The organism is Pseudomonas sp. 10-1B (assembly GCF_000935045.1).
GTDB lineage: Bacteria > Pseudomonadota > Gammaproteobacteria > Pseudomonadales > Pseudomonadaceae > Aquipseudomonas.
This window is the reverse complement of the sequence record NZ_JYKS01000026.1, coordinates 1-56,847: the sequence shown is the minus strand read 5'-3', so window position 1 is coordinate 56,847 and position 56,847 is coordinate 1. Positions and strand designations below refer to the sequence as shown.

The 56,847-nt window shown below is 63.4% G+C and carries 50 protein-coding genes and 1 pseudogene (1 of these 51 only partly in view); 17 read left to right on the top strand and 34 right to left on the bottom strand.

Translation table 11 applies throughout. The annotated features are described in order from the left end of the window. Window positions 1–704 carry the 5' portion of a pirin family protein gene (locus tag TZ03_RS16110; protein WP_051098994.1) on the bottom strand. The gene continues 160 nt to the left of window position 1, outside the view, so the window shows 704 of its 864 coding nt (coding positions 1–704); the start codon lies at window positions 702–704; its stop codon lies off the left edge, out of view. Window positions 705–821: 117 nt separating this feature from the next. Between TZ03_RS16110 and TZ03_RS16105 the strand changes: the two genes are divergently transcribed. Next, the gene (locus TZ03_RS16105; protein WP_051098993.1) at window positions 822–1,829 is read left to right on the top strand and encodes an amidohydrolase family protein; all 1,008 of its coding nucleotides are present in this window, start codon (window positions 822–824) and stop codon (window positions 1,827–1,829) included. 161 nt (window positions 1,830–1,990) lie between these two features. Here the strand turns inward: TZ03_RS16105 and fabB are convergent, their stop codons facing one another. From fabB to TZ03_RS16080, 5 genes are all read right to left on the bottom strand, one after another. Further along, window positions 1,991–3,211, bottom strand: a complete 1,221-nt coding sequence (gene fabB, locus TZ03_RS16100; RefSeq protein ID WP_051098992.1) for a beta-ketoacyl-ACP synthase I — start codon at window positions 3,209–3,211, stop codon at window positions 1,991–1,993. Window positions 3,212–3,222: 11 nt separating this feature from the next. Further along, the gene (gene fabA / locus TZ03_RS16095; RefSeq protein ID WP_051098991.1) at window positions 3,223–3,738 is read right to left on the bottom strand and encodes a 3-hydroxyacyl-[acyl-carrier-protein] dehydratase FabA; all 516 of its coding nucleotides are present in this window, start codon (window positions 3,736–3,738) and stop codon (window positions 3,223–3,225) included. 207 nt (window positions 3,739–3,945) lie between these two features. After that, window positions 3,946–5,877 (bottom strand): ATP-binding protein, encoded by a 1,932-nt coding sequence (locus TZ03_RS16090; RefSeq protein WP_051098990.1) that lies wholly within the window; start codon window positions 5,875–5,877, stop codon window positions 3,946–3,948. Further along, window positions 5,874–6,764: an ABC transporter substrate-binding protein gene (locus TZ03_RS16085; protein WP_051098989.1), complete on the bottom strand. Its 891-nt coding sequence runs from the start codon at window positions 6,762–6,764 to the stop codon at window positions 5,874–5,876. The genes TZ03_RS16090 and TZ03_RS16085 overlap by 4 nt, the downstream gene beginning before the upstream one ends. Beyond that, window positions 6,764–8,911 carry a TonB-dependent receptor plug domain-containing protein gene (locus tag TZ03_RS16080; protein ID WP_177328475.1) on the bottom strand — a complete coding sequence of 716 codons (2,148 nt, stop codon included), beginning with the start codon at window positions 8,909–8,911 and terminating at the stop codon, window positions 6,764–6,766. Before TZ03_RS16080 ends, TZ03_RS16085 begins: the two co-directional genes overlap by 1 nt. 220 nt (window positions 8,912–9,131) lie before the next feature. On the opposite strand from TZ03_RS16080, the gene TZ03_RS16075 reads away from it, so the two are divergent. The 7 genes from TZ03_RS16075 (at window position 9,132) to TZ03_RS16045 (ending at window position 14,733) form a co-directional block, all read left to right on the top strand. Beyond that, complete coding sequence (locus tag TZ03_RS16075) at window positions 9,132–10,157, top strand: NAD(P)H-dependent glycerol-3-phosphate dehydrogenase (RefSeq protein WP_051098987.1); 1,026 nt, start codon at window positions 9,132–9,134, stop codon at window positions 10,155–10,157. A gap of 24 nt (window positions 10,158–10,181) precedes the next feature. Next, on the top strand, window positions 10,182–10,529 hold the full coding sequence (locus TZ03_RS16070; RefSeq protein WP_051098986.1) for a DUF4389 domain-containing protein: 348 nt from the start codon (window positions 10,182–10,184) through the stop codon (window positions 10,527–10,529). Next, on the top strand, window positions 10,526–10,984 hold the full coding sequence (gene sixA / locus TZ03_RS16065; protein WP_051098985.1) for a phosphohistidine phosphatase SixA: 459 nt from the start codon (window positions 10,526–10,528) through the stop codon (window positions 10,982–10,984). Before TZ03_RS16070 ends, sixA begins: the two co-directional genes overlap by 4 nt. Window positions 10,985–11,124: 140 nt before the next feature. Continuing rightward, window positions 11,125–11,913: an alpha/beta fold hydrolase gene (locus TZ03_RS16060; protein ID WP_051098984.1), complete on the top strand. Its 789-nt coding sequence runs from the start codon at window positions 11,125–11,127 to the stop codon at window positions 11,911–11,913. After that, on the top strand, window positions 11,910–12,764 hold the full coding sequence (locus TZ03_RS16055; protein ID WP_051098983.1) for an alpha/beta hydrolase: 855 nt from the start codon (window positions 11,910–11,912) through the stop codon (window positions 12,762–12,764). The genes TZ03_RS16060 and TZ03_RS16055 overlap by 4 nt, the downstream gene beginning before the upstream one ends. Before the next feature lie 109 nt (window positions 12,765–12,873). After that, window positions 12,874–13,668 (top strand): DUF4892 domain-containing protein, encoded by a 795-nt coding sequence (locus TZ03_RS16050; RefSeq protein ID WP_051098982.1) that lies wholly within the window; start codon window positions 12,874–12,876, stop codon window positions 13,666–13,668. Window positions 13,669–13,680: 12 nt separating this feature from the next. Beyond that, on the top strand, window positions 13,681–14,733 hold the full coding sequence (locus TZ03_RS16045; protein ID WP_051098981.1) for an AI-2E family transporter: 1,053 nt from the start codon (window positions 13,681–13,683) through the stop codon (window positions 14,731–14,733). A 349-nt stretch (window positions 14,734–15,082) separates the two neighbouring features. On the opposite strand, the gene TZ03_RS16040 is transcribed toward TZ03_RS16045, so the two are convergent. The 12 genes and pseudogenes from TZ03_RS16040 to gloB all read right to left on the bottom strand — a co-directional run bounded on the left by TZ03_RS16040 (window position 15,083) and on the right by gloB (window position 31,312). Further along, window positions 15,083–15,988 (bottom strand): LysR family transcriptional regulator, encoded by a 906-nt coding sequence (locus TZ03_RS16040; RefSeq protein WP_051098980.1) that lies wholly within the window; start codon window positions 15,986–15,988, stop codon window positions 15,083–15,085. Between the two features lie 361 nt (window positions 15,989–16,349). Then, the gene (locus TZ03_RS16035; protein ID WP_051098979.1) at window positions 16,350–19,280 is read right to left on the bottom strand and encodes an aminotransferase; all 2,931 of its coding nucleotides are present in this window, start codon (window positions 19,278–19,280) and stop codon (window positions 16,350–16,352) included. A gap of 616 nt (window positions 19,281–19,896) precedes the next feature. Continuing rightward, window positions 19,897–20,007, bottom strand: a pseudogene (locus TZ03_RS28860) (PIN domain-containing protein); the annotation flags it as partial. Then, window positions 20,004–20,471: a helix-turn-helix domain-containing protein gene (locus TZ03_RS16030; RefSeq protein ID WP_051098978.1), complete on the bottom strand. Its 468-nt coding sequence runs from the start codon at window positions 20,469–20,471 to the stop codon at window positions 20,004–20,006. The gene TZ03_RS16030 and the pseudogene TZ03_RS28860, both read right to left, overlap by 4 nt. Window positions 20,472–20,651: 180 nt before the next feature. Continuing rightward, a complete protein-coding gene (locus TZ03_RS16025; protein ID WP_051098977.1) occupies window positions 20,652–20,915 on the bottom strand; it encodes a DUF3077 domain-containing protein in 264 nt (87 codons plus the stop codon). A 471-nt stretch (window positions 20,916–21,386) separates the two neighbouring features. Next, window positions 21,387–23,018 (bottom strand): ABC transporter ATP-binding protein, encoded by a 1,632-nt coding sequence (locus tag TZ03_RS16020; RefSeq protein ID WP_051098976.1) that lies wholly within the window; start codon window positions 23,016–23,018, stop codon window positions 21,387–21,389. 1 nt (window position 23,019) lies between these two features. Further along, window positions 23,020–24,039, bottom strand: a complete 1,020-nt coding sequence (locus tag TZ03_RS16015; RefSeq protein ID WP_051098975.1) for an ABC transporter permease — start codon at window positions 24,037–24,039, stop codon at window positions 23,020–23,022. 1 nt (window position 24,040) lies between these two features. Continuing rightward, window positions 24,041–25,114, bottom strand: coding sequence for a microcin C ABC transporter permease YejB (locus tag TZ03_RS16010; RefSeq protein WP_051098974.1), 1,074 nt, complete (start codon window positions 25,112–25,114; stop codon window positions 24,041–24,043). A gap of 1 nt (window position 25,115) precedes the next feature. Then, window positions 25,116–26,951, bottom strand: a complete 1,836-nt coding sequence (locus TZ03_RS16005; RefSeq protein ID WP_051098973.1) for an extracellular solute-binding protein — start codon at window positions 26,949–26,951, stop codon at window positions 25,116–25,118. Continuing rightward, the gene (locus TZ03_RS16000; RefSeq protein WP_201775723.1) at window positions 26,948–28,777 is read right to left on the bottom strand and encodes an extracellular solute-binding protein; all 1,830 of its coding nucleotides are present in this window, start codon (window positions 28,775–28,777) and stop codon (window positions 26,948–26,950) included. Before TZ03_RS16000 ends, TZ03_RS16005 begins: the two co-directional genes overlap by 4 nt. Before the next feature lie 224 nt (window positions 28,778–29,001). Beyond that, window positions 29,002–30,432, bottom strand: coding sequence for a lytic transglycosylase domain-containing protein (locus TZ03_RS15995; protein ID WP_051098971.1), 1,431 nt, complete (start codon window positions 30,430–30,432; stop codon window positions 29,002–29,004). 100 nt (window positions 30,433–30,532) lie between these two features. Next, window positions 30,533–31,312 (bottom strand): hydroxyacylglutathione hydrolase, encoded by a 780-nt coding sequence (gloB, locus tag TZ03_RS15990; protein ID WP_051098970.1) that lies wholly within the window; start codon window positions 31,310–31,312, stop codon window positions 30,533–30,535. A gap of 85 nt (window positions 31,313–31,397) precedes the next feature. Here gloB and TZ03_RS15985 point away from each other — a divergent pair, with 85 nt between their 5' ends. From TZ03_RS15985 to TZ03_RS15970, 4 genes are all read left to right on the top strand, one after another. Beyond that, window positions 31,398–32,171 (top strand): class I SAM-dependent methyltransferase, encoded by a 774-nt coding sequence (locus tag TZ03_RS15985; protein ID WP_051098969.1) that lies wholly within the window; start codon window positions 31,398–31,400, stop codon window positions 32,169–32,171. Between the two features lie 15 nt (window positions 32,172–32,186). Beyond that, a complete protein-coding gene (gene rnhA, locus TZ03_RS15980) occupies window positions 32,187–32,633 on the top strand; it encodes a ribonuclease HI (protein WP_051098968.1) in 447 nt (148 codons plus the stop codon). A gap of 51 nt (window positions 32,634–32,684) precedes the next feature. Beyond that, window positions 32,685–33,443: a DNA polymerase III subunit epsilon gene (gene dnaQ, locus TZ03_RS15975; RefSeq protein WP_051098967.1), complete on the top strand. Its 759-nt coding sequence runs from the start codon at window positions 32,685–32,687 to the stop codon at window positions 33,441–33,443. A 270-nt stretch (window positions 33,444–33,713) separates the two neighbouring features. Further along, complete coding sequence (locus TZ03_RS15970; RefSeq protein WP_051098996.1) at window positions 33,714–35,963, top strand: Orn/Lys/Arg decarboxylase N-terminal domain-containing protein; 2,250 nt, start codon at window positions 33,714–33,716, stop codon at window positions 35,961–35,963. Here TZ03_RS15970 and TZ03_RS15965 read toward each other — a convergent pair. Further along, window positions 35,947–36,165, bottom strand: a complete 219-nt coding sequence (locus tag TZ03_RS15965; protein ID WP_051098966.1) for a hypothetical protein — start codon at window positions 36,163–36,165, stop codon at window positions 35,947–35,949. The two genes, TZ03_RS15970 and TZ03_RS15965, sit on opposite strands and share 17 nt — an antisense overlap. A 157-nt stretch (window positions 36,166–36,322) precedes the next feature. On the opposite strand from TZ03_RS15965, the gene chrR reads away from it, so the two are divergent. Then, entirely contained in the window at window positions 36,323–36,883 is a 561-nt protein-coding gene (chrR, locus tag TZ03_RS15960; RefSeq protein WP_051098965.1) for a class I chromate reductase ChrR, read from the top strand. 163 nt (window positions 36,884–37,046) lie between these two features. Here chrR and TZ03_RS15955 read toward each other — a convergent pair whose 3' ends face one another. Next, window positions 37,047–39,119 carry a TonB-dependent receptor family protein gene (locus tag TZ03_RS15955; protein WP_051098964.1) on the bottom strand — a complete coding sequence of 691 codons (2,073 nt, stop codon included), beginning with the start codon at window positions 39,117–39,119 and terminating at the stop codon, window positions 37,047–37,049. Between the two features lie 219 nt (window positions 39,120–39,338). Here TZ03_RS15955 and TZ03_RS15950 point away from each other — a divergent pair, with 219 nt between their 5' ends. The 3 genes from TZ03_RS15950 to TZ03_RS15940 are packed head-to-tail and all read left to right on the top strand — an operon-like array spanning window position 39,339 to window position 40,301. Then, window positions 39,339–39,587, top strand: coding sequence for a helix-turn-helix domain-containing protein (locus tag TZ03_RS15950; protein WP_019470477.1), 249 nt, complete (start codon window positions 39,339–39,341; stop codon window positions 39,585–39,587). A gap of 11 nt (window positions 39,588–39,598) precedes the next feature. Then, window positions 39,599–39,961 carry a head completion/stabilization protein gene (locus TZ03_RS15945; RefSeq protein WP_051098963.1) on the top strand — a complete coding sequence of 121 codons (363 nt, stop codon included), beginning with the start codon at window positions 39,599–39,601 and terminating at the stop codon, window positions 39,959–39,961. Further along, the gene (locus TZ03_RS15940) at window positions 39,939–40,301 is read left to right on the top strand and encodes a hypothetical protein (RefSeq protein ID WP_051098962.1); all 363 of its coding nucleotides are present in this window, start codon (window positions 39,939–39,941) and stop codon (window positions 40,299–40,301) included. Before TZ03_RS15945 ends, TZ03_RS15940 begins: the two co-directional genes overlap by 23 nt. Here the strand turns inward: TZ03_RS15940 and TZ03_RS15935 are convergent. Beyond that, window positions 40,298–40,690: a helix-turn-helix domain-containing protein gene (locus TZ03_RS15935; protein WP_051098961.1), complete on the bottom strand. Its 393-nt coding sequence runs from the start codon at window positions 40,688–40,690 to the stop codon at window positions 40,298–40,300. The genes TZ03_RS15940 and TZ03_RS15935 overlap by 4 nt on opposite strands. Before the next feature lie 200 nt (window positions 40,691–40,890). Between TZ03_RS15935 and TZ03_RS15930 the strand changes: the two genes are divergently transcribed. Further along, window positions 40,891–41,154: an ogr/Delta-like zinc finger family protein gene (locus tag TZ03_RS15930; protein WP_051098995.1), complete on the top strand. Its 264-nt coding sequence runs from the start codon at window positions 40,891–40,893 to the stop codon at window positions 41,152–41,154. Window positions 41,155–41,235: 81 nt separating this feature from the next. Here the strand turns inward: TZ03_RS15930 and nuoN are convergent, their stop codons facing one another. The 13 genes from nuoN to TZ03_RS15865 form a co-directional block, all read right to left on the bottom strand. Then, the gene (gene nuoN / locus TZ03_RS15925; RefSeq protein WP_051098960.1) at window positions 41,236–42,705 is read right to left on the bottom strand and encodes an NADH-quinone oxidoreductase subunit NuoN; all 1,470 of its coding nucleotides are present in this window, start codon (window positions 42,703–42,705) and stop codon (window positions 41,236–41,238) included. Between the two features lie 7 nt (window positions 42,706–42,712). Next, entirely contained in the window at window positions 42,713–44,245 is a 1,533-nt protein-coding gene (nuoM, locus tag TZ03_RS15920; RefSeq protein WP_051098959.1) for an NADH-quinone oxidoreductase subunit M, read from the bottom strand. Window positions 44,246–44,285: 40 nt separating this feature from the next. After that, on the bottom strand, window positions 44,286–46,139 hold the full coding sequence (gene nuoL, locus TZ03_RS15915; RefSeq protein ID WP_051098958.1) for an NADH-quinone oxidoreductase subunit L: 1,854 nt from the start codon (window positions 46,137–46,139) through the stop codon (window positions 44,286–44,288). After that, window positions 46,136–46,444 (bottom strand): NADH-quinone oxidoreductase subunit NuoK, encoded by a 309-nt coding sequence (nuoK, locus tag TZ03_RS15910; RefSeq protein WP_051098957.1) that lies wholly within the window; start codon window positions 46,442–46,444, stop codon window positions 46,136–46,138. Before nuoK ends, nuoL begins: the two co-directional genes overlap by 4 nt. Before the next feature lie 3 nt (window positions 46,445–46,447). Continuing rightward, window positions 46,448–46,948: an NADH-quinone oxidoreductase subunit J gene (gene nuoJ / locus TZ03_RS15905; RefSeq protein WP_003261007.1), complete on the bottom strand. Its 501-nt coding sequence runs from the start codon at window positions 46,946–46,948 to the stop codon at window positions 46,448–46,450. Between the two features lie 10 nt (window positions 46,949–46,958). After that, window positions 46,959–47,507, bottom strand: a complete 549-nt coding sequence (nuoI, locus tag TZ03_RS15900; protein WP_003251442.1) for an NADH-quinone oxidoreductase subunit NuoI — start codon at window positions 47,505–47,507, stop codon at window positions 46,959–46,961. Window positions 47,508–47,518: 11 nt separating this feature from the next. Next, window positions 47,519–48,526, bottom strand: coding sequence for an NADH-quinone oxidoreductase subunit NuoH (gene nuoH / locus TZ03_RS15895; protein ID WP_051098956.1), 1,008 nt, complete (start codon window positions 48,524–48,526; stop codon window positions 47,519–47,521). After that, on the bottom strand, window positions 48,523–51,237 hold the full coding sequence (gene nuoG / locus TZ03_RS15890; RefSeq protein ID WP_051098955.1) for an NADH-quinone oxidoreductase subunit NuoG: 2,715 nt from the start codon (window positions 51,235–51,237) through the stop codon (window positions 48,523–48,525). Before nuoG ends, nuoH begins: the two co-directional genes overlap by 4 nt. A gap of 132 nt (window positions 51,238–51,369) precedes the next feature. Next, window positions 51,370–52,731, bottom strand: a complete 1,362-nt coding sequence (nuoF, locus tag TZ03_RS15885) for an NADH-quinone oxidoreductase subunit NuoF (protein WP_051098954.1) — start codon at window positions 52,729–52,731, stop codon at window positions 51,370–51,372. Next, window positions 52,728–53,225 carry an NADH-quinone oxidoreductase subunit NuoE gene (gene nuoE / locus TZ03_RS15880; protein ID WP_003251433.1) on the bottom strand — a complete coding sequence of 166 codons (498 nt, stop codon included), beginning with the start codon at window positions 53,223–53,225 and terminating at the stop codon, window positions 52,728–52,730. The genes nuoF and nuoE overlap by 4 nt, the downstream gene beginning before the upstream one ends. A 2-nt stretch (window positions 53,226–53,227) precedes the next feature. Further along, entirely contained in the window at window positions 53,228–55,009 is a 1,782-nt protein-coding gene (gene nuoC / locus TZ03_RS15875) for an NADH-quinone oxidoreductase subunit C/D (protein ID WP_051098953.1), read from the bottom strand. Between the two features lie 78 nt (window positions 55,010–55,087). Next, a complete protein-coding gene (locus TZ03_RS15870) occupies window positions 55,088–55,765 on the bottom strand; it encodes a NuoB/complex I 20 kDa subunit family protein (RefSeq protein ID WP_003251429.1) in 678 nt (225 codons plus the stop codon). A 9-nt stretch (window positions 55,766–55,774) separates the two neighbouring features. After that, window positions 55,775–56,188 (bottom strand): NADH-quinone oxidoreductase subunit A, encoded by a 414-nt coding sequence (locus TZ03_RS15865; RefSeq protein WP_003251427.1) that lies wholly within the window; start codon window positions 56,186–56,188, stop codon window positions 55,775–55,777. Between the last annotated feature and the right edge of the window lie 659 nt (window positions 56,189–56,847).

Here is a 56,847-nt window from a genome sequence, read left to right as displayed (position 1 = left end):
AGCTGGCACTCACCTTCGGCGTACAGCGTCACCTCTTCGCCTTCTGGCAGCACTACCAAACTGCACGGCTCCACGTCCTCATCATTCATCATCAGCTCACCATCGAGCAGATACAGCGCCCGCTGCGCATGCTCTGTCGGCACCAGCAAGGTGGTCGCAGGCTGCATCCGCACATGCGCATACAGGGTAGGGGACAGCACCGGCACCGGCGACTCCAGGCAGAAACCGCTGCCAGCGATCATGCAGATGCGCACCCCCAGGCTGTCACTGACCGGCAGGCTCGCCGCCGGGTGGTGGCTGTAGCTCGCCGGGCCTTGCTCATGCTCGCGCGGCGACGCCAGCCACACCTGCAGGCCATGCAGGCGCGAGCCATGGGCCAGAGCATCTTCTGGCGTGCGTTCGACATGGGCCACGCCACTGCCCGCGGTCATCCAGCTGACGTCCCCCGGCAGTACCCGCTGCTGCGAGCCAAGGCTGTCCTTGTGCAGGATCGCCCCTTCGAACAGGTAGGTCAGGGTCGACAAGCCGATATGCGGGTGCTGGCGGATATCCATGCCATGGCCCGGGGCATAGTCGGTTTCGAGCATATGGTCGAAGAACACGAACGGGCCGACGCTGCGGCACTGGGCCGATGGCAGCGGGCGCAGGATCGGCTGGCCCTCGACCGATTCGGCGCGTGGGTGGATGACCAGAGGGCTGCTCATGGGGAGGGCTCCAGACGAGGTGGAAATGCCTCAAGCATAGCGGTTTGCCCGCCCCGGCTGAACCGTCTCGTTTGCCGGGCGGTCTACTCTGTTCGTACTTGGAGAGGAAAGCTGCCCATGATCGCCAGAGCGCTGGCCTGCGTACTGCTATCGGGTTGGCTGTGCCAAGCGGCACAGGCGCGCGAGTATCGCTACAGTGATGCCCATCTGCACTACGTCGACTTCTTCCAGGAAAGCGAAGGCATGCCGGCGCTGATCAAGGCCATGGATGCCGCAGGCATCGAGCAGTCGATGATCTCCGGCATACCGGTGGCCAAGAAATGGCATGAAGACGAGCCCAAGCGCCCGCGCTATTACGCTGGTGACGACGCCGATGCCTATTGGTACAGCGCCACCGATACCTACGTGGCCGCGGCGCTGCAGCAATTGCCGGACGAACAGCGTAAACGCTTTCATCCGTTCCTGACCGGCTTCAACCCGGTGGACAAGAACGCTGTCAGCCATATCGAGCGCATGCTCGACCTGTACCCGGGGCTGTGGCAAGGCATAGGCGAGGTGTTCACCCGCCATGATGACCTGACGGCGCTTACCAGCGGTGATACGCCGCGTGCCAACAACGAAGCCATGACGCGCATCTACCACCTGGCGGCCGAGCGCGACCTGCCGGTGCTGCTGCACTCCAACATCACTTCCAAGCGCGAGCGCAACCCGCTGTACCTGGCGGAGATCGAAGAGCCGCTGCGCAACCACCCACACACGCGGTTCATCTGGGCACACGCCGGCAGCAGCATGGAAATTCACCGACACCAGACGCAGATGGACTTTCTGTTGCCGGTGTTGACGCGGTTGCTGGAGGATTACCCGAACCTGTATGTCGACCTGTCGTGGAGCGTGCTGCAGCCCTATTTGCTGGACGGCAAGGGCGAGCCACGCAAGGAATGGCTGGCGCTGGTCGAGAAACACCCGGAGCGGTTCATGCTGGGGTCGGATGTGGTTGGTCGGTTTGGCAGCCTGGGGGAGCAGATGCACGGGTTCAGGCCGTTTCTGGATGCCTTGCCTGAAGCAGTGGCACGCAAGGTGGCCCTGGAAAATTTTCTGGCGGTGTTGCCCAAGGCGCGCCAATAGCCTGTGCCGGCCTCTTCGCGGGTAAACCCGCTCCTACAATGGCCATGAACACCGAAAATGGCCTGTGTAGGAGCGGGTTTACCCGCGAAGAGGCCAGCACAGGCAACACAAATGAAAACGCCCCGAACCAGTCGGGGCGTTTCGTTTACCGCAGCAGCGTCTTACTTGCCTTCCCAGCGCTTGAGCACCAAGGTAGCGTTGGTGCCGCCGAAGCCGAAGCTGTTGCTCATGACCGTGTCGATCTTGGCGTTTTCTTCGGTTTTGCTCAGGATCGGCAGGTCGGCGACCTCCGGGTCCAGCTCGTCGATGTTGGCGGAGCCGGCGATGAAGTTGTTTTCCATCATCAGCAGGCAGTAGATCGCCTCGTGCACGCCAGCGGCGCCCAGCGAGTGGCCCGACAGGCTCTTGGTCGAGCTGATCTTCGGTGCCTTGTCGCCAAACACTGCGCGAACGCCCTTGATCTCGGCAACGTCACCGACCGGAGTCGAGGTGCCGTGGGTGTTCAGGTAATCGATCGGGGTGTCGACGGTGGACAGTGCCTGCTGCATGCAGCGGATGGCACCTTCGCCGCTCGGGGCAACCATGTCGTAGCCGTCGGAAGTCGCGCCGTAGCCGACGATTTCGGCGTAGATCTTGGCGCCACGCGCCAGGGCGTGCTCCAGCTCCTCGACCACGACCATGCCGCCACCGCCAGCGATGACGAAGCCATCACGGTCGGCATCGTAGGCGCGCGAGGCCTGTTCCGGGGTGTCGTTGCGCTTGGTCGACAGGGCGCCCATGGCATCGAACAGGAACGACTGGCTCCAGTGCTCTTCTTCACCGCCACCGGCGAAGACGATGTCCTGCTTGCCCCACTGGATCTGCTCCAGCGCGGTGCCGATGCAGTGTGCCGAAGTAGCGCAGGCCGACGAGATCGAGTAGTTGATGCCCTTGATCTTGAACGGAGTGGCCAGGCACGCCGAAACGGTGCTGCCCATGGTGCGGGTGACGCGGTATGGGCCGACGCGCTTGACGCCTTTCTCGCGCAGGGTGTCCAGTGCTTCCATCTGGTTCAAGGTCGAGGCGCCGCCAGAGCCAGCCACCAAGCCGGTACGCGGGTTGGAAACCTGCTCTTCGGTCAGGCCGGCATCCTTGATCGCGTCCTGCATCGCCAGGTAGGCGTAGGCCGCGGCGTGGCCGACGAAGCGGTAGACCTTGCGGTCGATCAGTTCTTCGAGGTTGAGGTCGATGGACCCGGAAACCTGGCTACGCAGCCCCATTTCCTTGTATTCCGGGTTGTAACGGATACCCGGACGGCTGTTGCGCAGGTTTTCGGTGACGGTAGCTTTGTCATTGCCCAGGCACGATACGATGCCCAGACCAGTGATAACGACGCGGCGCATGCGAATAACCCTTAGAAATTGTCAGTGGAGGTGAACACGCCGACCCGCAGGCCTTCGGCAGTGTAGATCTCGCGGCCGTCGACGCTGACCGAGCCATCGGCGATGGCCATGTTCAGCTTGCCCTTCAGGACGCGCTTGATGTGAATGTTGTAGGTGACTTTCTTGGCCGCAGGCAGTACCTGACCGAAGAATTTCACTTCGCCCGAACCCAGGGCACGGCCGCGGCCAGGCAGACCTTGCCAGCCGAGGAAGAAACCGACCAGCTGCCACATGGCATCCAGGCCCAGGCAGCCCGGCATCACCGGGTCGCCTTCGAAGTGGCAGGCGAAGAACCACAGGTCCGGATTGATATCCAGCTCGGCGACCAATTCACCTTTGCCGTACTTGCCGCCTTCTTCGCTGATATGGGTGATGCGATCGACCATCAGCATGTTCGGCGCGGGCAGTTGCGCATTACCTGGGCCGAACAGCTCACCGCGACTGCAGCGCAGCAGGTCTTCCCGAGTAAAGGCGTGTTGTTTGGTCATGCGAGCTCCTCAATAACCCCCTGCGGCAGGGGATGAATCTTCCCGGCCGGCCCGATACGCATCGCGTTCGGGGCGGCAGCCTACAGGTAGACTATTGCGTTGTGGTGAAAGTCACAGCGCACCTGGTGAAAGAAGTACAGGTGTGCACTGAAATGTCTATTTTCAGGTCCGGAAAGGGTCCTGTCCAGTCCTTAAGACTGCCGCACTTTAGCATTTATCGCCAGTCGCGGTTGTCTGACCGGGTAGCCAGCGTTGCAGTACGCGCTGCAGTTCGGTGCGGCGCAGGGGTTTGCTCAGGTAGTCGTCCATGCCGGCTGCCATGCAACGCTCACGGTCGCCCTGCAACGCGTTGGCGGTCAAGGCGATGATCGGTAGGCGGGCACCGTTGGGCAGTTGACGGATGCGCCGGGTGGCTTCATAGCCATCCAGGTGCGGCAGGCGGCAGTCCATCAGCACGGCGGCAAAGCGTTGCCGGCTGACCAGAGCGACCGCCTCGAGGCCATCGTCGGCGGTGCATACCGCCAGCCCCAGGCTGCGCAGCATGGCCTCGATGACACTCTGGTTGACCGGATTGTCCTCTACCAGCAGCACCTGGTCATTGTCGGGCATCGACGGTTGCGCATCCTCCGGGAGCAGCAGCGGGGCCGGGGGAGGGCTGGCCAGGGCCAGGGGCATTTCCAGGGTAAAGGTCGAGCCCAGGCCTTCACGGCTTTCGCCGCGCAGCTTGCCGCCCATGCGTTCGGCCAGGGTGCGGGCGATCGACAGCCCCAGCCCGGTGCCGCCATAACGGCGGGAAATCGAGCTGTCGGCCTGCTGGAAGGCGACGAACATCATTTCCAGGCGGTCGCTGTCGATGCCGATACCGGTGTCGCGCACGCTGCAGGTCAACCAGATCGACTGGCGGTCGAGCACCTGCCAGCGGGCCTCGACCTGTACCTGGCCGCGCTCGGTGAACTTCAGCGCGTTGCCGATCAGGTTCAGCAAGATCTGGCGGATGCGTGTGGGGTCGCCGTTCACCTGTAATTGCTCGATGCCGTCTGGCAATTGCAGTTGCAGGTGCAGGCCACGCTGCTGGGCGCTGTGCTGGAATGACTGGACGCTGCTGGTAACCAGCTCGGCCAGGTTGAAATCGATGTGTTCCAGTTGCAGCGCGGCGCGCTCGATGCGCGAGAAGTCGAGGATGTCGTTGATGACCTTGAGCAGATGCCCGGTGGATTCGCTGGCCACGGCGGTGTAGTCGGCCTGCTCGTTGCTCAGTTGCGTGGTTTCCAGCAGTTGCAGCATGCCCAGCACGCCATTCATCGGCGTGCGCAGCTCGTGGCTCATCATCGCCAGGAAGTCTGATTTGGCGCGGTTGGCCTGTTCAGCCTCCTCGCGGGCCTGGATCAGCTCGGCAATGGCGTGCTTCTGTTCGTCACTGGCCTGTTCCAGGGCGTGGGCGAGGTTGTTGATGTGGCGAGCCAAGTGGCCCAGCTCGCTGTCATCGACCACCGGCAGCGGGGTGTTGTACTCGCCCTGCTGAATGGCCTTGACCGCATGGCCCATGTCGCTGATCGGCTTGGCCAGGCTCAGGGCCAGGCGGCGTGCCAGCAAAAAGGTGAACAGCAGGGCGAACAGCGCCAGGATGCCGGCCTTGATCACGATTTCCTGTTGGCGCTGGCTGAAGGCGTCATCGGACATGCCGACGATCACCCGGCCCAGGTAGTCGTCGCCGATGGCCGGGGTGGTGGCTTTGCCCTGTTGCAGGAAGTCGCTGTCCAGGCGGATTTGCTGCAGGCGGATGGGCGCCTGGAATACTTCGACCTGCTGCGCGCGGTTGGCGCTTTCGTCAGACTGCTCGACGTACACCAGGATGTGGTTGCGGCTGTCCTGCACCTCCAGGAAGCGCACGTGCGGGATGCTGAGGGTGGCACGCATGAGGCCTTCGAGCACCTCGTTGTTGCCCGAGATCACCCCGTATTCCGAGGCCGGCGCCAACTGGTTGGCAATCAGTTGCCCGGTATGGTTGAGCTCCTGGCGCAGGTCCTGGATACGCACGAAGGTGAAAAAGCTGATCAGCAGCAAGGTCAGTAGCAGGGCGGGGCCGAGGCTGATGATCTGGGTGCGGGTATGGATGTCCCAGCTCAGGCGCTTGCTCATGGGGTGGGTTCTCCTTCGGCCAGGACCTTGGCGGCGGCGTTCGGATCGATCGGTTCAAGGCCCAGGGCGCGTGCCACCTGCTGGTTGCCACTGACGCCGTAGCGTGCCGGATAGAGGCTGCGCGGCCAGCGCGCGGGTGGCTGGTCGAGCAAATGGTCGAGCACCGCCAGCCAGTCGTCCTGGTCGCTGAAGGTGCTGGCCAAGGCACCGGCGCGGACAAAGCCGGCGTTCGGGCCGATCAGCGCCATCTGCCGGCCATAGCTGCTCAACAGCAGATTCTTCGCGGTCTTGGAGTTGTACAGGGCGGGGTCGTCCAGGCCCAGCAGGACATCACTGTTGCTCAGCAGGTGCTGCAGAGGCCGGCTGTCACGCGGGTCGGGCCAGTCCTGGGCAATGATCTCCAGGCCCAGCGGGTGGGCGGCATGGCGCAGCTCGTCGAGCAGAAAGCCGCTGTGTTCACCGTATAGCACACCGATGCGCTGGGCCTGCGGCAGCAGGTAGCGCGCCAGGCGCAGTTGCCGGCCCAGTGGCGGGTCGCTCCACAGCAGGGTGAGGAACGCGGGGCGCGACTTTCCCAGGCGCTGTTCAGCCTGTACACGGCTGACCCGCAGGGCCAGGGCTGGCGGGCCGGCGTTTTCACCCAGGCGCCATTCCAGCGCGGCGTTGTCCAGCAGCACCAGGCGCTGGTCGGCCTTGAGCTTGCCAGGGTGCGGCAGGTCGGCGGTGCTCTGGAAATGCACATGATCGTGCGGCCGACGGCTTTCGAGCGCAGCGACGAAACTGCGGATGCCGGGCTGGTCTTCAGCGCCCACCAGCAGGATCTCGCTGGCGGACAATGGCCCCAATGGCCACAGGCACAGCAGCAACAGGCGCAGCAGCAGGGCCATCAGAACTCCAGCTCCGCGCTGACGCTGAGGCGGTGACGGCTGTCGTAGCGGTTCTGCAGCGCGGTGGTCGGCTCATCGTCCAGGCGCTGCTGCCACAGGGTCGCCAGTTCCAGGTTGCTGCCGTACACCCGGAAACGCTTGGCCACACGCAGGTCCAGCCGCTCGTAGCGATACTGGTTGAGCGCATCGTCGCCATAGTAGAACAGCGCGCTGGACCAGCCATCGCCCCATTCACGCATCCACCCGACCGAGCCGCTGTTGCGGGCGCTGAGACGGCGGTCGTTGGGGTTGCTGGCCCAGGCATCGACATAGGCGTAGGTCAGGCGCAGGCGGTCGCGCAGGGTAGGGCGCCAGTCCAGTTGCGTTTCGCTGCCGCTGAACCGGGCCTTGTTGGCGTTGCTGGCGATGTACTGGTTGTTCCTCAGGGGCTCGCTGATCATTCCGGTGATCTCGTCGTAGAACAGCTTCACATCCATGCTCAGGTCGATGTCGCTGAAGTAACCGTTGTAGCCCAGCTCGCGTGAGCGCATGCGCTCCTGGTCGAGGTCGCCCGGGCCGCGGGTCTTGACGAAGTACTCGCCGTTTTGCAGCCCGAAGGCATTAGGGGTCAGGTTCTTGACCGTGTAGCTCCAGTTGACGTTGTTCTCGAACATGTCCGGCGAGCGCACCGCCTCGGAATACACTGCGCGCAGGCCGTGGCGCGGGGTGATCAGGTAGTTGACCGCCACGCGCGGGGTCAGCGAGCTGCCGGACAGGCGTGAGTCCTCGAACATGGCGCCGCCCTGCAGGATCCAGTGCTCGTCAGCTCGCCATTCCAGCTGGCCGAACAGGCGCCAGGTCTGGTCGTCGAGGCTGCCATTGAAGTAGGTCTGCGAGTCGGCACGATCATAGCGGTAGTTCATGCCGCTGAGCAGGCGCAGGTTGTCGGTCAGGCTCAGGGTGTCCTGGATTTCCAGGTCGTAGCGGGTTTCGCGGGTGCTCTGGTCGACATCGCCGCAGACCTGCTCCTTTCCACCATTCTCCCATTGCTGCTGCACTGTCTGCAGAAGCCCTTTCAGCGCGGGGTCGTCGGTGGAAAGGGGGGCGCCAGTCGCAATGCCGCGCGCCACTTTTTCGGCGAAATCGGGGTCCATTTGCCAGAGCTGGGTCATTTCGGGGCTGAACGACTGCAAGGCATCACAGGCGCGCCATACTTGTTGGCGATCAAAATGCTGGGCTGAGCCTTGGATATAAAGGCTGTGCTCAGAGCTGAAGTCTTTGGTCCAGCGCAACGAGCCCGCATAGTCCTTGGCATTGACGTCGGCATTGTCCCCGGCCTCGTACTTCTGGAACACCGGCTGGTAGGTGTAGGGCCGCTGGTTGCTGCCCTCCTTTGCCGCCAGTTGCCATTCCAGGGTCTGGTCGACCGCCAGGTTGTGGCTGGCACTGAGGTTGAAGCGGGTCAGGCGGCGGCTGTCGCGGTAGTCCTGGCCGAACTGGTTCTCGTCGAAGCCATCGTCCTGCTGGCCTGACAGCGACAGGCGCATGTCACCGCCGTCCCAGCCGAAGCCGTGGCTGGCATAGAAGTCGTTGATGCCATCCTGGCCGCGGGTCACCTTCAGCCGTGTGCCATGGCTGTCGGCGGGGTTACGGGTAAGAATGTTGACCACCGCCATCAGCGCGTTGGCGCCATAGCTAACTGTGTTGGGGCCGCGGAACACCTCGATGCGCTCGATGTCTTCCATGGCCAGGGGGATGTCGCTCCAGTCCACCGTGGCCAGGCCGGCACGGTACACCGAGCGGCCATCGATCAGCACCTGCATGCGGCGTGCATCGTTGACGTTGCTGCCGTGGTAGTTGACCGTCGGCTGGTTGCCGGCGCTGTAGCCGATCATCATGCCGGGCACCAGGCGCAGCAGCTCGGGGATGTCACGGGCACCGCTGGCGCGGATCAGTTCGCTGTCGAGCACGGTCATGCTGCCCGGGACCGCGGCCGGGGATTGTTTCAGGCGCGTGGCGGTCAGAACCTGTGGCAGGTCGGCGTTGTCGATGAACAGATCGTCGGCCATGGCTGGGCCACCGAGCAGGGCGGTCAGGATGAGCAGACGCGGGTACGGGGGCGTGCCAGGGAACACAGAGCGGCCTTGTATCAGGGTTGAAACAGGCATGGTAACTGACCTTGGGGGTTTTGCCAGTGATCTGCATGACCTGTGCCGGCCCTTTCGCGGCTAAAGCCGCTCCCACAGGTATGGCGTGAGTTTGAAACCTGCACAGCACCTGTGGGAGCGGGCTCGCCCGCGAAAGGGCCGGTATTGAGACTGGTTCTGTCGCAGACGAGCCGTATAATGGCTGGGTCGCCACTTAACTTATGGCTTTAACGGATTGGATATGACTGAACAGCAACCTGTTGCAGTTCTGGGAGGCGGCAGCTTCGGCACCGCCGTGGCGAACCTGCTGGCGGAAAACGGCGTGCCGGTGCGTCAATGGATGCGCGACCCGGCGCAGGCCGAGGCCATGCGCATCAATCGCGAGAATCCACGCTACCTCAAGGGCATCCGCCTGCACGAGAGTGTCGAGCCGGTCAACGACCTGCTGGCCACCCTGCAGGCCGCCGGGCTGATTTTCGTCGCCCTGCCTTCGAGTGCCTTGCGCAGCGTGCTGGCCCCCCATGCCGAGCTGCTGCGCGGCAAGGGCCTGGTCAGCCTGACCAAGGGCATCGAGGCGCAAAGCTTCAAGCTGATGAGCCAGATCCTCGAAGAAATCGCCCCTGAGGCCCGCATCGGCGTACTGTCGGGCCCCAACCTGGCCCGCGAGATCGCCGAGCACGCGCTGACCGCCACGGTGGTCGCCAGCGAGGACGAAAAACTGTGCCAGCAGGTGCAAAAGGTGCTGCACGGGCGCACCTTCCGTGTCTACGCCAGTGCCGACCGCTTTGGCGTCGAGCTGGGCGGGGCGCTGAAGAACGTCTACGCCATCATCGCCGGCATGGCCGTGGCCTTGGGAATGGGCGAGAACACCAAGAGCATGCTGATTACCCGTGCCCTGGCCGAAATGACCCGCTTCGCTGTCAGCCAAGGCGCCAACCCCATGACCTTCCTTGGCCTGGCCGGTGTCGGTGACCTGATCGTCACCTGCTCTTCGCCCAAGAGCCGCAACTACCAGGTTGGCTACGCGCTGGGCCAGGGCCTGAGCCTGGAGCAGGCGGTCAACCGCCTGGGCGAAGTGGCCGAAGGCGTCAACACGCTCAAGGTACTCAAGGCCAAGGCCCAGCAAGTGCAGGTGTACATGCCACTGGTGGCGGGCCTGCATGCCATCCTGTTCGAAGGCCGCACGCTGAACCAGGTGATCGAGCACCTGATGCGCGCCGAGCCCAAGACCGATGTCGATTTCATTTCCATCAGCGGCTTCAACTGAGCCGAGCAGAGCAAGGAGCGAAACATGAACGATACCCCGGAACGCGCCCAGCGCGAGTCGATCATCTTGCGGGTGCTGTGGATGCTGGTGTTCCTGGTGGTCTGGCAACTGGCCGAGCTGCTGCTCGGCGGCCTGGTGCTGGTGCAACTGGTCTACCGCCTGGTGTACGGTGCCCCCAGCGCCAGCCTGATGAACTTCGGCGACAGCCTGAGCCAGTACCTGGCGCAGATTGGCCGCTTCGGCAGCTTCCACAGCGACCAGAAGCCGTGGCCGTTCGCCGACTGGCCGGCACCGCGTGCGCCAGAGGGCGAAGCGCCGCACGCCGTGGCCCCAGCACCGCACCCGGTGCGTGACGAGGAACCCAAGCTGTGAAGCTGTGGGTGCTGCGCCACGGCGAAGCGGAGCCGCGAGCCAACAGCGATGCCGAGCGCCGGCTTACCGCCCATGGCCGCGAGCAGGTGCTGCACAGTGCCGCCCGCCTGCTCGGGCAGCCGTTGCAGGCGATCATCGCCAGCCCCTACGTGCGCGCCCAGCAAACGGCGGCCCTGGTGCATGACACCCTGGGCTTCGCCGAGCCGGTGCGTACCGTGCCCTGGCTGACACCCGACAGTGATGTGCAACAGGTAATCGGCGAAATCGAGCGGCTGGGTCTGGAGCATGTGCTGCTGGTCAGCCACCAGCCGCTGGTGGGGACCCTGGTCGGGGCGCTGGAGCATGGGCACAAGCAACAGCCTGCGGCCATGAGCACTGCCAGCCTGGCAGAGCTGGAAGGGGATTGGCCATTGGCGGGGCTGATGACCCTGCGGGCGATCGACTCGCCGGCTTGAGCGCCCGGAACTTGTGGGAGTGGGCAAGACCGCTCCCGCAAGCATGACCTGATAGCCCTCGCCGATGACCTTTCCGGACGTTGCCGAACTGCCGCGTGATGCCGACAATGGGCCATCATCTCTCGTCCGGACCAGGCGCCATGCCGCAGCAGATCTTCTTCGCCCATGCCAACGGCTTTCCTTCGGCCACCTACGGCAAGCTGTTCGCCGCACTGGCGCCTGACTATCAGGTGCAGCACCTGGCCCAGCACGCGCATGATCCCCGCTTTCCGGTGGACGACAACTGGCAGAGCCTGGTCGATGAGCTGTTGCATCACCTGGCGCAGCAGGAGCAGCCGGTCTGGGGCGTAGGCCATTCGCTGGGAGGGGTATTGCACCTGCACGCGGCGTTGCGCTGCCCCGAGTACTACCGTGGGGTGGTCATGCTCGATTCGCCAGTGCTCACTCGAGCCGATCAGTGGCTGCTGCGCACTGCCAAGCGCTTTGGCTTCATCGACCGCATCACTCCGGCCGGGCGCACCCTGGGGCGCCGTGAAACCTTCAATGACCGCGACAGCGCCCGTGACTATTTCGCTGGCAAGTCACTGTTCCGCCATTTCGACCCCGACTGCCTCGACGCTTATGTAGAACACGGCCTGCAGGCGATGGAGCAGGGCCTGCAGCTGCGCTTCGACCCGGCTACTGAAATCAGCATCTACCGCAGCATCCCGCATACCAGCCCCGCCCCCGCACGGCAGTTGCAGGTCCCGCTGGCCATGGTCCGCGGCGACCGTAGCAACGTCATTCGTCGCCACCACACCCTGGCTGTACGTGGCATGCCCAAGGGTGAGTACCACAGTGTGCCGGGCGGGCACATGTTCCCATTGGAGCGGCCGGCCGACACCGCCAGCCTGATCAAGGGCCTGTTCGACCGCTGGAGCCAGGCATGAGCGCCCAGGTCGAGGAAATCCGCCTGAGCCTGGGCCATATCGAACTAGCCGCGCACCTGTTTGGCCCCGAAGACGGGCTGCCGGTGATCGCCCTGCATGGCTGGCTGGACAACGCCAACAGCTTCGCCCGCCTGGCACCGCAACTGAAGGGCCTGCGCATCGTCGCCCTGGACCTGGCCGGGCATGGTTACTCGGAGCACCGGCCGCTCGGTGCGGGCTATGCCCTGGCCGACTACGCCCATGATGTACTGCGGGTGGCCGAGCAGTTGGGTTGGCAGCGTTTCGCCCTGCTGGGCCATTCGCTGGGGGCGATCATCTCCGTGCAACTGGCAGGGGCGCTGCCGGAGCGAGTCAGTCATCTGGCATTGATCGATGGCGTCATCCCGCCGACCGGTGCCGAGCAGGATGCGGGTGAACGGCTGGGCATGGCGCTGCAGGCCCAGCTGCGCCTGGATGGCAAACGCAAGTCGGTGTACACGACGCTGGAGCAGGGCGTGCAGGCGCGCATGAAAGGCATGGTCGCGGTCAGCCGCGAGGCAGCCGAATTGTTGGCCCAGCGTGGCCTGATGCCGGTGCCCGGTGGCTACAGCTGGCGCAGTGACAGCCGCCTGACCCTGCCATCGCCGGTGCGCTTGAGCGAGGCCCAGGCCATGGCCCATGTGCGCCGGGTGAGTTGCCCGGCCTGTCTGGTGGTGGCCGCCGATGGCATGCTGGCGCGTCACACCGAACTGCTGGAGCAGCTACCCTTTGAACAGGTGACGCTGCCCGGTGGCCATCACCTGCACCTGAACGATGCGCAGGGAGCGGTCCTTGTCGCAGACTGTTTCAATCGCTTCTTTGGCTTTGCTTGACTTGCACCGGACAAGTGTCGAGGCTTGGCAGGTTGAACAGGGAGACAACCATGCAACTGCCAGACATCCTGGAGCTTCATTTCGGCGCTGGGCGCCGCCTGGGCCGCCAATGAGCGCGCCTGTTGCCATTCGTAATGCTGTCGCCGCCTGCCTGGTGTTCGCCAGCCCCGTGTTGTGGGCCAGCAGCCTGCCGGTTCCGGTGGACGCCAAGGTGGTCGAGCAGCGCCCGGCCGTGGAGCAGGAGCGCGTCTACCCGCTGGGCCCGCTGCGCAGGATCAGTGGCCGCTTGCGGGTCGAGGACAAGGTCGAAAGCCGCGGCCAGGTCAGCTCGGTAACCTACGAACTGCCGGTCGAACGTACTGCGCGCGAAGCGTTCACCAGCGCTCGCGAAGCGCTGCAGCGCGACGGTGGCTACCCACTGTTCTGGTGTCAGGGCCGTGATTGCGGTGAGGCCAGCCTGTGGGCCAACGATGTATTCGCCAATGCTCGGCTCAACGGTGGTGACGAGCAGCAGGCGTTCATCCTGCTGCGCCGCTCGGCGGAGCAGGCCGACACCCTGGTCGCGCTGTACAGCGTCACCCGTGGCAACCGCCGCGCCTACCTGCACGTGGAGGAGTTCGTCGCCGGCAGCCCGCTGGGCGAACTGTTGCCGACCGCTGCCACGGTGCTGCGCGAAATGCGCGACACCGGCAAGCTGGACTACCCTGACCTGGCCGCGCCGCAAGACACCTGGGTGAACCTGCTGGCCCGCAGCCTGAACCTCGACAGCACCTTGCGCGCCAGCCTCAGTGGGGCCCAGGCCGAAGCCTGGCGCGAGGCGCTGGTCAAGGCAGGGGTGCGTAGCGGCCGCCTTGAGGTTGGCAATACGCCCACCGATGGCCTGCACCTTGAACTGATCCGCTGAACGAGCACCACCATGGTCAACAATGATCGCCTGCTGATCCAGATTCTGCTGCTGGCGTTGCTGGGCGCCGGCCTGTGGGTGATGGCGCCCTTCATTTCGGCGCTGTTGTGGGGGGCCATCCTGGCCTTTGCCAGCTGGCCGTTGATGCGTTTGCTGACACGTGTGCTGGGCGGGCGTGAAACGCTGGCGGCCAGCCTGCTGACTACGGCCTGGATCCTGATCGTGGCCCTGCCGTTGGTGTGGCTGGGGTTCAACCTGGCCGATCACATTCGCGATGCCACTGCGTTCGTGCGTGATGTGCAGGTGGACGGCCTGCCCGATGCACCGGCCTGGCTCGGGGGCATTCCGTTCGTTGGCGAGCGCCTGGTCAGTTGGTGGCAATCGTTGGACCAGCAGGGCGCGGCCTTGCTGGCCTCGATCAAGCCGCACCTGGGGCAGGTGGGCAACTGGTTGCTGGCACGCAGTGCGCAGATTGGCAGTGGTGTGCTGGAACTGACCCTGAGCCTGGTGTTCGTGTTCTTCTTCTACCGCGACGGGCCACGCTTGTCGGCGTTCGTGTTGCGCTTGTTGAACCGGCTGATGGGCGACCGCGCCGAGTACTACCTGGAGCTGGTCGCCGGTACGGTGCAGCGGGTGGTCAACGGGGTGATCGGCACGGCGGCCGCACAGGGTTTGCTGGCATTGATCGGCTTCCTGATTGCCGGCGTGCCCGGGGCAATCGTGCTGGGCCTGGTAACCTTCATGCTCAGCCTGATCCCCATGGGCCCGCCGCTGGCCTGGATCCCGGCCACCGCTTGGCTGGTGTGGAAGGGCGAGTATGGCATGGCGGTGTTCCTGGGTATCTGGGGCACCTTCGTCATCAGCGGCGTGGACAACGTGCTCAAGCCTTACCTGATCAGCCGCGGCGGTAACCTGCCGCTGGTGATCGTGTTGCTGGGGGTGTTCGGTGGCTTGCTTGCCTTTGGCTTCATTGGCCTGTTCATCGGGCCGACTTTGCTGGCGGTCGGTTACAGCCTGCTGCTGGACTGGAGCCGCAACGCTGCGCAGCAGCCGCCTCAGCAATAGCCTGTACCGGCCGCGGCTAAAGTTTCCGTTTTGTATTGCCTGGATTGGCCTCATCGCCGGCAAGCCAGCTCCCACAGGGGCGCGCAATTCCTGAGCCCTGCGCGGTCCCTGTGGGAGCAACTGTCTTGTATTGCCTGGACGGGCCTCATCGCCGGCAAGCCAGCTCCCACAGGGTCGCGCAATTCCTGAGCCCTGCGCGGTCCCTGTGGGAGCAACTGTCTTGTATTGCCTGGATTGGCCTCATCGCCGGCAAGCCAGCTCCCACAGGTACTGCACAGGGCTTGAGGCCTATGCGGTTGAGGTGGGAGCTGGCTTGCCGGCGATGGGCTCCCACAGGGACCGCGCCATGTCAGGCCCTGGGTGGCTCCTTCTCGAACAGCTGGCGCATGGCTTCCAGGTAACGCCTGGCACCCAGGCCCAACGGGCGCGACTTGATCCAGATGATGTCCACCCACAAGCGCAGGCGGCTGGCCATGTTGTCGAAGCGCACCTCGGCCAGCGCGCCCGATGCAATCAGCGGTTCGACCAACGGCTGCGGCAGGTAGGCCCAGCCCAGCCCGGACTGCACCAGGTCCAGCGTGGCCAGATAGCTGTCGGTCAGCCAGATACGCCGCGACAGTACCATGCGCGGGTCCGAGCCGGTGGCCTTGCCCGAGGCCACGATGATCTGCCGTTGTTCGGCGAAGGCCTCTTCGGGCAACGGTGTGCCGCTGTTCTGCCCGGCTGGATGGCGCGGCGAGGCGACGGCCACCAGCAGTTGGCTGCCGGCTTCGAGGAATGACTCGCGCTCATCGATGCCGGGCCGCTCGAACACCAGCGCCAGTTGCACGCTGCCGTCATGCAGCAGGCGAATGGCTTCGGTCTGGGTGGCTGAGCGCACCTCGATTTCCAGGCTGGGGAAGTCCTGGGCGAGGATTTCCAGTGGCTGGCTCCAGCGGCCGGTCTGCAGCTCGGGCGCCATGGCGATGGTCAGGCGCTTTTCCAGGCCCTTGTGCAGTTGCAGGGCCTGGGCGTCGAGCAGGTTGAGCTGGCAGATCACCTGCCTGGCCTGGGGCTCCAGCGCCAGGGCGGCGCTGGTGGGCAAGGCCTTGCGTGTGGCCCGGTCGAACAGGACCAGGTCCAGTTCGGCCTCCAGCTGGGCGATTGCCATGCTCACGGCTGACGGGACACGGCCCAGCTTGCGGGCGGCGGCGGAGAACGAGCCGGCCTCCAGCACCGCGAGGAAGATTGCCAGGGAGTCGCTGGAGAAGGCCATGTTCGGTGAACCTGATGTTGGGGCGTTGTGAGCGAATAGTAATGGATGGGGTTGCCGAGGGTAGGGCTTGAGGTTTACGGCGCCTGTGAGATCGAGCGCCGCCCGCGCGGCGCTTCGCGGGCAAGCCCGCTCCTACATTTGTTTCGGGCCAATGCATCCTGTGCCATGCGCGCGCGACCGCCTTGGTGCATGGCTCGATATCGAAAGGTACCAACAAGGCGGTCGCGCGCTGCCATCACAGGCATAACTGGCCCGAAACAAATGTAGGAGCGGGCTTGCCCGCGAAGCGCCGCGCGGGCGGCGCTCGATCTCACAGGCGCTGATCATCTAAAGGCCAACGCCTCCAGCCCCACCCAATTCCCTACAGCCCTTCACCCAGTACCCGATCAATACTATCGACAAAGTAATCCACGCTGGCCCGGCTGGTGCACATCGGCGGCTTGATCTTGAGAATGTTCAGATAGTCGCCAGTTGGTTGCATGAAAATACCCAGGTCACGCAGGCGATCACACAACGCCATGGTTTCCTCGGTGGCTGGCTCCAGGGTTTCACGATCGCGCACCAGCTCCAGCCCCAGGTAGAAGCCCGAGCCATGCGCCGCGCCAGCCAGCGGATGCTTGTCGACCAGGGCCTGCAGGCGTGCCTTGAAGTAGCGCCCGGTGTCGCGGGCGTTGTCCCACAGGCCTTCCTCCTGCATCACGTCCAGCACCGCCATGCCGATGCGGCAGCTGACCGGGCTGCCACCGGCCGAGGAGAAGAAATAGCCCTCGGCCTCCAGCGCCTCGGCGATTTCACGGCGGGTGATGACCACCCCCAGCGGCTGGCCGTTGCCCATGCCCTTGGCCATGGTGATGATGTCGGGCACCACGCCCTGTTCTTCGAAGCCCCAGAAGTATTCGCCCAGGCGGCCATAGCCGACCTGTACTTCGTCGGCAATGCACACGCCGCCACGGGCGCGGACCTTGGCGTAGGCTTCGCGCAGGTAGCCTGGCGGCAACGAGATACCGCCGGCATTGCCGTACACCGGTTCGCAGATGATGCCCGCCAGCTGGCGGCCACGGGCATCGAGGTCGGCCAGCTTGCTGTCGACGTCGCGCAGATAGTCGACGGTGCTATCGGCACCGCGGAAACGGCCGCGGAAGGTGTTCGGCGCCTCGACCGGGTGCACCCAGTCCGGGCGGGTTTCCAGGGCCTGTGGGTTGTCGGCGATCGAGGTGGAGATGGCATCGGTGGCCACCGACCAGCCGTGATAGGCCTCCAGCACGCTGAGCAGGTCGCGCCCGCCGCTGTAGGCCCAGGCCAGGCGAATCGCCAGGTCGTTGGCCTCGGTGCCGCTGTTGACCATGAATACCCGGTCGAAACCTTCGGGAGCCAGGGCCAGAAGGCGTTCGGAGAACTCGGTGATGGCTGCGTAGTGGAAGCGCGAGTTGGTGTTCAGCAGCGACCATTGCCGCGCCGATTCGGCGACCATGCGCGGATGCCCGTGGCCCAGTACCGCGACGTTGTTGAGCATGTCCAGGTACGAGCGGCCCTGCATGTCGATCAGGTAGTTGCGCCAGCCGCGCTCGATGTGTGGCGGCTGCGCGTAGTAGTGCTTCTGCGAACGGGCGAAGCTGGCATCACGGCGGGCCAGCAGGGCCTGCGGGTCGGGCAGCGGTTCGGCATCGCAATCGAAGCCCAGTAACTGCGCGGGTGAAGGGCATAGGGCCAGCCAGGCAGCGGCATGGGATGGGAGGGCGAAGAACGGTGGCTGGATGCCGTTGTCCAGGCACAGCTGTACGCTGAGGAAGCCACAACTGCTGCCCAGCGACTGGCCTTTTTCCACGGCCTGACCATCTGCAGGTGCGTCTTCCAGGCCTTGCAACCACAAGGTCCAGTGCGCGCTGCGCAGGCAGCCCCGCCCATCGCCGTGACGCTGCCAGGTACCGGCTAGTGGCGCCTGCACCAGGCTGCCGTTGGGCACATGCAACTCCACGCCCAGGGCGCAAGTGGCAGGTTCTGCGGGGCGGTCGATATGGGTTTGCGACAGGCGATATTGCCCATGCAGGCTGCAGGCTGGGGCTGGTTGCAAGGTCAGCAGGTGCTGGTCGAAGCCAGGCGCCTCCCAGTTGCCCGCCTCGCAGTGCACGCTGAGCACGCCCAGGTCGACTCGCGTCACTGCCTGCCCATTCAACTCGGGGAGCAGGGGCGCGCAGTTGCTCAGGTCTGGTGTAGTGGGGTGCACGCCGGCAGCCTGCAGTATGGCCGCTTCCATCAGGGCGAAAGGCACGGCGGTAGCGGTGTCGAAGATTTCCCATTCATGGGCGATGTTGTCGCGGGTGTACTGGTTGCCCGGGTCGACGGCGAGCTGCTGTTCGCTGCTCAGTACCAGCACTGCTGCGCGATTCAGTACCAGCGGCCACAGGGCACGTAGCTCGGCTTCGCTCAGCGGGTTGAGCGCCTGGTAGGCACTGATCGCCGGCAGGATCCGCAGCGGGTCGCCTTCGGCGTGGTGCAGCAGCGCCGCGCAGGTCACCGACAGGTCGGCGATGCGCCAGGTGCGCAGCAGGTCGCCGAAATCGATCACGCCCTGCAGCTGCCACTGACGCTCGTCATCACGGGCCCAGACGGTGTTGTCATCGGTGATGTCCAGGTGCACGGCCTGGCTTGGCAGTTGATCAACCAGCGGTGCGAGGTGTTCGGCGGCTGTGCGGGCGGTGTGTTCGATACGGGCGCGTTGTTCGGTGTCTTGCAGCACTGGCAGCAGGTGCTGGATCAATGCCTGCGCATGCTGCGGGTCCCATTGCAGGGTGCGCGCCAGGCCGGGATGGTCGAAGTCGACCAAGGCCTTGTCCAGCTTCGCACAAAGCCCGCCCAGTTCAGCCATCAGGCGTGGTTGCATATGCTTGAGGCGGGTCAGCGGCTGACCTTCGATATAGTCGAGCAGGCGCATGCGCAGCGGTTGACCGTCGATGTTCAGTTCCAGCAACGCCTGGCCGTTGAGGGCTGGGCGTACAGCCGGCACCGGCAAACCTTGGTTGCGCAGGAACTTCAGGGCGGCGTGCTGCGCTTCCAATTCCAGCTGGGCATAGCTGCCATGGCAGGCCTTCAGTACGAAGCAGCCTTGTGGCGTGTCCACGTGAAAGTTCAGGTCTTGCTGGCTGCCCATTGCCGTCAGCTTGCCGGCAAGGCCGTAGTGCTGCTGCAGCACGGCGTGGGCCTGGGCTTCGCTGAGCGCAGGGCCAGGCAGGCCGGAACGCTGGATCAGCGTGGCCAGGGCAGGGGAGGCGGGCTGGTGCTGTGGGCTGGACATGAGGCTCTACCGTTGCTGCTGGAATTGACGGTAGAGAATTTATGCCCTATCTGGCTGATGATGAAAGACGATTGTTGTCAGAAAATTTGATGAATGGTCCGGTGCGCTCCATGGCCAGGTGGGTTCCCTTCAAGCTGGATCCGGCCGCAGCGGGCACGCTAGCGTCAAACGTTGTATCAAGCTGGCCCGCAATGCCTGAAGCTCGGGCGGCAGTCTCACGGGCGCACTGTCCATGTGGAAGCGGGCGTGCCTAAACGCCAGATAAGCAACGTAGGGCCCGGGAAGTGTTCACCGTGGCATTTACATCGCTTATGAGATCGAGCGCCGCCCGCGCGGCGCTTCGCGGGGCAAGCCCGCTCCCACTGTCTATTTTGGGCCAGTCACTTCTGTGAAGTCACCTCTGTCCGCCTTGTTTGTCCCATTCGATATCGAAGGGGACGCAGTTGCTTTTCATCGATCTCCAGCCATGCATCCAAGATGCGCGCGCCTATGGCATAGGAGTAACTGGCCCGAAACAAATGTGGGAGCGGCCTTGTGCCGCGAAGCGCCGCGCGGGCGGCGCTCGGCCTCACGGTCGATATAAATGCCAAGGCGAAAACCTAGCAGCTCAAAATGGCCAACGTACCCGGTAGATGCCGATGAGCGCAAGGTTCATCAGAAAATCACGTAGTGGGGCAGGATAAAGTACGTTCGCGTCGTATATGGCCGTGAAGGGCGAGTGCTTCATTCGTACCCCATCTTTAATTCCTGAGCTTGGGCTGCCAGCGCGTCCATTGCGGCACGGCTCACCTCATCACGTTTGTCCTTGTAGGCAACCAGGTCGGAGAATTTGACCCGACGGTGGCGACCCGTTTTGGTATGAGGAATCACCGCTTCGTCTAGCAGCTTTACCAAGTGCGGCCGAGAGACGTTGAGCAGGTCTGCTGCCTCCTGGGTAGTCAGTTCGGCGTGGATCGGAACGACTTTGACCGAGTTGCCCAAGGCCAGCTCGCTGAGAATCTCGCCGAACAGACGCAGCGCAAAAGTGGGCACTTCAACAACCTGACGCTGATTTTCCTCATTGAGCAGTTCGATCCGTTGGGTATCTGATTTTGTCGAGAGGAACGCCGCTAGTGTGCGGCTCGATTCGACAGCCGCGGCAATTTCTTTCTCATCGGGAAGCACCTTGCGAGAGAGGTCGGCGGTGGTCATGGGCATCTCCAGAGCGGTATCGATTGTGAGGCTGTGGCGACGATGCTGCAGCCTGGATTCGATTTATATTCGAAATATTCGAAAATCGCAATAAACGAAACAGCCGGATAGGGAGAGGTTGCCCGGAGAGTGGCTGGCTTTCGAGGAGTGGCAACCGATTGATCCCGGGCAACTACGTACTCAGCGCATCATGCCCAGTTCGGCGTCATCCATTAGCGCCTTGGCCATCGCACTCAGGTAGTGGGCAGCCCAGATCATCATTGGTTTTTCGTCCATCAGGCCGGTGATGGTCAGTTCGCGTACGTAACCCATCAATTCCGACGATTGCTCACGGGCGTCGCGGCAGGGGATGCCTGGCTCGATGCGGAACAGAGGGTGGGTGCCGTGTTCGCCTTGGCAGAAGGTGGTCTTGCCTACGGTGAAATGCGTGTCTTCTGTGGTCATTGGTCAATCCCCCTGGAAATTCTCGATAGTCTGGACTGGCCTCTTCGCGGGTAAACCCGCTCCTACAGCGACGGTGCACGTCCTGACGCTTTTGGTGTCGGCGGAATGGGGATTGCGGGGTGGATCGGGGACAATCTTCAGCATCGTGATTAACCTCTCGGGGGCCATCACCTGCCTGCTGTCAAACAGTAGGGTGGCAGCTGTACGTGGGTTGACAGACCGGTGGTTAATCACGCAAAAGTTCCGGCGCACGCAAGCGTGCCCACACGCACAGCCGCCATAAAATGGGGCTTTCTGCGTGAATTAACCGTCACAGCCTGTCAAAGCTGTGTCGCTGAACATTCAACGACACACCGAGACTAGAGCCCTGCCAGAGCAGCCGCAACGGAAAATACGCGGCAGGAGTATGTTTGGGAAATGGCCTACAGGGAAGAGGTTAAATCCGACATTTCAGGGGTTCTGCGCTCGATCTCAAGGGCGATGCAAGGCTTCAGGCGAACCGACATCCACCTCCAAAAACGCCGCCTCCAGCAACTGCCGGGTATATGGATGCTGCGGCGCATGGAAGATCGCCTGCGCATCCCCTTGCTCCACCACATGCCCATGCTTGATCACCATCAACTGGTGGCTCAGCGCCTTGACCACCGCCAGGTCATGGCTGATGAACAGGTAGGTCAGGTTGTACTTCTGCTGCAGATTGCGCAGCAACTCTACCACCTGCCGCTGCACCGTGCGGTCCAGCGCGGAGGTGGGCTCGTCCAGCAGGATCAGCGCCGGCTTCAACACCAACGCCCGGGCAATCGCAATGCGCTGACGCTGCCCACCGGAAAACTCATGCGGATAGCGATGGCGCGTGCGCGGGTCCAGCCCCACTTCCTCCAGCGCCGCGATAATCGCCGCTTCCTGTTCCTGCGCGGTGCCAATGCGGTGAATGCGCAACCCTTCACCGACAATGTCCTCCACGCACATGCGTGGGCTCAGGCTGCCGAACGGGTCCTGGAACACCACCTGCATCTCGCGCCGCAGCGGGCGCACGGCTTTCTGGTTCAGCCCTTCCAGGTTATGCCCATGAAAGCGAATGCCGCCCTGGCTGGAAATCAGCCGCAAGATCGCCAGGCCCAAGGTCGACTTGCCCGACCCGGACTCGCCGACAATCCCCAGCGTCTGCCCTTGCGGCAAGCTGAAGTTGACCCCATCCACCGCCTTCACATGGTCGACCGTGCGGCGCAGCAAGCCCTTCTTGATCGGGAACCAAACCTTGAGGTCATCCACCTCCAGCAGTGGCGCGCCCACCGGGTTGTGCGCCGGCAGCCCGCTGGGCTCGGCATTGATCAGCATCTGCGTGTAATGGTGTTGCGGCGCACTGAACAGCGTGGCGCATTCGGCCTGCTCGACAATCTGCCCGCGCTGCATCACGCATACGCGGTGGGCAATGCGCCGCACCAGGTTGAGGTCATGGCTGATCAGCAGCAGCGCCATGCCCAACCGCGCCTGCAATTCCTTGAGCAGTTCGAGAATCTTCAACTGCACGGTCACATCCAGTGCCGTGGTCGGCTCATCCGCAATCAGCAGCTCCGGCTCGTTGGCCAGCGCCATGGCGATCATCACCCGCTGGCGCTGCCCGCCAGACAGCTCATGGGGCAGGGCCTTGAGGCGCTTGCGTGGCTCGGGGATGCCGACCATCTCCAGCAACTCCAGGGTGCGCGCAGTCGCTTCCTTGCCGGTCAGGCCCTTGTGCAGCAGGAGGATTTCGTTGATCTGCTTCTCGATGCAATGCAGCGGGTTCAGCGATGTCATCGGCTCCTGGAAGATCATCGCAATGCGGTTGCCGCGAATGCGCTGCATGGTCTTCTCGTTCTGCTGCAACAGGTCCTTGCCCTCGTAGCGGATGCTGCCACTGGGGTGACGGGCCAGGGGGTAGGGCAGCAGGCGCAGGATCGAGTGCGCGGTGACCGACTTGCCCGAGCCACTTTCGCCCACCAGCGCCAGCGTCTCGCCCTTGCGGATGTCGAAGCTGATGCCGTCCACCACGCGGTTGACCTGGTCGCCGGTGACGAACTCCACGGCCAGGTCGCGAACTTCGATCAGGTTCTGTTCACTCATGTCACTTCCTCGGGTCGAAGGCATCGCGGGCGGATTCGCCGATGAACACCAGCAGGCTCAGCATCAGCGCCAGTACGGCGAAGGCGCTGATGCCCAGCCACGGCGCCTGCAGGTTGGACTTGCCCTGGGCTACCAGTTCGCCCAGCGATGGCGAACCGGCGGGCAGGCCGAAGCCGAGGAAGTCCAGGGCGGTGAGGGTGCCGATGGCGCCGGTGAGAATGAACGGCATGAAGGTCATGGTCGAGATCATGGCGTTGGGCAGGATGTGCCGGTACATGATCGGGCCGTTGCGCATGCCCAGGGCGCGGGCGGCGCGCACGTACTCCAGGTTGCGCCCGCGCAGGAACTCGGCGCGTACCACGTCCACCAGGCTCATCCACGAGAACAGCAGCATGATGCCCAACAGCCACCAGAAGTTCGGCTGCACGAAGCTGGCGAGGATGATCAGCAGGTACAGCACCGGCAGGCCCGACCAGATTTCCAGGAAGCGCTGCCCGGCCAGGTCGACCCAGCCGCCATAGAAACCCTGCAAGGCGCCGGCGATGACACCGACGATGGAACTGGCCACGGTCAGGGTCAAGGCGAACAGCACAGATATGCGGAAGCCGTAGATCACCCGCGCCAGCACGTCGCGGCCCTGGTCGTCGGTGCCCAGCCAGTTGTCCGCCGACGGCGGCGCCGGGGCGGGCACGCGCAGGTCGTAGTTGATGCTCTGGTAGCTGAATGGGATCGGCGCCCACAGCACGAAGCTGTCTTTCTTCGCCAGCAATTCGCGGATGTACGGGCTCTTGTAGTTGGCCTCCAGCGGGAATTCGCCGCCGAAGGTGGTTTCGGGATAGCGCTTGAACGCCGGGAAGTACCACTCGCCGTCATAGCGCACGGCAATCGGCTTGTCGTTGGCGATCAGCTCGGCGCCCAGGCTCAGGCCGAACAGGATCAGGAATAGCCACAATGACCACCAGCCACGGCGGTTGGCCTTGAAGCGCTCGAAGCGCCGGCGGTTGAGAGGGGACAAGGCCATGTCAGTGCTCCCGGCTGGCGAAGTCGATGCGTGGATCGACCAGGGTGTAGGTCAGGTCGCCGATCAGTTTCACCACCAGCCCCAGCAGGGTGAAGATGAACAGGGTGCCGAAGACCACCGGGTAGTCGCGGTTGATGGCCGCCTCGAAACTCATCAGGCCCAGGCCGTCGAGGCTGAAGATCACCTCGATCAGCAGCGAGCCGGTAAAGAAGATGCCGATGAACGCCGAGGGGAAACCGGCGATCACCAGCAGCATGGCGTTGCGGAACACGTGGCCGTACAGCACCCGTGGCCGGCTCAGGCCCTTGGCCTTGGCCGTGACCACGTATTGCTTGTTGATCTCGTCGAGGAAGCTGTTCTTGGTCAGCAGGGTCATGGTGGCGAAGTTGCCGATCACCAGCGCGGTGATTGGCAACACCAGGTGCCAGAAGTAGTCCAGCACCTTGCCGGTGGTGCTCAGCTCTTCGAAGTTGTTGGAAGTGAGGCCGCGCAGCGGGAACCAGTCGAAGTAGCTGCCGCCGGCGAACAGCACGATCAGCAGGATGGCGAACAGGAACGCGGGGATGGCGTAGCCGACGATGATCGCCGAGCTGGTCCACACGTCGAAATGGCTGCCGTGGCGCACGGCCTTGGCGATGCCCAGCGGGATCGACACCAGGTACATGATCAGCGTGCTCCACAGCCCCAGCGAGATCGACACCGGCATCTTTTCGATGATCAGGTCGATGACCTTGGCATCGCGGAAGAAGCTGTCGCCGAAGTCCAGCTGGGCGTAGTTCTTGATCATGATCCACAGGCGTTCGGGTGGCGACTTGTCGAAGCCGTACATGCGCTCGATTTCGGCGATCAGTGCCGGGTCCAGGCCCTGGGCACCGCGGTAGTTGGAGCCCGCTACCGAGACCTCGGCGCCGCCACCGGCAATGCGGCTGGTGGCGCCCTCGAAGCCTTCGAGCTTGGCGATCATCTGCTCGACCGGGCCACCGGGGGCAGCCTGGACGATGATGAAGTTGATGATCAGGATGCCGAACAAGGTCGGGATGATCAGCAGCAGGCGCCGCAGGATGTAGGCCAGCATCTTAGTTGGCCTCGTCCGCAGGGGCGTCGCTGACCGCTGGCGTTACGTCGGGCTTGATCCACCAGGTGTCGATGCCGATGTCGTACTTGGGCGACACCTTGGGGTGGCCGATGTGGTTCCAGTAGGCCACGCGCCAAGTCTTGATGTGCCAGTTGGGGATCACGTAGTAACCCCACAGCAACACGCGGTCGAGCGCGCGGCAGTGGTCGATCAGGCTTTGCCGCGAGTCGGCGTTGATCAGCTCTTCCACCAGTTGGTCGATGGCCGGGTCGCGCAGGCCGATGAAGTTGCGGCTGCCGGGGTTGTCGGCGGCGGCGCTGGACCAGAACTCGCGCTGCTCGTTGCCCGGTGAATTGGACTGCGGGTAGCCGCTGACGATCATGTCGTAGTCACGCGAGCGCAGGCGGGTGATGTACTGGGACACATCGACGCGGCGGATGTTCAGCTCGATACCGAGGTCGGCGAGGTTGCGCTTGAATGGCAACAGGATGCGCTCGAACTCGGTCTGTGCCAGCAAGAACTCGATGCTCACCGGCTTGCCCTGGGCGTCGACCATCTTGTCGTCGACGATTTTCCAGCCGGCCTCTTGCAGCAGCTTGTAGGCCTGGCGCTGCTGTTCGCGGATCATGCCGCTACCGTCGCTCACCGGGTTGTGGAAGGCCTCGGTGAACACTTGTTCGGGGACTTTGCCACGCAGCGGTTCAAGAATTTTCAGCTCGTTGGCGCTGGGCAGGCCGTGGGCGGCCATTTCCGAGTTTTCGAAGTAGCTGCCGGTGCGGGTGTAGGCACCGTTGAACAGTTGCTTGTTGGTCCACTCGTAGTCCAGCAGCAGGCTCAGTGCCTGGCGCACGCGCACGTCCTGGAATACCGGGCGGCGGATGTTGAAGATGAAGCCTTGCATGCCGGTGGGGTTGCCGTTTGGCAGCTCTTCCTTGATCAGGCGGCCATCGCGCACGGCGGGCACGTTGTAGGCGGTGGCCCAGTTCTTCGCGCTGACTTCCAGGGCATAGTCGAACGCCCCGGCCTTGAGTGCCTCCAGGGCGACGGTGGTATCGCGGTAGGAGTCGAAGGTCATGACGTCGAAGTTGTAGAAGCCGCGGTTGATCGGCAGGTCCTTGGCCCAGTAGTCCTTGACCCGCTCGTAGCGCACCGAGCGCCCGGCTTTCACCTTGGCGACCTTGTACGGGCCGCTGCCCAGCGGGATTTCCAGGTTGCCGCGGTTGAAGTCGCGGCTTTCGTACCAGTGCTTGGGCAGTACCGGCAGTTGGCCGAGAATCAGCGGTAGCTCGCGGTTGTTCTTGTGCTTGAACTTGAACAGTACCTTCAGCGGGTCTTCGGCGACCACTTCGGCGACATCGGCGTAGTACTGGCGGTACAGCGGTGCGCCGTCCTTGATCAGGGCGTTGAAGGTGAACACCACGTCGTCGGCACGCATCGGCTGGCCATCGTGGAAGCGTGCTTCCGGGCGCAGGTAGAAGCGCACCCAGCTGTTGTCAGGGGCTTTTTCGATCTTGCCGGCTACCAGGCCGTATTCGGTGAACGGCTCGTCCTGGCTCTGGCGCATCAGGGTGTCGTAGATGATGCTGATGTTCTCGGCCGACACGCCTTTGTTGATGAACGGGTTGAGGCTGTCGAAGCCGCCGAAGCTGGACTGGCGGAAGGTGCCGCCCTTGGGCGCGTCGGGGTTGACGTAGTCGAAGTGCTTGAAGTCCGCGGGGTATTTGGGTGGCTCGTCGTAGAGGGTGAGCGCGTGTTGCGGTGCGGCCAGGGCGGGAAGGCTCAGGCAGGCGAGCAACAGGCTGCCTGCCAGCCGGCGCAGACGGTGCGTTGGCATCATTGGGCTTTCTCCGAAGTCTTGATCCACCAACTGTTCAGCCCGAGGGTGTAGGGCGGTGTGGTGACGAAGGCGAACCGGTTACGGTAGGCCAGGCGATGGTTGTCGAGGTACCAGTTGGGGATCATGTAGTAGTGCCATGAGAGCACGCGGTCCAGGGCGCGGGCGGCGGCGACCTGGTCGTCACGAGTGCGCGCGGCCAAAAGGGTGTCGAGCAGGTGGTCGACCACCGGGTCCTTGACCCCAGCATAGTTCTTGCTGCCCTTGGTCGCGGCCTGGCTGGAATGGAAGTACAGCCATTGTTCGAGGCCGGGGCTCAGGGTCTGGTTCAGGGTCATCAGAATCATGTCGAAATCGAACTGGTCCAGGCGTTGTTTGTACTGGGCGCGGTCTACGGTGCGCAAGCGCGCATCGATGCCAATGCTGGACAGATTTTCGACATAAGGTTGCAGGATGCGTTCAAGGTTGGGGTTTACCAGCAGCAACTCCATGCGCAGCTGCTGGCCCTTGCTGTCGACCAGGCGCTGGCCATTGAGCTTCCAGCCGGCCTCGGCAAGCAGGCCCAGGGCCTGGCGCAGGGTGTGACGGTTGATGCCACGGCCATCGGTCTGGCTGACCTTGTAGGGTTCGCTGAACAACTTGGCTGGCAACTGGTCACGGAACGGCGCCAGCAGCAGCCACTCCTTGCCGGTGGGTAGGCCGCTGGCGGCAAACTCGCTGTTGGGGTAGTAGCTGGTCGAGCGGCGGTAGGCGCTGCTGAACAGGGCGCGGTTGGTCCACTCGAAGTCGAGCATCAGCCCCAGCGCCTGGCGCACCCGTGGGTCGCTGAAGGTGGCCCGGCGGCTGTTCATGAACAAGCCTTGGGTTTGCGTGGGGATGCGGTGCGGGATCTGCGCCTTGATCACTTCGCCGCGGCGCACGGCCGGGAAGTTGTAGCCGTTGGCCCAGTTCTTCGCCTGGTGCTCGATATAGATGTCGAACTCACCGGCCTTGAACGCTTCGAAGGCCACCGTGGCATCGCGGTAGAACTCGTATTCCACGCGGTTGAAGTTGTACTTGCCGCGGTTCACCGCCAGGTCCTTGCCCCAGTAGTTCTTCACCCGCTCGAACACCAGGCGGCGCCCGGGTTGTACCTGGGTGATGCGATAGGGGCCGCTGCCCAGCGGTGGTTCGAAGGTGGTGGCCTTGAAATCGCGCTTTTGCCAGTAGTGCTTGGGCAGCACCGGCATTTCGCCCAGGCGCAGGATCAGCAGCGGGTTGCCGGCGCGCTTGAACACGAAGCGGATACGCAGCGGGCCGAGAATATCCACCCGTTGCACTTCCTGCAGGTTGGTGCGGTAGATCGGGTGGCCGTCCTTTAGCAGCGTGTAGTAGGAGAACGCCACGTCTGCCGAGGTGATTGGCTTGCCGTCATGCCAGCGGGCTTCCGGGCGCAGGTTGAACACCACCCAGCTGCGGTCCTCGCTGTATTCCACCGAACGGGCGATAAGGCCATAGCTGGAGGTCGGCTCGTCGCCGGACGGGTCGTACTGGCCGGTGCCGACCATCAGCGGCTCGTTCAGCTCATTGACGCCGTATTGCTGGAAATTGGGCGTGGTAATCGGGCTCGACCCCTTGAAGGTGTAGGGGTTGAGGGTGTCGAAGGTACCGAAAGCCATGGCCCGCAAGGTACCGCCCTTGGGCGCTTGCGGGTTGACCCAGTCGAAATGGGTGAATGTGGCTGGGTACTTGAGCGTGCCGAACTGCGCGTATCCGTGGCTTTCGCTCACCATCGCGGCTGCGGGAAAGCTCAAGGCCAGGCTGAGTGACAGCAGGAGGGGACGTATCAAGTCGGCATCCGATCCAGAGGCGTTGGGCTTTGATCGGGGTACAGTAACAGCTTGGTGGGGTTGGAAAAAGAGAGGGGGCAGGGGTTTTCCAGTGGGTATTTATTCAGGCCCATTCGCGGGCACGCCCGCTCCCACAGGTAAAGCACCGACCTTGTTGGCAGTGAGAAAACCTGTGGGAGCGGGCGTGCCCGCGAATGGGCTGCAAAGCAGCCCTTGGGATTATCTCAATGCCCGAGGTAGACGGTCAGGGTCTGGCCTGGCTTGAGGGCATGGCCGCTGCGTGGGTTCCAGCGCTTGAGGTGTTTCATTTCCACATTGAAGCGCTTGGCCACCAGATACAGCGAGTCACCCTTGCGTACCTTGTATTGCGTGGAGCGCTTCCCGGATGCAGCTACGCGGTTGCCGGCGGCACTTGGGGCCTTGCCACCGCGCAGGGCCAGTACCTGGCCTGCGCGCAGGTTATTGTTAGAGAGGCGGTTCCAGCGCTTGATGTCCTTGACCGAAACGCGGTTGGCCTTGGCGATGGCACCCAGGTTGTCGCCACGCTTGACGCGGTAGCTGCGCGTGGCCACCGGTGCCTTGGCTTCGGCGACGGCGCGGGCGAACACGGCTTTGCTCGGTTGCAGGCTGACCAGTTGCTCGGGCTTGAGGTTGGACAGGCTGTCGCTCAGCAGTTGCGCCTTGGCGGTTGGTACCAGCAGCTGCTTCGGGCCATCCACGGTCATGCGCTTCTTGAATGCCGGGTTGAGCTGGATCAGCTCGTCTTCGTCGATGTTGGCGAAGGCCGCCACACGCGACAGGTCCAGGCGGTCGTTGATGGCTACCGCTTCGAAGTAGGGTTCGTTGGCGATCGGGTTCAGGTTCACGCCGTAGGCTTCAGGCGTCAGCACCACCTGCGACAGGGCCAGCAGCTTGGGCACGTAGTCACGGGTTTCCTGCGGCAGTGGCAGGTTCCAGTAGTCGGTGGGCAGGCCGAGCCTTTCGTTGCGCTCGATGGCGCGGCTGACCGTGCCTTCGCCGGCGTTGTAAGCGGCCAGGGCCAGCAGCCAGTCGCCGTTGAACATGTCGTGCAGGCGGGTCAGGTAGTCCAGCGCAGCGTTGGTCGACGCGGTGATATCGCGGCGGCCATCGTAGAAGTTGGTCTGGCGCAGGTTGAAGTGGCGACCTGTCGCCGGCATGAACTGCCACATGCCGGCAGCGCTGGCACGGGAGTAGGCCATTGGGTTGTAGGCGCTCTCGATGGCTGGCAGCAGGGCCAGCTCCAGTGGCATGTCGCGCTCTTCAAGGCGCTCGACGATATAGTGCAGGTAGAGGCTGCCACGCTCACCGGCGCTTTCGATGAACCTCGGGTTGCTGGCGAACCACAGGCGCTGTTGCTCGATGCGCGGGTTGACGTCGATGCTGTCCTGCAGGGCGAAGCCCTGGCGCATGCGCTCCCACACGTCCTGCGGTACCTGTTCGACCGGCTTGACCAGCAGCGGTGCGGGCTTGTGCTTGATCCGCGCCTGGTAGTTGTGCGCGCGAACGCTATCGGATTCGTCGAGCTGACGGGTGCTCTGGCAGCCCACCAAGGTGGCGGCCAGGGCCAGCGCACTGATTTGGGCCAGGCGCGTCAGGGCGACGGAATGAGAGGTTCTGCGGCTACGGGAAGACATCGGCTGACACAGGTTTCCGGGCGAAAAATTTCGGCGATTCTAGAAACCGCTCCGGGCCTGGTCAACCTTTGACCATCACTTGCGATATATCTTGCGGTTATCAGAAGGTGTCCTTCCAAGACCTCAAGGCAGCAAAAACAGCGACATGCGTGGCGTTTGAATGTCCCTTCCATTCGTCAGCTTTTTGTTTAACTAATGTTTCAGAGGTGCGCAGGAAGGGATTGGTCAAGCGCTCCAGGCCAATGGTTGATGGCAAAGTGATGCGATTGTCGGCACGCAAACGGGTAACGTCTTCGAACCGTTGCTGAACGTGCGGGTTGCCGGGTTCGACTGCCTTGGCGAAGCGCAGGTTGCTCAGGGTGTATTCGTGGGCGCAATACACCTCGGTGCGTTCCGGCAGCGCCGCCAGGCGGGCGAGCACCGGTTGCATTTGCTCGGGCGTGCCCTCGAACATGCGCCCGCAGCCAGCGGCGAACAGGGTGTCGCCACTGAACAGCACGGGCGTTGCCGGCTGGTCGCTGAAGAAGGCGATATGGCCCAGGGTGTGACCGGGCACCGCCAGCACCTGGAAGGTCACGCCCAGCACTTCCAGCTGGTCGCCTTCGTCCAGCGCCAGGTCGCGGCAGGGAATACGCTCGTTGGCCGGGCCGCAAACGCGGGCGCCGGTCAGTTGCTTGAGCCGTTCCACGCCGCCGACATGGTCGTGGTGGTGGTGAGTGACCAGGATGTCGCTCAACGACCACTCGGGGTGAGCCGACAGCCAGCGTTCCACTGGGCCGGCGTCACCCGGATCGACCACCGCGCAGCGGCGTTTGGCAGTATCCTGTAACAACCAGATGTAGTTGTCGGAGAAAGCGGGGAGAGCATCGATCTGTATCATGGTGCGGATCCGATTCGCCTAGCGTGGCACATGAGGGCATCTTAGCCGCGATGGCGCGGTGCGAGAACCTTCGAGGGAGAGCGCAATGACCGACCAAGCCTTTGCCCAGGCCGACCCGGACTGGGTCAAGCTGATCAGCCTGGCCCGTGAGTGGTTCAACGGCCCACTCGGCCAGCTGATGCTGAAGGAAGAGGAAAAACTGTTGGAAGAAGAGCTCGGGCGCTTCTTCGGTGGTTACCTTGTGCACTATGGGCCCTGCGCCGAGCCGCCGCCCAGCGCCCCGCAGGTGCAGCGTAACGTGCGCCTTGGCGCGCCGCTGCCAGGGGTGGAGATCGTCTGCGAGGAGCAGGCCTGGCCGTTGAGCGAGCATGCCGCCGACGTGGTGGTGTTGCAGCATGGCCTGGATTTCAGCCTGTCGCCCCATGGCTTGCTGCGTGAGGCAGCCAGCGCCGTGCGCCCCGGCGGGCACCTGCTGATCGTCGGGATCAACCCGTGGAGTAGCTGGGGCATGCGCCATTTCTTCAGCCATGGCGCCTTGCGCAAGGCCCGTTGCATCTCGCCGTCGCGGGTGGGTGACTGGCTCAACCTGCTGGGCTTCGCGCTGGAGAAACGCCGCTTCGGGTGCTATCGTCCGCCGCTTGCCTCACCGGCCTGGCAGCAACGCCTGGCGGGCTGGGAACGGGTGGCCGGAGGCTGGCAGAGCTCTGGTGGCGGGGTGTACCTGCTGGTCGCGCGCAAGATGGTGGTGGGCCTGCGGCCGTTGCGCCCCGAGCGCCGCGAGCCAATGGGCAAGCTGCTGCCACTGCCGCTGGCCAAGGTCAACCGCACGGCGGCCAACCCCGAAACTGACAAGCACTGAATTCAAGAGTGGTACATGAGCGATAGCGTCGAAATGTTTACCGATGGTGCCTGCAAGGGCAATCCTGGCCCGGGTGGCTGGGGAGTCCTGATGATCTACAAGGGCGTCGAGAAGGAACTGTGGGGCGGCGAACGTGAGACCACCAACAACCGCATGGAGTTGATGGCCGCAATCCGGGGTTTGATGTCGCTCAAGCGTGAGTGCGAAGTGGTGCTGACCACTGACTCGCAGTACGTGATGAAGGGTATCAACGAATGGATGGTCAACTGGAAGAAGCGCGGCTGGAAGACGGCGGCCAAGGAACCGGTGAAGAACGCCGACCTGTGGCAGCAGCTCGATGAACAGGTCAACCGGCACAAGGTGACCTGGAAGTGGGTGCGCGGCCATATCGGCCACCCCGGCAACGAGCGCGCCGACCAGTTGGCCAACCGTGGCGTGGACGAAGTACGCACCCAGCGTTGAGCTGGGGTACAATTCCGGCCTTTGTAACTGATGCAAGTTGGAGCGCCCCGCGTGGAGCAGCAGCAAGATAAGCGGTTCGTCATTCTCGATACCGAAACGACGGGTATGCCGGTCAGCGAAGGCCACCGGATCATCGAGATCGGCTGTGTCGAAGTCATCGGCCGACGCCTGACCGGGCGACACTTCCACGTTTACCTGCAGCCGGACCGCGAGAGTGACGAGGGCGCGATCAACGTCCACGGTATCACTGATGCCTTCCTGGTCGGCAAACCACGCTTCGCTGATGTGGCCGAGGAGTTCTTCGAATTCATCCAGGGCGCCACGCTGGTCATCCACAATGCGGCGTTCGACGTTGGCTTCATCAACAACGAATTCGCCTTGTTGGGCCAGCAAGACCGCGCCGATGTTTCGCAGCACTGCACCATCCTCGACACCCTGCTGCTGGCGCGCTCGCGCCACCCGGGGCAGCGCAACAGCCTGGATGCGCTGTGCAAACGCTACGACATCGACAACTCGGGCCGTGAACTGCACGGCGCACTGCTCGACTCGGAACTGCTGGCCGACGTCTACCTGGCGATGACCGGTGGCCAGACCAGCCTGTCGCTGGCTGGGCATGGGGCAGAGGCCGAAAATGAAGGCCAGGGCAGTGGCGGCAGCGAGATCCGCCGGATCGTCGGGCGTACGCCTGGACGGGTGATCATGGCCAGTGCCGAGGAGCTTGAGGCGCATGCCGAGCGTTTGGCGGCGATTGCCAAGTCGGCGGGTGGGCCTTCGATGTGGCAGGCCTTGACCGAGGCTCCTGCCAGCTGATTCATAGCCTGTGCTGGCCCTATCGCCGGCAAGCCAGCTCCCACCTCGACCGCATAGGCCTCAAGCCCTGTGCAGTACCTGTGGGCGCCGGCTTGCCGGCGATGGGGCCAGTCCAGGCAATACAAGACAGTTGCTCCCACAGGGATTACACAAGGCCTGAGATCAACGCGGTCGAGGTGGGAGCTGGCTTGCCGGCGATAGGGCCAGCACTGACAACACAGGTTCTACTACCCTGAAATGGACGCCATGTCCTTCGGAGGTAGCCACCTGATGTACAAGGACCTCAAGTTCCCCATCCTCATTGTCCACCGCGCCATCAAGGCCGACAGCGTCGCTGGTGAGCGCGTGCGCGGTATCGCCGAGGAATTGAGCCAGGACGGCTTCGCCATCATCAAGGCCGCCGACCATGCCGAAGCACGCCTGGTCGCCACCACCCACCATGGCCTGGCCTGCATGCTGATTGCCGCCGAAGGCGTCGGCGAGAATACCCACCTGCTGCAGAACATGGCCGAGCTGATCGGCCTGGCCCGCTTGCGCGCACCCAACCTGCCGATCTTCGCCCTGGGCGAGCAGGTGACCCTGGAAAACGCCCCCGCCGAGGCCATGAGCGAGCTCAACCAACTGCGCGGCATCCTCTACCTGTTCGAAGACACCGTGCCGTTTCTCGCCCGCCAGGTGGCGCGTGCCGCACATAGCTACCTCGACGGCCTGCTGCCACCCTTCTTCAAGGCCCTGGTGCAGCACACCGCGCAGTCCAACTATTCCTGGCATACCCCAGGCCACGGCGGTGGCGTGGCCTACCGCAAAAGCCCGGTGGGCCAGGCTTTTCACCAGTTTTTCGGGGAAAACACCCTGCGCTCGGACCTGTCCGTTTCCGTGCCGGAGCTGGGCTCGCTGCTCGACCACACCGGCCCGCTGGCCGAGGCCGAAGCCAGGGCTGCACGCAACTTCGGCGCCGATCATACCTTCTTCGTGATCAACGGCACTTCCACGGCCAACAAGATCGTCTGGCATGCCATGGTCGGCCGCGACGACCTGGTGCTGGTGGACCGCAACTGCCACAAGTCGGTGGTGCACGCGATCATCATGACCGGCGCCATTCCGCTGTACCTGTGCCCCGAGCGCAACGAGCTGGGCATCATCGGGCCGATCCCGCTCAGCGAATTCAGCCCCGAGGCGATCCAGGCGAAGATCCAGGCCAACCCCCTTGCCCGTGATCGCGGGCAACGTATCAAACTGGCGGTGGTGACCAACTCCACCTATGACGGGCTGTGCTACCACGCGGGGCTGATCAAGCAAACCCTGGGCGCCAGTGTCGAAGTGCTGCACTTCGACGAGGCCTGGTTCGCCTATGCGGCGTTCCACGACTTCTTCACCGGGCGCTATGCCATGGGCACTGCCTGCGCGGCAGACAGCCCGCTGGTGTTCAGCACCCATTCCACCCACAAGCTGCTGGCCGCATTCAGCCAGGCCTCGATGATCCATGTGCAGGACGGGGCCAGGCGCCAGCTGGACCGCGACCGCTTCAACGAAGCGTTCATGATGCATATCTCGACGTCGCCGCAGTACAGCATCCTCGCCTCGCTGGATGTGGCCTCGACCATGATGGAGGGGCCGGCCGGGCGTTCGCTGCTGCAAGAAATGTTCGACGAGGCGCTGAGCTTTCGCCGCGCCCTGGCCAACCTGCGTGAACACATCGCCGCGGACGACTGGTGGTTCAGCATCTGGCAGCCGCCGACAGCCGAGGGCATCCACCGCCTGGCCGCGCAGGACTGGTTATTGCAACCGGGCGCGGACTGGCATGGCTTTGGCGAGGTGGCGGATGACTACGTGCTGCTCGATCCGCTGAAGGTGACCTTGGTGATGCCGGGCCTGAACGTGGGTGGTGTACTGGGTGAGCGTGGCATCCCGGCGGCAGTGGTCAGCAAGTTTCTCTGGGAGCGCGGGCTGGTGGTGGAGAAAACCGGCCTGTACAGCTTCCTGGTGCTGTTCTCCATGGGTATCACCAAGGGCAAGTGGAGCACCTTGCTCACCGAGTTGCTGGAGTTCAAGCGCCACTATGATGGCAATACCGCCCTGAGCAGCTGCCTGCCGAGTGTGGTGGCGGCCGATGCCGCACGCTATCAGGGGATGGGGCTGCGCGATCTGTGCGATCAGTTGCATGGCTGCTACCGCGCCAATGCCACGGCCAAGCAGCTGAAACGGCTGTTCACGCGTTTGCCGGAAGTGGCAGTCAGCCCAGCCCAGGCCTATGACCTGATGGTCCGTGGCGAGGTGGAGGCGGTGCCGATCGAGGCACTGCTGGGGCGTGTGGCGGCGGTGATGCTGGTGCCGTACCCGCCTGGCATCCCGTTGATCATGCCGGGGGAGCGGTTCACCGAGGCGACCCGCTCGATACTCGACTACCTGGCATTTGCCCGGGCGTTCAACCAGGGCTTCCCGGGTTTTGTCGCCGACGTGCACGGCCTGCAGAATGAAAGTGGCCGCTACACGGTGGATTGCATCACGGAATGCGCGTGATCTCGACGCCGCTGTGTGCCAGTTCGAAACGGTTTTCACCCAGGTGGTTGACCTTGTCGCCGATGGCCAGGCGGTAGGTGGTGATGGGGGCGCCCAGCGTGCTGCCGTCGAATTGCAGGGTGGACTCCTGGAACTCATGCACGGGGTAGATGCGGCCTTCGGCGTCACGGGCGTGGAATTGGCCGACCATTACTGCTGCCATTTGGGTGGAAACCTCTGAATTACGTAGGAAATGTCTGAAGTCATAGACCGTCGAACAACGCCGGAAGTTTTCGATCGCTGGAAAAAAAACCAAAACGCCGAGAAACGGTCATCTATAACTACAACGTCCCTTTACCCAGCAAAGGTTGGAAATTGCCATGAGCCAGGTGTATTCGGTAGCGGTTGTCGTCGGTAGCTTGCGCAAGGAGTCCTACAACCGCAAGGTAGCCCGCGCACTTTCGGAGCTGGCGCCGTCCAGTCTTGCCCTGAAAATCGTCGAGATCGGCGATTTGCCGTTGTACAACGAGGATGTCGAGGCCGAGGCAGCGCCGGAGGCCTGGAAGCGTTTTCGCGAGGAGATCCGCCGCAGTGATGCGGTGCTGTTCGTCACGCCGGAATACAACCGTTCAGTGCCGGGCTGTCTGAAGAACGCCATCGATGTGGGCTCGCGGCCGTATGGGCAAAGTGCCTGGAGTGGCAAGCCGGCGGCGGTGGTGAGTGTATCGCCGGGGGCCATTGGTGGCTTTGGCGCCAACCATGCCGTGCGCCAGTCGCTGGTGTTCCTGGACATGCCATGCATGCAGATGCCCGAGGCCTACATTGGTGGTGCGGCGAGCCTGTTCGAGGACTCGGGCAAGCTCAACGACAAGACCCGGCCGTTCTTGCAGGGGTTCATCGATAAGTTCGCTTCGTGGGTGAAGTTGAACAGGGCGGTTTGATTGCCTTGAACAAATCTCGCAGGGTTACACAGCCCTCTGTGGGAGCGGCCTTGTGTCGCGAAAGGGCCGCAATGCGGCCCCAGGATTTCAGCGTTAATGCAAAAAATGTCGGGGCCGCGTTGCGGCCCTTTCGCGACACAAGGCCGCTCCCACAACGACCGTGTTAGCGGAAGCTATAGGAAACCCCGGCGTAAACACCAAACCCTTCGCCTGGCGTCGAACGGGCATTGTCGTTGCCGGCATCGTTGTAAGCCGGTGTCACCGTCGCCGCATAACGCTTGTTGGTCAGGTTGCGCAGGTCCAGCCAGGTTTGCCAGTCCTGCTTCGGTGAGTCCCAGCCCAGGCGCGCGCCGAGCACGGCGTAGGCATCGGCGTGATAGCTGTTGGCATAGTCCACCTGCACCTTCGAGGCCATCTGCGTGTTCAGCCCGGTATAGAAGCCGTTTGGCCAGTCGTAACGCAGCTCGGCCTGGTAGTAGTGCATGGGGATGCCGGGCAGGCGGTTGTCGCCGAACTTGTCGTCATCACGGTAGTGGAAGTCACTGAAGGTGTAGGCCTGGCGCAGGCTGAGCCTGCCAGTGCCGGCACGCTCCCACAGGGTGCTGTCGAGGCCGGCCTCCACGCCCTGGTGCACGGTGGCGCTGGCGTTGAATTCCGAGGTGAAGTTCGGCACCACTTCCACGGCCAGCAGTTCGTGGCGCACCTGCGAGTAGTACCAGGTCAGGTCCCAGCGGCCGAACGCCGAGTCGCCACGAGCACCCAGCTCCAGGGTGGTGGCGGTCTGGTTTTGCATCTCGATGGGCTGGATCTGCTTGCCGCCTACGCTGGGCGCGCTCCAGATCAGCGACCACGGATGTGGCGGCTCGACCGAGCGGCTCAGGTTGCCGTAGACCTGCAGGTCCGGACGGATGTCGTAGCGCAGCCCCAGGCGTGGCGCATAGTCCCAGTCATGCATGCTGACCTTGCCGCCCGCGGCAGGGTAGGTGACGTCACTTTCACGGCGGGTATAGATCATCGCCAAACCGGTGGTCAGCCACAGGTCCGGGATCAGTTCCAGGTCATTGCCGACATGCAGCACCGTGTCCGAACCCTGGTACGTGAAGTCGCGGCTGCGCTCACCGAACACATCTCCATTGCGGTTGAACTGCGAAGCACCGCTGTTGGGCAGATGTTTGGTGGTGCGCCAGCCGACCGTGGTCTTGCTCTCATGGCCGAACAGGGAGTCGCGGCGGAAATAATTCAGCGTGCCGCTGACATCGGTGTAGGCCACCTTCAGGCGCATCGGACCTTCGCGTAGGTCCATCGGGTAGTCGTGATAGACCAGGCCGGCTTCCAGGCGCGCATCGTCGTCGAGATAGAAGGTGGTCTTGTTGCCTACCCAGGTGCTGCCCGGTTGCGGGCGACTGTCGTCGCGGGCCAGGTAGGCCGGGTTGGCTGCGCGGGGGTGGTGCTTGATCTGCTCCTTGGTCAGGCGCCCGGCCAGTTCGTTCTCGGTTTCCCGGTAGCGCAGGTAGAAGCGGGTTTCCAGGTTCGGGTTGAAGCGGTAGCCGACGTTGGCGGCAATACCCTTCGAGCTGCCGCTGCTGTGCGCCTGGTAGCCGTCATATTCCGAATCGGTCAGGGCCACGTAGTAGTCGAGGTTGCCCAGTACCTGCCCCGAGCTGATGTGCCGGTGCTGGTAGCCTCGGCTGCCGACTTCGTAGCGCACCTGCAGCGGCGCCGCATCGTAGCCGGTGTGGGTGACGTAGTTGATCGCACCGCCCAGGGCCAAGGCACCCTGGTCGAAGCCATTGGCGCCGCGCAGCACTTCGGCACGGCTCAGCCACAGTGGCTCGAACAGCTCGTAGGGCGTACCACCCGGGCCGGTCAGGGGCAAGCCGTCGAACATCGTGTACACCCCGGAGCCGTGTGCCCCTGGCGCGCGGTTGATGCCCGAGCCGCGGATCGACAGCTTGATGCCGTCGTTGCCCGCCGATTGGGCGAACACGCCGGGTTGGTAGGCCAGCACGTCCTGGTTGCTGGCCACCCGTCCTTGCCCTACGCGCTGCATGTCCACCAGGTTGCTCGCGCCTGGTACTGCACGCAGGCGTTCACTGGCCGCCGTCAGGTCGTTCTGCTCCTCATCGGTGATCAGCACCTGGCCCAGTTCGACCGAAGATGCCGCCAAGGCGGGCTGGGTGGCACCGAAGGCAGCCAGCAGCCCAAGGCAGGACGAGAGGGGGAAAACGGAACGCATTGTACGACTCCAGGCGAAAGGCGAATGGACAACGGCGTTGAGACGAGCGAAATGCCGCTTGGAGCACGAAGAAAATCAGCAAATCTTGCGCAACCTTCGTCAGACGGTTTTGTACGAAAGTTCTTTACAAGCCCCCGCAGTGGAGGCGGGGGCATGCGCTTCGTAAGGTGACTGCAGATCGGTAGCGATGCCTCTCTCAATCACTCGCGGAGTTCAAACATGACTGACAACGCACGACACCCGCAGCAACCCCCGGCGGACGCCCCGGTTCGCCTGACACCACGTGAACGGCAAGTCCTGTTGTGGTGCGCCTACGGCAAGAGCTCGTGGGAAATTGGCCGGATCCTGGAGTGCAAGGAGTCGACGGTGAACTTCCACGTGTCCAACATCCTGCGCAAGTTCGATGTGCCTACCCGTGTAGCGGCGGTGATCAAGGCCATTCGCTACGGCATGCTGGCCGAGCAGTGAGGGGGTGATGCATGAGCAACGATCCTCTGCTTGCGCGCTTTGCCGATTGCCATGACCCTTTCTGGCCGCGGGTGGACATAGGCAGCTTGCGTGAGCGCCTGAAACTGCAGTGGCCTGTCAGTGAAGCTGCTCTGGAAGTGGCCGCACGCTGCGCCGCCATCGCCGCGGCACGCGAATTCGCCTGCTGGCGCAAGGTGTTGCGAGAGCGGGGCTACAAGCGCCTTGAGGATGTGGCCGGGCATGACCATGGGCGTGCATTGCGAGTGTGCTACATCCGCTTTGTCGAAGCCGCGATCCTCTACAGCCTGGGCTCGACCGCCTACCTGTCCACTTCACGCCGGAGGGCTGCCCATGCCTGGGGAATCTCTATTTGACAGCTTGGCCCTGGCACTGGTGGAACTGTTGGGCGTGGATGGCAATGTCCTGTTCGCCGCGCTGTTGGGGGCTTTGCTGGTGAGTGCGGCGCGTGACCGCTTGATCACCAATACGGCCAAGCGCCTGACGCTGGGCAAGAAGCTGCTGCTGGTGTTCGTGACCGTGGGTGTCGGTCACCTGTTCGAGCCCTTGGTTACATCGCTGCTGCCGTTGCTGAGCAGGGGCATGGCGGCATTCGTGGCGGCCGTGGTGGTGATCCCCATCAGCCTCAAAGTCATGGTCTGGCTGGATACGCTGGACCCACGCGAAATCATCCAGCGCTGGCGCCGACGGGGTTAGCCCCTGGCCGCATTGGGCAGGTGGTGGGCCAGCTCGCCCAATTGCCGTTCCAGCTGCTGGATGCGCTGCTTGTCCTTGATGAGCAGCAGGATGGCCTGGCGATCGGTAGGCGACAAGGTGCGTAGCCGCTCGAGCATGTCGCCTTCCCAGCCCGTATCGCCTTTGCATACGGGGTGCTGCGCCGCTTCGCCCAGCAACAGCCAGTCCAGTGAGCATGCATGTTGCTTGGCTATTTCTATGCAAAGTGAGTATGGGATGCTGTCGCGCATCTTCCAACTGCTCAGCGTCTGCGGGCTGACCGACAGCGCACGGGACAGGTCGGCATCAGATTGGGCGCCGGTCAGAAGCTTAAGGCGGGTAAGCACCGCAGCAAGTACGTGAGTACTCATAACAAATATCCATGACTGGTTTAATGATATTCCATGGGCTTAAACTACTCGTTATGAATACAGCCCTGCGTTTTAAGGAGCATTTCTGCAATGAGAAACATCAAACTGAAGAATACACCCACATTTGCAGCCAATACTGACAAAACTGAACGAACATTCCCGCAGCCTGCTGGTCTGGACAATGCTTGCAGGTACTTGCCGTGAGTACTTACAAGCTGGTTTGCCCGCATTGCCACAGCCGGATGCGCATACGCACCAGTGAAGGGCGCCATATTTTTCTGCGGATAGCCTATTTGCAATGCACCACTGAGGCGTGTGGCTGGTCAGTGCGTGCCGAATTCGAAATGACCCATGAACTCTCCCCTAGCGGGATGCCCAACCCGGAAGTGTACCTGCCTTCGGCCAACGGTGATTTGCGCAAGGCAGCATTGCCTGGTGCTGGCCAGGGCCTCTCTGGTGAATGAGGCGCCATTGGGTGCAGATAACAATACACGCAGATAAAAAAACACCCCGCATGTGCGGGGTGTTTGGTTTTACCGGAGTGATCAGCCGATCAGTTGCAGGCCCGCTTGCTGGACCAGCTCCAGCAGTGGTTGCGGGTACACGCCGAGCACGAAGGCGAGAATGGCGATGGCCAGCAGCATGACGCCGCCGGTGCGCTGTTCCCACTTCAGCGGGGCGTCGTGGCGACGCAGGTTCGGTTCGACCAGGTACAGGGTGACCATGACGCGCAGGTAGTAGTACACGCCGATGGCGCTACCGATCACCAGGGCACCGACCAGCCACCACAGGTGCGACTCGACGCCAGTGGCGATGATGTAGAACTTGCCGATGAAGCCGGCGGTCAGCGGGATACCCGCCAGCGACAGCATCATCACGGTCAGTACCGCGGTCAGGTACGGACGGCGCCAGAACAGGCCGCGGTACTCGTACAGTGCATCGGCATCACGGCCGCCGTAAGGCGAGGACATCAGGGTGATGACACCGAAGGCGCCCAGGCTGGTGATCACGTAGGTGACCAAGTACACGCCCATGGCTTCCAGGGCCAGGCCCTTGCTGGCGACCAGGGCGATGACCAGGTAGCCGAAGTGGGCGATGGACGAGTAACCCAGCAGGCGCTTGAGGTTGCTCTGGGTCAGCGCCAGCAGGTTACCGATCAGGATCGAGGCCACGGCGATCACTGCCAGCACGGTGCTCAGCACGCCGCTGCTGGCAGCAGGGGAGAGCATGAACAGGCGCACGACCACGGCGAACACCGCAACCTTGCTGGCGGTGGCCAGGAACGCGGCGACCGGCGCCGGGGCGCCTTCGTACACGTCCGGGGTCCACAGGTGGAACGGTACCAGCGACAGCTTGAAGGCCAGGCCGACCAGCATCATGCCCAGGCCCAGCTGGGCCACCAGGCTTGGCATGCTGGTGGCGGCCAGGGCCTTGCCGATCTGGTCGAAGCTCAGGCTGCCGGCGTCGGCGTACAGCAGGGCCATGCCGAACAGCAGGAAGGCCGAGCCTGCGGCCGACAGCACCATGTACTTGATGCCGGCTTCCAGCGAGCGCTTGTTGAAGAAGGCATACGCCACCAGGCCGTAGACCGGTACCGACAGCAGCTCCAGGCCGATGAACAGGCCGGCGAGGTGGTTGGCACTGACCAGCACCAGGCCACCGAGCGCCGACATCAGCAGCAGCAGGTACAGCTCTTCACGGTTACCCGGGAAGCCCTTGGAGCCTTCGCCGAGGTAGGCGTGGGCGAGGGTGACGCAGGCCAGCGTCGCCACCAGGATGATCGCCATGTACAGGCAGGCGAACTTGTCGATGGTGACCAGCGGGGTAACCGCCAGCGGCGCGACCTTCAGCGCCGGCAGGATCGACAGCAGGGCCAGGTTGAGGCCCACGGTGGATAGCAGGAAGGTCTGCGAGTGGTTGCGCTTCCAGGCGATCGCCAGCATCACCACCACCGTGGTGATGGTGGTGATCAGCATCGGCGCCAATGCGATGAAGTGTTGAGTGGTGAATTCCATAGCGCTCTTACCGGGCCGAAGCGAGTTGAGTGAAAGCGGAACCGAGCCACTGCTGCACACCACTCATGGTGGCGGCAGAGGTGTCGAGGAACGGCTGCGGATACACGCCCAGCAGGATCAGCAGTACCGCCAGGCCCAGCACCATGACCAGCTCGCGACCGTCCATGCCGGCCAGCACGGTGTCGGTCTTGGCCGGGCCGAAGTAGGCGCGGTGGATCATGATCAGCGAGTAGACCGAACCGAATACCAGGCCGGTGGTGGCGATCACGGTGATCCATGGTACATGCACGAAGCTGCCGATCAGGATCAGGAACTCGCCGACGAAGTTGCCGGTACCTGGCAGGCCCAGCGATGCGGCGGCGAAGAACAGGCTGATGGCCGGCAGGTAGGCGATGCGGTGCCACAGGCCACCCATCTGACGCATGTCACGGGTGTGCAGGCGCTCGTACAGCTGACCGGCCAGGATGAACAGCGCGGCAGCCGACAGGCCGTGGGCCAGCATCTGGATCACCGCGCCTTGCAAGGCCTGCTGGCTGCCGGAGTAGATTCCGATCAGCACGAAGCCCATGTGCGAGACGCTGGAGAACGCGACCAGGCGCTTGATGTCGGTTTGCGCGAAGGCCAGGAAGGCACCGTAGAAGATACCGATCAGGCCCAGGGTCATGGCGATTGGCGCGAACTCTGCCGAGGCGTTCGGGAACAGCGGCAAGGCGAAGCGCAGCAGGCCGTAGGCCGCAGTCTTCAGCAAGATACCGGCCAGGTCCACGGAGCCTGCGGTCGGTGCCTGGGCGTGAGCGTCAGGCAGCCAGGAGTGGAATGGCACCACCGGCAGCTTCACCGCGAAGGCGATGAAGAAGCCCAGCATCAGCACGTACTCCACGCCCGCTGGCAGCTCGGCCTTGAGCAGGTCGCTGTAGTTGAAGGTGAGCACGCCGGTGGTGTTGTAGTTGACCAGCACCAGGCCCAGGATCGCCACCAGCATGATCAGGCCGCTGGCCTGGGTGAAGATGAAGAACTTGGTCGCCGCGTAGATCCGGGTCTTCTTGCCGTCTGCCGAGCTGTGACCCCAGAGCGCGATGAGGAAGTACATCGGCACCAGCATCATTTCCCAGAAGAAGAAGAACAGGAACAGGTCCAGGGCCAGGAACACACCGACCACGCCGCCGAGGATCCACATCAGGTTGAGGTGGAAGAAGCCGACGTGACGCTGGATCTCTTTCCAGGAGCACAGCACCGACAGCACACCGAGCAGGCCGGTGAGCAGGATCATCAGCAGCGACAGGCCGTCGAGGGCCAGGTGGATGCTGATGCCGAAGCGCTGGATCCACTGGACTTTGTATTCCAGGGCCCAGGCCGGTTCGGCGCCCGGGGCGGGGGCGAGGGTGTAGTTGCCGTCAGCCCACAGGAACAGGCCAATGCCAAGCAGCAGGGACATGGTCAGCAGCGCGATCCAGCGCGGCAGGGTGGCGCCGAAGCGCTCACCCAGCCAGCACAGGAAGCCGCCGATGAAGGGGATCAGGATCAGCCAAGGCAAAATCATGACGGGTTGGTTTCCTTTGGCAAAGTCGCAAGATTCATAGTCATACCGCAGCCACTACCACGGCACCGAGCACCAGCACGGCACCCACGGCGATAGAGGCGGTGTACCAGCGCAGCTGGCCAGTCTCGGTCTTGCTCATGGCGACGTGGCCGCCACGCGCCATCCGAGGGATCAGGCCGATGCTGCGGTCAACCGGGTCCTTGCGCAGGATGTGGCTGATCAGCAGGTACGGTTTGACGAAGAGCTTGTCGTAGATCCAGTCGAAGCCCCAGGCGGCGAACCACCAGGCCGACAGGACACGACCGATGCCGCTGTTGGCGACCGCGCTGACGAAGCGGCGCTTGCCCAGGAACAGCAGGGCCGACAGCAGGATACCGGCGATGGCGATGGCACCGGAGGTGATCTCCAGCGCGTGCTTGGCTTCGCCACCGGCGTGGCCGGCGCTTTCCGGCAGCACGCCTGCCAGCGGCGGGGTGATCCAGGCGCCGACGAAGGTCGACAGCACGATCAACACGCCCAGCGGCAGCCAGTGGCTGATGCCGTGGCCAGCATGGGCTTCGGTCTTGGCTTCGCCGTGGAAGGCGATGAAGATCAGGCGGAAGGTGTACAGCGAGGTCATGAACGCACCGACCAGGCCGGCGTACAGCAGGCCGGTGTTGCCGCTGGCGAAGGCTTCCCAGAGGATCTCGTCCTTGGAGTAGAAGCCCACGGTCACGATCGGCAGGGCGGCCAGGGCAGCGCCACCGACCACGAAGCTGGCGTAGGCCAGAGGCAGTTTCTTCCACAGGCCGCCCATCTTGAAGATGTTCTGCTCGTGGTGGCAGGCAACGATCACCGCACCGGAGGCAAGGAACAGCAGGGCCTTGAAGAAGGCGTGGGTCATCAGGTGGAAGATCGCCGCGTCCCAGGCGCCAACGCCCAGGGCCAGGAACATGTAGCCGATCTGGCTCATGGTCGAGTAGGCGAGGATACGCTTGATGTCGGTTTGTACCAGCGCGGCGAAGCCGGCAAGAACAAGCGTGACACCGCCGACCACGCCCACAAGATGCAGGATGTCCGGCGCCAGCAGGAACAGGCCGTTGGTACGGGCGATCAGGTACACGCCCGCGGTCACCATGGTTGCGGCGTGGATCAGTGCCGAAACCGGGGTTGGACCAGCCATCGCGTCAGCCAGCCAGGTCTGCAGTGGCAGCTGGGCCGATTTACCGACCGCACCGCCCAGCAGCATCAGCGTAGCCAGTACCATCCAGGTGTCGCCAGCCTGGAACTTCTGCGGTGCCAGCACCAGCAGTTCCTGCACGTTCAGGGTACCGAGCTGGGCGAACAGTATGAACAGGCCGATGGCCATGAACACGTCGCCGATGCGGGTGACGATGAACGCCTTGAGTGCCGCGTTACCGTTGTTGCGGTTGCTGTAGTAGAAACCGATCAACAGGTACGAGCACAGGCCCACGCCTTCCCAGCCGAAGTAGATGAACAGCAGGTTATCGCCGAGGATCAGGAACAGCATGCTGGCGATGAACAGGTTGGTGTACGAGAAGAAGCGCGAGTAGCCGGCTTCGCCACGCATGTACCAGGACGCGAACAGGTGGATCAGGAAGCCGACACCGGTGACCACGCCGAGCATGGTGACCGACAGGCCGTCCAGGTACAGGGTGAAGTTCGGCGCGAAGCCGTCCACCGACATCCACTGCCACAGCAGCTGGCTGTACGCGCCGCCTTCAGGCGGGGCGACGTTGAACTGCCAGATGACGTAGGCGGCTACGGCGGCCGAGAGGCCCACCGAGCCGACGCCGATCAGGGCGGACAGGTTCTCCGAGAACCGCCCGCGCGAGAACGACAGCAGCAGGAAGCCGACGAGGGGGAAGACGAAAGTCAGGAAGAGAAGGTTCATCCGCGCATCTCACTGGCAGCATCGATGTCGAGAGTGTGGAAGCGGCGATACAGCTGCAGCAGGATGGCCAGGCCAATACTGGCCTCGGCGGCTGCCAGGCTGATCACCAGAATGAACATCACCTGGCCGTCGGGCTGGACCCAACGGGCGCCGGCGACGACGAACGCCAGGGCGGCGGCGTTCATCATGACTTCCAGGCTCATGAGCACGAAGAGGATGTTGCGGCGGACCATCAGGCCGACCAGACCTAAGCAGAACAGGATGCCGGCGACCGCCAGACCATGCTCGAGAGGGATAGCACCCATGATTTACTCCTTCGCCTCGTTGCGGCCCAGGTGGAAGGCAGTGACGGCCGCAGCCAGCAGCAGCATCGAAGCCAGTTCGACCACCAGCAGGTACGGGCCGAACAGGCTGATGCCCACTTCTTTCGGGCCCACGGTGGTACCGCTGATGCCGGCGCCACTCGGGGTGACGAACAGCACGTACAGCAGCTCCAGCAGCAGCAGGGCGGCAAGGATCACCGGCCCCGCCCAGATACCGGGCTTGAGCCAGCCGCGTTCCTGGGCGACCGAAGCCGGCCCGAGGTTGAGCATCATCACCACGAACACGAACAGCACCATGATGGCGCCGGCGTAGGCGATCACTTCCAGGGCGCCGGCGAACGGCGCACCCAGGGCGAAGAAGATCATGGCCACGGAAATCAGCGAAATGATCAGGTAAAGCAAGGCGTGCACGGGGTTGGTGCCGGTCACCACCCGAAGGGTGGAGACCACGGCGATCCCGGATGCGAAGTAGAAAGCGAATTCCATCTTTCTGTCCTTATGGGAGCAAGCTCTTCACGTTGATCGGCTCGGCTTCGTTCTGTGCAGAGCCTTTCGGCTTGCCAGCGATCGCCATACCCGCAACACGGTAGAAGTTGTAGTCAGGGTTCTTGCCGGGGCCGGAGATCAGCAGATCTTCTTTCTCGTACACCAGGTCCTGACGCTTGAACTCGGCCATTTCGAAATCCGGAGTCAGCTGGATCGCGGTGGTCGGGCACGCTTCTTCACACAGGCCGCAGAAGATGCAGCGCGAGAAGTTGATGCGGAAGAACTCCGGGTACCAGCGGCCGTCCTCGGTCTCGGCCTTCTGCAGCGAGATGCAGCCAACCGGGCAGGCCACCGCGCAGAGGTTGCACGCTACACAGCGCTCCTCGCCATCGGGGTCGCGGGTGAGGACGATGCGGCCGCGGTAGCGCGGCGGCAGGTACACGGGTTCTTCGGGGTACTGCAGGGTGTCGCGCTTGCGGAACCCGTGGGAGAACACCATGGCCAGGCTGCGCAGCTGTGTGCCGGTGCCCTTAACGATGTCGCCGATATACTTGAACATGGGTCAAATCCTCACTGGGCCGCGACGGCTGGCGTGTTGTAAAGCACGATCGCAGCGGTCACCAGCAAATTGATCAGGGTCAGCGGCAGGCAGAACTTCCAGCTGAAGTCCATCACCTGGTCATAGCGTGGGCGCGGAATGGAGGCGCGCAGCAGGATGAACAGCATGATGAAGAACGCGGTCTTCAGGGCGAACCACAGGAACGACAGTTGCGGCAGGATGCCGAACGGGCCGTGCCAGCCGCCGAAGAACAGGGTTACCAGCAGCGCCGAGATGAGGATGATGCCGATGTACTCACCGACGAAGAACATGCCCCATTTCATGCCGGCATACTCGATGTGGTAGCCGTCGGCCAGTTCCTGTTCCGCTTCCGGCTGGTCGAACGGGTGACGGTGAGTCACGGCGACGCCAGCGATGAAGAAGGTACAGAAGCCGAAGAACTGCGGAATGATGAACCACAGGTTCTGCGCCTGGTACTCGACGATGTCGCGCATGTTGAACGAGCCCACCTGCACCACCACGCCCATCAGCGCCAGGCCCAGGAACACTTCGTACGACACGGTCTGTGCCGAGGCACGCAAGCTGCCCAGCAGGGCGTACTTGTTGTTCGACGACCAGCCGGCGAACAGCACTGCGTAGACCGACAGGCCGGCCATGGCGAAGAAGAACAGCAGGCCGATGTTCAGGTCGGCGACGCCCCAGGTCGGGGTGATCGGGATGACCACGAAGGCGATCAGCAGGGCGCTCATGGCCACTACCGGCGCCAGGGTGAAGATCATGCGGTCGACGAAGGGCGGGTTCCAGTCTTCCTTGAAGAACATCTTCAGCATGTCGGCAGCGATCTGGAACATGCCGAACGGGCCGACGCGGTTCGGACCGTAACGGTCCTGCCACCAGCCCAGCAGGCGGCGCTCGACGAAGCTGAGCAGCGCGCCGCAGACCACCACCGCCAGCAGGACCACGATGGCCCGCAGCACGGTGAGGATCACATCGATCACTTCGGGGGTGAACCAGCTCATTGTGCTGCCTCCTGCAGACCTTCGACGGATGCACCGAAGATGGCAGGCGGGATGCCGGCCAGGCCTTTCGGCAACGCGACCAGGCCAGCGCCCAGCTCTTCATTGATGCGCAGCGGCAGGCGCAGGGCCACACCGGCAACGTTCAGGCTCAGCAGGGCACCATCGTTGACACCCAGGCGGTCGGCTTCGGACTTGGCCAGGGCTACGTAGGCAGCCGGGATGCGCTCTTGTACCGGGGCGGCGCGCGAGGAGTTTTCTTCGCTGCCGAACAGGTGGAAGAACGGCACGGCGGTCCAGGTGCCACGGGCCGGGTTGAAGGCCCCCGGAATGGTGTTGAACCAGTTCAGGCGATCGCCTTGCGATTCGATCAGGCGCACGCCTGGGTCACCGGCACGCAGGTGGCCACCGACCTCGTCCTGGAACTTGTTCCAGGCTTGCGGCGAGTTCCAGCCCGGCGACCAGGCGAACGGCACTTGCTGGCGCGGTTCGGCCGAACCCGAGTAGCCTTCCATGGAGAAGGCGAACGCGGTGTCCTTGTCTTGCGGGGTACGTGGCTCGTGCACGCTGATGTTGGCGCGCATGGCGGTGCGGCCGGAGTAGCGCAGCGGCTCACGGGCCAGTTTCATGCCCTTGATGCGGAACGCGGCGCTTGGTGCGGCGTTGACGATGCCGGCCAGTTGTGGGGCGGCTTCGGCGCAGGCGCTGGTGACGTGGTCCAGCTGGGTCCAGTCGACCGGCTTGTTCAGCAGGGTGGCACGCAGGGCGTGCATCCAGCGCCAGCCTTCGTGGATCTGGATGCTGCTGTCCAGGTACTGCGGGTCGAACACCTGGAAGAAGCGCTGGGCACGGCCTTCCTGGCTGACCAGGGTACCGTCGCCTTCGGCGAACGAGGCCGCCGGCAGCACCAGGTGGGCGCGGTCGACAGTCGGGGTCTTGGAGTGGTCGGCAACGATCACCACCTTTGCCGCGGCCAGGGCAGCGTCGACCTTGGCGGCTGGTACACGGGCGTACAGGTCGTTTTCCAGCACGACGATGGCGTCGGCCTTGCCGCTGATGACTGCGTCCAGCGCGGCATCGACCGACTCGCCACCGAGCATGGCCAGGCCGATGCTGTTGGCCTCAGGCACCACCAGGCTCAGCGAACCGTTCTTCTCGCGCAGCTTCAGGGCCTTGGCGATGTTGGCGGCGGCTTCGATCAGTGCCGGGTCGGCCAGCGAGGTGCCGGCGACCACCAGCGGGCGCTTGGCGGCGACCAGGGCGTCGGCGATGCGCTGGGCCAGGGCCTTGGCTTCGTCGTCCAGGCCGGCAACAGCGGGTGCGCTCGGGTCGATGGCGTGGGCCACGGCGAAACCGATACGCGCCAGGTCTGCTGGGGCTGCGTGCACACACTCTTCGGCAACGTCGTCCAGCTTGGTTTCAGCCAGCGAAGCGATGAACAGCGGGTACAGCGCGTGCTGGCCGATGTTCTTCACCGCAGCGTCCAGCCACGGCTGCACTTTCATCGCTTCGGCCATGGCCTCGGCCTTGCCCTTGGTGGCCTGGCGCACGGCCAGGGCGACGCGGGCAGCGGTCTGGGTCAGGTCTTCACCGAGCACGAACACAGCGTCGTGGTCTTCGATGTCGCGCAGGGTCGGCACCGGCAGCGGGCTGTTGTTCAGCACGTTCAGGGCCAGGCGCACGCGGGCCAGTTCGCCGGCTTCCATGCCCGAGTAGAAGTACTCGGCACCGACCAGCTCACGCAGGCCGTAGTTGCTTTCGAGGCTGGCGCGTGGCGAACCGATACCGACGATGGTGCGGCCGCGCAGCATGTCGGCGGCCTTGTCCAGGGCGGCGTCCAGGCCCAGCTTGGTGCCGTCGGCCAGGTGTGGCTGGCGTGGGCGGTCCTTGCGGTTGACGTAGCCGTAGCCGAAGCGGCCGCGGTCGCACAGGAAGTACTGGTTGACCGAACCGTTGAAGCGGTTTTCGATGCGGCGCAGTTCGCCGTAGCGCTCGCCCGGGCTGATGTTGCAGCCGCTGGAGCAGCCGTGGCAGATGCTTGGCGCGAACTGCATGTCCCACTTGCGGTTGTAGCGCTCGGAGTGGGTCTTGTCGGTGAACACGCCGGTCGGGCAGACCTCGGTCAGGTTGCCGGAGAATTCGCTTTCCAGCACGCCGTCTTCGACGCGACCGAAGTACACGTTGTCGTGGGCGCCGTATACGCCCAGGTCGGTACCGCCGGCGTAGTCCTTGTAGTAGCGCACGCAGCGGTAGCAGGCGATGCAGCGGTTCATCTCATGGGCGATGAACGGGCCGAGGTCCTGGTTCTGGTGGGTACGCTTGGTGAAACGGTAGCGGCGCTCGTTGTGGCCGGTCATTACCGTCATGTCCTGCAGGTGGCAGTGACCGCCTTCCTCGCACACCGGGCAGTCGTGCGGGTGGTTGGTCATCAGCCATTCGACGACGCTGGCGCGGAACGCCTTGGACTCTTCATCGTCGATGGAGATCCAGGTGCCGTCGGAGGCAGGGGTCATGCAGGACATGACGATACGACCACGGGTGTCGTTCTCGTCGGTGTACTGCTTGACCGCGCACTGCCGGCAGGCGCCAACGCTACCAAGCGCCGGGTGCCAGCAGAAATAAGGGATGTCGAGGCCGAGCGACAGACACGCCTGTAACAGGTTGTCTGCACCGTTGACTTCGAGCGCTTTGCCGTCTACGTGGATAGTGGCCATGGTTCAAAGTTCTTCGTTGGCCCGCGTGAGCGGGCGTGGCTAATGGAAATCGGTGAGCCTGCGGCACGCCACGAGTCATTCGGGCCTGCCTGCGGGCTGGCGGGTGGCACGGACCACCCGCGTTCTATCTTTTTATGCGCCGACCACAATCGGCTTCGCCAGGTTCGGGCGCAGGGTGCCAGCGCTTTCAGGCGCCACACCGGCCTCGAACTCCGAGCGGAAGTATTTGATGGCACTGCCCAGCGGCTCGACGGCACCCGGTGCGTGAGCACAGAAGGTACGGCCTGGGCCGAGGAAGTTGACCAGCCCCAGCAGCGTCTCGATGTCTTCGGCGCGGCCCTGGCCTTTCTCCAGCGCGCGCAGCATCTTCACGCTCCACGGCAGGCCGTCGCGGCATGGGGTGCACCAGCCGCACGACTCGCGGGCGAAGAACTCTTCCATGTTGCGCAGCAGCGAAACCATGTTGATGCTGTCGTCGACCGCCATGGCAAGGCCCGTACCCATACGGGTGCCGACCTTGGCGATGCCACCGGCGTACATCTGCGCGTCGAGGTGCTCGGGCAGCAGGAAGCCGGTACCGGCGCCGCCTGGCTGCCAGCACTTGAGCTTGAAGCCGTCACGCATGCCACCGGCGTAGTCTTCGAACAGCTCGCGGGCGGTGACGCCGAATGGCAGTTCCCACAGTCCCGGGTTCTTCACCTTGCCGGAGAAGCCCATCAGCTTGGTGCCATGGTCTTCGCTGCCTTCGCGGGCCAGCGACTTGTACCAGTCGTTGCCGTTGGCGACGATGGCTGGCACGTTGCACAGGGTTTCGACGTTGTTCACGCAAGTCGGCTTGCCCCACACGCCGACGGCAGCAGGGAAGGGCGGCTTGGAGCGCGGGTTGGCGCGGCGGCCTTCCAGCGAGTTGATCAGCGCGGTTTCTTCACCGCAGATGTAGCGGCCGGCACCGGTGTGCACGAACAGCTCGAAGTCGAAGCCCGAGCCGAGGATGTTCTTGCCCAGCAGGCCTGCGGCCTTGGCTTCATCAATGGCGCGGTTGAGGTTTTTCGCGGCGGTGGTGTATTCGCCACGCAGGAAGATGTAGCCACGGTAGGCCTTCAGGGCGCGGGCGCTGATCAACATGCCCTCGACCAGCAGATGGGGCTGTTGCTCCATCAGCATGCGGTCCTTCCAGGTGTTGGGCTCCATTTCGTCCGCGTTGCACAGCAGGTAGCGGATGTTCATGGATTCGTCTTTGGGCATCAGGCCCCACTTCACGCCAGTGGGGAAGCCGGCGCCGCCACGGCCCTTGAGGCCGGAGTCCTTGACGCTTTGCACGATGTCGTCGGTGGACATTTGCGCCAGCGCCTTGCGCGCAGCGGCATAGCCGTTCTTCGACTCGTACTCGGCCAGCCATACCGGCTCGCCGTCATCACGCAGGCGCCAGGTCAGCGGGTGGGTTTCGGCCGAACGCGCGATGCGGTTGGCCGGGCCGAAGGAAGTAATGGTCATACGTAACCCTCCAGCAGTTTGGAAACGCCAGCTGGCTGTACGTCGCCAAAGGTGTCGTCGTCGATCATCAGCGCCGGGGCCTTGTCGCAGTTGCCCAGGCAGCACACTGGCAGCAGGGTGAAGCGGCCGTCGGCGGTGGTCTGGCCAAGGCCGATGCCCAGCTCGCTCTGGATCTGGCTGACCACCGACTCGTGGCCGCCGATGTAGCAGACCATGCTGTCGCACACGCGGATGATGTGGCGGCCGACCGGCTGACGGAAGATCTGGCTGTAGAAGGTGGCTACACCCTCGACGTCGCTGGCTGGGATGCCCAGCACTTCGCCGATGGCGTGGATGGCACCGTCCGGCACCCAGCCGCGTTCCTTCTGGACGATCTTCAGGGCTTCGATGGACGCCGCGCGCGGGTCCTCGTAGTGATGCATTTCGTGCTCGATGGCCGAGCGCTCGGTTTCGCTTAGGGCGAAACGGTCTGTCTGGATAAGCGTGCTGTTCATGCTTAGCGGTCCACGTCAGCCATAACGAAGTCGATACTGCCCAGGTACGCAATGAGGTCGGCGACCATGCTGCCTTTGATCACCGAAGGGATCTGCTGCAGGTGCGGGTAGCTCGGGGTACGGATCCGGGTGCGGTAGCTCATGGTGCCGCCATCGCTCGTCAGGTAGTAACTGTTGATGCCCTTGGTCGCCTCGATCATCTGGAACGACTCGTTGGCCGGCATGACCGGGCCCCACGAGACTTGCAGGAAGTGGGTGATCAGGGTCTCGATGTGCTGCAGGGTGCGCTCTTTCGGCGGCGGCGTGGTCAGCGGGTGATCCGCCTTGTACGGGCCTTCCGGCATGTTGCGCAGGCACTGGTCGATGATGCGGATACTCTGGCGCATCTCCTCGACGCGGACCATGCAGCGATCGTAGGCATCGCCGTTGTGGGCCAGCGGCACTTCGAACTCGAAGTTCTCGTAGCCGGAGTAGGGGCGGGCTTTACGCAGGTCGAAGTCGCAACCGGTGGCACGCAGGCCGGCACCGGTGGTACCCCAGGCCAGGGCTTCCTTGGTGTTGTACGCGGCAACGCCAATGGTACGGCCCTTGAGGATGCTGTTCTGCAGGGCGGCCTTTTCATACTCGTCGAGGCGCTTGGGCAGCCATTCGACGAAGTCCTTGACCAGCTTGTCCCAGCCGCGCGGCAGGTCGTGGGCGACGCCACCGATGCGGTACCAGGCCGGGTGCAGGCGGAAACCGGTGATCGCTTCGATCACGGTGTAGGCGCGCTGGCGGTCGGTGAAGGTGAAGAACACCGGGGTCATGGCGCCGACGTCCTGGATGTAGGTACCCAGGAACAGCAGGTGGCTGGTGATGCGGAAGAACTCGGCCAGCATGATGCGGATCACGTCGACCTTCTGCGGCACCTGGATGCCGGCCAGCTTCTCGACCGCGAGCACGTACGGCAGGTTGTTCATCACCCCGCCGAGGTAGTCGATACGGTCGGTGTAGGGGATGAAGCTGTGCCAGGACTGGCGCTCGGCCATTTTCTCGGCGCCACGGTGGTGGTAACCGATGTCCGGTACGCAGTCGACGATCTCTTCACCGTCCAGCTGCAGGACGATACGGAAGGCACCGTGCGCCGAAGGGTGGTTGGGGCCAAGGTTGAGGAACATGTAGTCCTCGTTGGCACCCTGACGCTTCATGCCCCAGGCTTCCGGGTTGAAGCGCGCCGATTCCTCTTCGAGCTGCTGCTTGGCCAGGGTCAGGCTGTAGGGGTCGAACTCGGTGGCGCGGGCCGGGTAGTCCTTGCGCAGCGGGTGGCCTTCCCAGGTCGGCGGCATCATGATGCGGCTGAGGTGCGGGTGGCCGGCAAAGTCGATGCCGAACATGTCCCAGACTTCGCGCTCGTACCAGTTGGCGTTCGGCCAGATGCTGGTCACGGATGGCAGGTTGAGGTCGCCTTCGCTGAGCGACACCTTGATCATCACGTCGCTGTTACGCTCGATCGACAGCAGGTGGTAGAACACGCTGAAGTCGGCGGCTGGCAGGCCGCGGCGCTGGGTACGCAGGCGTTCGTCGACGCCGTGCAGGTCGTACAGCATGCTGTACGGCTTGGCGACACCGCGCAGGAAGCTGAGCACCTCTTTGAGCTGGGCGCGCTTGACCCACAGCACGGGCATGCCGGTGCGGGTTTCCTGGGCGACGAATGCTTCGGCGCCAAAACGGTTGTGCAGTTCGACGACCACATCCTGGTCGTCAGCCTTGTAGGGCGGAATGAAAATAGCGTTGTCCGCTGTCATGGTCTCGGTCGCTTTGGGTCAACGTTAAGAATGAAGCCAGGCCGCCGGCTCCAGGGGAGCGGGCGGCAGGTCGCTGGATCAGACTTCGTCGGGGCTGCGCAGGTTGGTGACTGCAATGCGCTGCTCACGACGCAGGTCTTTCTGGGCTGGCATCTCGGCACGGTAAATACCTTGATCACCAACAACCCAGGAAAGCGGGCGTCGTTCTTGGCCGATCGACTCCTGCAGCAGCATCAAGCCTTGCAGGAAAGCCTCAGGGCGTGGCGGGCAGCCAGGCACATAGACGTCCACGGGGAGGAACTTGTCGACCCCCTGAACGACCGAGTAGATGTCGTACATGCCGCCGGAGTTGGCGCACGAACCCATCGAGATGACCCATTTCGGTTCGAGCATCTGCTCGTACAGGCGCTGGATGATCGGCGCCATTTTGACGAAGCAGGTACCGGCAATGACCATGAAGTCGGCCTGACGCGGCGAGGCCCGGATGACTTCGGCGCCGAAGCGGGCGATGTCGTGGGGTGCCGTGAAGGCCGTGGTCATTTCCACGTAGCAGCAGGACAGGCCGAAGTTGTACGGCCAGAGGGAGTTCTTGCGACCCCAGTTGACCGCGCCACGCAGCACATCTTCAAGCTTGCCCATGAAGATGTTCTTGTGGACCTGGTCCTCTAGCAGTTGATCGGTGACGGTTTCCCGTTCACCGACCGGGTACTGCTCGTTGGGCGCATCCGGATCGATTCTGGTGAGATTGTATTGCATGCCAAAGCCTCATTGTTTCAGCTTCGCTTGCCGCTTGCGGCGACCTTCGGGAGCCCAATCAAGTGCCCCGACGCGCCATAGGTAGACAAGACCAGCCAACAGAATTGCTATGAAAACGAGTGCTTCGACGAATCCGGTCCAGCCGCTTTCGCGGACGGACACAGACCATGCAAAGAGAAAGAGGGCTTCGATATCGAAGATCACGAACAGCATCGCGACCAGATAGAATTTGGCGGACAGGCGCAGGCGAGCGCTGCCGACGGGCAGCATGCCGGATTCGAAGGGTTCGTTCTTGGCGCGGCCCCAGGCCTTGCTACCGAGCAGGCTGGACAGGCCGAGCATGAAGGCGCACAGGCCGACGACACCCAGGAGGAAGATGGCAAAGCCCCAGTTGTGGGCGATGAGTCCTGCCGAATCGGACATGCTAGAGATCCTTATACAGAGACCCAGCTCTGCAGTCTGAAATAAGTGTAGAGCGGCGACTTGGTGTCGCACATGCAGTGACCAAATGTCGCAGCTGAATCAATCGCGCTGATTTTATGGGTAAACCCGGTGCAAGTAAAATTTCCGTTGCAAATTTATTCGTAGGATTAAGTACAAAATCCGCTCGTAACTGGCTGAAAGCCTTGAGATTCGGGCATTGCGTGCGGATTTGTTAATTATGTTTCTTGCGACTGGTAACGAATTACAAGTTTCGTAATGATAATTAATATCATTTGGCCTGATGCCTTTTAATTGGGCTGTTCTGCACCTTATAAAGTTCATCTGGCGACTCCCCATACTTGCAAATGCGAATTGCTCGTGTTCTAGCAGCTTCCAGCGCCGCTTGCACCGCTCTGGGTCAATGCTTTATCGATTGAGCGATGACTGGCTGATGAAGCGATTGACCATTGGCCGAGCCAGTGGGGGAGGATGATCAGGGGGCTTGGACGAGGCATGGGCGGTCCTTGCTGCTGTGCTGGTTCAAGCATAGACCTGATTGTGGGGTTTGCTGGTGATGCCATTGGATAGCGTGAGGGCTGTCATGGGTATGGCGAAAGGAATGCAGCGCCTATGAGATCGAGCGCCGCCCGCGCGGCGCT

Bases quoted from the DNA above. Each gene is read 5' to 3' on its own strand.
- TZ03_RS16025 (WP_051098977.1), bottom strand. From the start codon at position 20,915: ATGACCACAGAAGACACGCATTTCACCGTAGGCAAGACCACCTTCTGC.
- gloB (WP_051098970.1), bottom strand. From the start codon at position 31,312: ATGATACAGATCGATGCTCTCCCCGCTTTCTCCGACAACTACATCTGG.
- TZ03_RS16070 (WP_051098986.1), top strand. From the start codon at position 10,182: ATGAACGATACCCCGGAACGCGCCCAGCGCGAGTCGATCATCTTGCGG.
- TZ03_RS15935 (WP_051098961.1), bottom strand. From the start codon at position 40,690: ATGAGTACTCACGTACTTGCTGCGGTGCTTACCCGCCTTAAGCTTCTG.
- TZ03_RS16040 (WP_051098980.1), bottom strand. From the start codon at position 15,988: ATGGCCTTCTCCAGCGACTCCCTGGCAATCTTCCTCGCGGTGCTGGAG.
- TZ03_RS15865 (WP_003251427.1), bottom strand. From the start codon at position 56,188: ATGTCCGATTCGGCAGGACTCATCGCCCACAACTGGGGCTTTGCCATC.
- nuoM (WP_051098959.1), bottom strand. From the start codon at position 44,245: ATGATTTTGCCTTGGCTGATCCTGATCCCCTTCATCGGCGGCTTCCTG.
- nuoG (WP_051098955.1), bottom strand. From the start codon at position 51,237: ATGGCCACTATCCACGTAGACGGCAAAGCGCTCGAAGTCAACGGTGCA.
- TZ03_RS16045 (WP_051098981.1), top strand. From the start codon at position 13,681: ATGGTCAACAATGATCGCCTGCTGATCCAGATTCTGCTGCTGGCGTTG.
- TZ03_RS16035 (WP_051098979.1), bottom strand. From the start codon at position 19,280: ATGTCCAGCCCACAGCACCAGCCCGCCTCCCCTGCCCTGGCCACGCTG.
- nuoE (WP_003251433.1), bottom strand. From the start codon at position 53,225: ATGAACAGCACGCTTATCCAGACAGACCGTTTCGCCCTAAGCGAAACC.
- TZ03_RS15945 (WP_051098963.1), top strand. From the start codon at position 39,599: ATGAGCAACGATCCTCTGCTTGCGCGCTTTGCCGATTGCCATGACCCT.
- TZ03_RS15955 (WP_051098964.1), bottom strand. From the start codon at position 39,119: ATGCGTTCCGTTTTCCCCCTCTCGTCCTGCCTTGGGCTGCTGGCTGCC.
- TZ03_RS16020 (WP_051098976.1), bottom strand. From the start codon at position 23,018: ATGAGTGAACAGAACCTGATCGAAGTTCGCGACCTGGCCGTGGAGTTC.
- TZ03_RS16055 (WP_051098983.1), top strand. From the start codon at position 11,910: ATGAGCGCCCAGGTCGAGGAAATCCGCCTGAGCCTGGGCCATATCGAA.
- TZ03_RS15965 (WP_051098966.1), bottom strand. From the start codon at position 36,165: ATGGCAGCAGTAATGGTCGGCCAATTCCACGCCCGTGACGCCGAAGGC.
- fabA (WP_051098991.1), bottom strand. From the start codon at position 3,738: ATGACCAAACAACACGCCTTTACTCGGGAAGACCTGCTGCGCTGCAGT.
- TZ03_RS16105 (WP_051098993.1), top strand. From the start codon at position 822: ATGATCGCCAGAGCGCTGGCCTGCGTACTGCTATCGGGTTGGCTGTGC.
- nuoF (WP_051098954.1), bottom strand. From the start codon at position 52,731: ATGACCATTACTTCCTTCGGCCCGGCCAACCGCATCGCGCGTTCGGCC.
- chrR (WP_051098965.1), top strand. From the start codon at position 36,323: ATGAGCCAGGTGTATTCGGTAGCGGTTGTCGTCGGTAGCTTGCGCAAG.
- TZ03_RS16080 (WP_177328475.1), bottom strand. From the start codon at position 8,911: ATGCCTGTTTCAACCCTGATACAAGGCCGCTCTGTGTTCCCTGGCACG.
- TZ03_RS15940 (WP_051098962.1), top strand. From the start codon at position 39,939: ATGCCTGGGGAATCTCTATTTGACAGCTTGGCCCTGGCACTGGTGGAA.
- TZ03_RS16005 (WP_051098973.1), bottom strand. From the start codon at position 26,951: ATGATGCCAACGCACCGTCTGCGCCGGCTGGCAGGCAGCCTGTTGCTC.
- TZ03_RS16030 (WP_051098978.1), bottom strand. From the start codon at position 20,471: ATGACCACCGCCGACCTCTCTCGCAAGGTGCTTCCCGATGAGAAAGAA.
- nuoI (WP_003251442.1), bottom strand. From the start codon at position 47,507: ATGTTCAAGTATATCGGCGACATCGTTAAGGGCACCGGCACACAGCTG.
- TZ03_RS15970 (WP_051098996.1), top strand. From the start codon at position 33,714: ATGTACAAGGACCTCAAGTTCCCCATCCTCATTGTCCACCGCGCCATC.
- TZ03_RS15950 (WP_019470477.1), top strand. From the start codon at position 39,339: ATGACTGACAACGCACGACACCCGCAGCAACCCCCGGCGGACGCCCCG.
- TZ03_RS15995 (WP_051098971.1), bottom strand. From the start codon at position 30,432: ATGTCTTCCCGTAGCCGCAGAACCTCTCATTCCGTCGCCCTGACGCGC.
- nuoJ (WP_003261007.1), bottom strand. From the start codon at position 46,948: ATGGAATTCGCTTTCTACTTCGCATCCGGGATCGCCGTGGTCTCCACC.
- TZ03_RS16015 (WP_051098975.1), bottom strand. From the start codon at position 24,039: ATGGCCTTGTCCCCTCTCAACCGCCGGCGCTTCGAGCGCTTCAAGGCC.
- nuoC (WP_051098953.1), bottom strand. From the start codon at position 55,009: ATGACAGCGGACAACGCTATTTTCATTCCGCCCTACAAGGCTGACGAC.
- TZ03_RS16075 (WP_051098987.1), top strand. From the start codon at position 9,132: ATGACTGAACAGCAACCTGTTGCAGTTCTGGGAGGCGGCAGCTTCGGC.
- TZ03_RS15870 (WP_003251429.1), bottom strand. From the start codon at position 55,765: ATGCAATACAATCTCACCAGAATCGATCCGGATGCGCCCAACGAGCAG.
- TZ03_RS16090 (WP_051098990.1), bottom strand. From the start codon at position 5,877: ATGAGCAAGCGCCTGAGCTGGGACATCCATACCCGCACCCAGATCATC.
- nuoN (WP_051098960.1), bottom strand. From the start codon at position 42,705: ATGGAATTCACCACTCAACACTTCATCGCATTGGCGCCGATGCTGATC.
- nuoK (WP_051098957.1), bottom strand. From the start codon at position 46,444: ATGGGTGCTATCCCTCTCGAGCATGGTCTGGCGGTCGCCGGCATCCTG.
- nuoH (WP_051098956.1), bottom strand. From the start codon at position 48,526: ATGAGCTGGTTCACCCCCGAAGTGATCGATGTGATCCTCACCGTGCTG.
- TZ03_RS16010 (WP_051098974.1), bottom strand. From the start codon at position 25,114: ATGCTGGCCTACATCCTGCGGCGCCTGCTGCTGATCATCCCGACCTTG.
- fabB (WP_051098992.1), bottom strand. From the start codon at position 3,211: ATGCGCCGCGTCGTTATCACTGGTCTGGGCATCGTATCGTGCCTGGGC.
- TZ03_RS16050 (WP_051098982.1), top strand. From the start codon at position 12,874: ATGAGCGCGCCTGTTGCCATTCGTAATGCTGTCGCCGCCTGCCTGGTG.
- nuoL (WP_051098958.1), bottom strand. From the start codon at position 46,139: ATGAACCTTCTCTTCCTGACTTTCGTCTTCCCCCTCGTCGGCTTCCTG.
- TZ03_RS16060 (WP_051098984.1), top strand. From the start codon at position 11,125: ATGCCGCAGCAGATCTTCTTCGCCCATGCCAACGGCTTTCCTTCGGCC.
- TZ03_RS15985 (WP_051098969.1), top strand. From the start codon at position 31,398: ATGACCGACCAAGCCTTTGCCCAGGCCGACCCGGACTGGGTCAAGCTG.
- TZ03_RS16085 (WP_051098989.1), bottom strand. From the start codon at position 6,764: ATGGCCCTGCTGCTGCGCCTGTTGCTGCTGTGCCTGTGGCCATTGGGG.
- rnhA (WP_051098968.1), top strand. From the start codon at position 32,187: ATGAGCGATAGCGTCGAAATGTTTACCGATGGTGCCTGCAAGGGCAAT.